The 57,355-nt window shown below is 44.2% G+C and carries 60 protein-coding genes and 1 tRNA gene (2 of these 61 running past the window's edge); 25 read left to right on the forward strand and 36 right to left on the reverse strand.

Annotated features, from left to right (window positions below):
* The 11 genes from ftsW to bioB all read right to left on the reverse strand — a co-directional run.
* Positions 1-860: the 5' portion of a putative lipid II flippase FtsW gene (gene ftsW / locus ICN29_RS05585; RefSeq protein ID WP_216130517.1), read on the reverse strand. Its footprint begins 412 nt before the window's first position; only the first 860 of its 1,272 coding nucleotides appear in the window; it begins with the start codon at positions 858-860; the stop codon falls past the left edge of the window.
* The gene (gene murD / locus ICN29_RS05590) at positions 857-2,398 is read right to left on the reverse strand and encodes a UDP-N-acetylmuramoyl-L-alanine--D-glutamate ligase (RefSeq protein WP_255538144.1); all 1,542 of its coding nucleotides are present in this window, start codon (positions 2,396-2,398) and stop codon (positions 857-859) included. Before murD ends, ftsW begins: the two co-directional genes overlap by 4 nt.
* A 95-nt stretch (positions 2,399-2,493) precedes the next feature.
* Complete coding sequence (gene mraY / locus ICN29_RS05595) at positions 2,494-3,663, reverse strand: phospho-N-acetylmuramoyl-pentapeptide-transferase (protein WP_216130519.1); 1,170 nt, start codon at positions 3,661-3,663, stop codon at positions 2,494-2,496.
* The gene (locus tag ICN29_RS05600) at positions 3,654-5,102 is read right to left on the reverse strand and encodes a UDP-N-acetylmuramoyl-tripeptide--D-alanyl-D-alanine ligase (protein ID WP_216130521.1); all 1,449 of its coding nucleotides are present in this window, start codon (positions 5,100-5,102) and stop codon (positions 3,654-3,656) included. Before ICN29_RS05600 ends, mraY begins: the two co-directional genes overlap by 10 nt.
* Entirely contained in the window at positions 5,102-6,637 is a 1,536-nt protein-coding gene (locus ICN29_RS05605) for a UDP-N-acetylmuramoyl-L-alanyl-D-glutamate--2,6-diaminopimelate ligase (RefSeq protein ID WP_255538076.1), read from the reverse strand. The genes ICN29_RS05600 and ICN29_RS05605 overlap by 1 nt, the downstream gene beginning before the upstream one ends.
* Before the next feature lie 8 nt (positions 6,638-6,645).
* Positions 6,646-8,418: a peptidoglycan D,D-transpeptidase FtsI family protein gene (locus ICN29_RS05610; protein ID WP_216130525.1), complete on the reverse strand. Its 1,773-nt coding sequence runs from the start codon at positions 8,416-8,418 to the stop codon at positions 6,646-6,648.
* Positions 8,415-8,681 carry a cell division protein FtsL gene (gene ftsL / locus ICN29_RS05615; protein WP_216130527.1) on the reverse strand — a complete coding sequence of 89 codons (267 nt, stop codon included), beginning with the start codon at positions 8,679-8,681 and terminating at the stop codon, positions 8,415-8,417. Before ftsL ends, ICN29_RS05610 begins: the two co-directional genes overlap by 4 nt.
* The gene (gene rsmH / locus ICN29_RS05620; RefSeq protein ID WP_216130529.1) at positions 8,678-9,628 is read right to left on the reverse strand and encodes a 16S rRNA (cytosine(1402)-N(4))-methyltransferase RsmH; all 951 of its coding nucleotides are present in this window, start codon (positions 9,626-9,628) and stop codon (positions 8,678-8,680) included. The genes ftsL and rsmH overlap by 4 nt, the downstream gene beginning before the upstream one ends.
* Positions 9,629-9,640: 12 nt before the next feature.
* Entirely contained in the window at positions 9,641-10,069 is a 429-nt protein-coding gene (gene mraZ, locus ICN29_RS05625; protein WP_216132052.1) for a division/cell wall cluster transcriptional repressor MraZ, read from the reverse strand.
* Positions 10,070-10,383: 314 nt separating this feature from the next.
* Positions 10,384-11,013, reverse strand: a complete 630-nt coding sequence (coq7, locus tag ICN29_RS05630) for a 2-polyprenyl-3-methyl-6-methoxy-1,4-benzoquinone monooxygenase (RefSeq protein WP_216130531.1) — start codon at positions 11,011-11,013, stop codon at positions 10,384-10,386.
* A gap of 12 nt (positions 11,014-11,025) precedes the next feature.
* The gene (gene bioB / locus ICN29_RS05635) at positions 11,026-12,063 is read right to left on the reverse strand and encodes a biotin synthase BioB (protein WP_216130533.1); all 1,038 of its coding nucleotides are present in this window, start codon (positions 12,061-12,063) and stop codon (positions 11,026-11,028) included.
* A gap of 89 nt (positions 12,064-12,152) precedes the next feature.
* Here bioB and bioA point away from each other — a divergent pair, with 89 nt between their 5' ends.
* Genes bioA through ICN29_RS05655 form a run of 4 tightly spaced genes read left to right on the forward strand, consistent with a single transcriptional unit; the run spans position 12,153 to position 16,700 of the window.
* A complete protein-coding gene (gene bioA / locus ICN29_RS05640) occupies positions 12,153-13,499 on the forward strand; it encodes an adenosylmethionine--8-amino-7-oxononanoate transaminase (protein ID WP_216130535.1) in 1,347 nt (448 codons plus the stop codon).
* Positions 13,496-14,734, forward strand: a complete 1,239-nt coding sequence (gene bioF / locus ICN29_RS05645; RefSeq protein WP_216130537.1) for an 8-amino-7-oxononanoate synthase — start codon at positions 13,496-13,498, stop codon at positions 14,732-14,734. The genes bioA and bioF overlap by 4 nt, the downstream gene beginning before the upstream one ends.
* Positions 14,727-15,446, forward strand: a complete 720-nt coding sequence (bioD, locus tag ICN29_RS05650; RefSeq protein ID WP_216130539.1) for a dethiobiotin synthase — start codon at positions 14,727-14,729, stop codon at positions 15,444-15,446. Before bioF ends, bioD begins: the two co-directional genes overlap by 8 nt.
* A gap of 57 nt (positions 15,447-15,503) precedes the next feature.
* Entirely contained in the window at positions 15,504-16,700 is a 1,197-nt protein-coding gene (locus tag ICN29_RS05655) for a M20 aminoacylase family protein (protein WP_216130541.1), read from the forward strand.
* A gap of 22 nt (positions 16,701-16,722) precedes the next feature.
* Here ICN29_RS05655 and ICN29_RS05660 read toward each other — a convergent pair whose 3' ends face one another.
* From ICN29_RS05660 to apaG, 3 genes are all read right to left on the reverse strand, one after another.
* Entirely contained in the window at positions 16,723-17,499 is a 777-nt protein-coding gene (locus ICN29_RS05660) for an enoyl-CoA hydratase (protein WP_216130543.1), read from the reverse strand.
* 27 nt (positions 17,500-17,526) lie between these two features.
* The gene (gene mltA / locus ICN29_RS05665) at positions 17,527-18,660 is read right to left on the reverse strand and encodes a murein transglycosylase A (protein WP_216130545.1); all 1,134 of its coding nucleotides are present in this window, start codon (positions 18,658-18,660) and stop codon (positions 17,527-17,529) included.
* A gap of 131 nt (positions 18,661-18,791) precedes the next feature.
* Positions 18,792-19,166: a Co2+/Mg2+ efflux facilitator ApaG/CorD gene (apaG, locus tag ICN29_RS05670; RefSeq protein ID WP_216130547.1), complete on the reverse strand. Its 375-nt coding sequence runs from the start codon at positions 19,164-19,166 to the stop codon at positions 18,792-18,794.
* Positions 19,167-19,215: 49 nt separating this feature from the next.
* Here apaG and rpe point away from each other — a divergent pair, with 49 nt between their 5' ends.
* From rpe to trpC, 5 genes are read left to right on the forward strand one after another with little or no spacing between them, the layout of a single operon-like run.
* Entirely contained in the window at positions 19,216-19,941 is a 726-nt protein-coding gene (gene rpe / locus ICN29_RS05675) for a ribulose-phosphate 3-epimerase (RefSeq protein ID WP_216130550.1), read from the forward strand.
* The gene (gene trpE, locus ICN29_RS05680; RefSeq protein WP_216130552.1) at positions 19,941-21,446 is read left to right on the forward strand and encodes an anthranilate synthase component I; all 1,506 of its coding nucleotides are present in this window, start codon (positions 19,941-19,943) and stop codon (positions 21,444-21,446) included. Before rpe ends, trpE begins: the two co-directional genes overlap by 1 nt.
* Positions 21,430-21,996 carry an anthranilate synthase component II gene (locus ICN29_RS05685; protein WP_216130554.1) on the forward strand — a complete coding sequence of 189 codons (567 nt, stop codon included), beginning with the start codon at positions 21,430-21,432 and terminating at the stop codon, positions 21,994-21,996. Before trpE ends, ICN29_RS05685 begins: the two co-directional genes overlap by 17 nt.
* 4 nt (positions 21,997-22,000) lie before the next feature.
* Entirely contained in the window at positions 22,001-23,026 is a 1,026-nt protein-coding gene (gene trpD / locus ICN29_RS05690; RefSeq protein WP_216130556.1) for an anthranilate phosphoribosyltransferase, read from the forward strand.
* Between the two features lie 6 nt (positions 23,027-23,032).
* Entirely contained in the window at positions 23,033-23,836 is an 804-nt protein-coding gene (trpC, locus tag ICN29_RS05695; RefSeq protein WP_216130558.1) for an indole-3-glycerol phosphate synthase TrpC, read from the forward strand.
* On the opposite strand, the gene ICN29_RS05700 is transcribed toward trpC, so the two are convergent.
* Positions 23,817-24,386 (reverse strand): hypothetical protein, encoded by a 570-nt coding sequence (locus ICN29_RS05700; protein WP_216130560.1) that lies wholly within the window; start codon positions 24,384-24,386, stop codon positions 23,817-23,819. The genes trpC and ICN29_RS05700 overlap by 20 nt on opposite strands.
* A gap of 119 nt (positions 24,387-24,505) precedes the next feature.
* On the opposite strand from ICN29_RS05700, the gene ICN29_RS05705 reads away from it, so the two are divergent.
* A complete protein-coding gene (locus ICN29_RS05705; protein ID WP_216130562.1) occupies positions 24,506-24,856 on the forward strand; it encodes a hypothetical protein in 351 nt (116 codons plus the stop codon).
* Positions 24,857-24,927: 71 nt separating this feature from the next.
* On the opposite strand, the gene ychF is transcribed toward ICN29_RS05705, so the two are convergent.
* Complete coding sequence (ychF, locus tag ICN29_RS05710) at positions 24,928-26,022, reverse strand: redox-regulated ATPase YchF (RefSeq protein WP_216130564.1); 1,095 nt, start codon at positions 26,020-26,022, stop codon at positions 24,928-24,930.
* 40 nt (positions 26,023-26,062) lie between these two features.
* Between ychF and ICN29_RS05715 the strand changes: the two genes are divergently transcribed.
* Genes ICN29_RS05715 through ICN29_RS05730 form a run of 4 tightly spaced genes read left to right on the forward strand, consistent with a single transcriptional unit; the run spans position 26,063 to position 30,611 of the window.
* On the forward strand, positions 26,063-27,337 hold the full coding sequence (locus tag ICN29_RS05715; RefSeq protein WP_216130566.1) for an FAD-dependent monooxygenase: 1,275 nt from the start codon (positions 26,063-26,065) through the stop codon (positions 27,335-27,337).
* The gene (locus ICN29_RS05720; RefSeq protein WP_216130568.1) at positions 27,330-28,046 is read left to right on the forward strand and encodes a DsbC family protein; all 717 of its coding nucleotides are present in this window, start codon (positions 27,330-27,332) and stop codon (positions 28,044-28,046) included. Before ICN29_RS05715 ends, ICN29_RS05720 begins: the two co-directional genes overlap by 8 nt.
* 5 nt (positions 28,047-28,051) lie before the next feature.
* Positions 28,052-29,833, forward strand: a complete 1,782-nt coding sequence (locus ICN29_RS05725; protein ID WP_216130570.1) for a M61 family metallopeptidase — start codon at positions 28,052-28,054, stop codon at positions 29,831-29,833.
* 22 nt (positions 29,834-29,855) lie between these two features.
* Positions 29,856-30,611 (forward strand): uracil-DNA glycosylase, encoded by a 756-nt coding sequence (locus ICN29_RS05730; protein ID WP_216130572.1) that lies wholly within the window; start codon positions 29,856-29,858, stop codon positions 30,609-30,611.
* Here ICN29_RS05730 and ICN29_RS05735 read toward each other — a convergent pair.
* Positions 30,600-30,920, reverse strand: a complete 321-nt coding sequence (locus ICN29_RS05735; RefSeq protein ID WP_255538077.1) for a hypothetical protein — start codon at positions 30,918-30,920, stop codon at positions 30,600-30,602. The genes ICN29_RS05730 and ICN29_RS05735 overlap by 12 nt on opposite strands.
* Between ICN29_RS05735 and hemA the strand changes: the two genes are divergently transcribed.
* The 7 genes from hemA (at position 30,898) to ICN29_RS05770 (ending at position 37,269) form a co-directional block, all read left to right on the forward strand.
* Positions 30,898-32,214, forward strand: coding sequence for a glutamyl-tRNA reductase (gene hemA, locus ICN29_RS05740; protein ID WP_216130574.1), 1,317 nt, complete (start codon positions 30,898-30,900; stop codon positions 32,212-32,214). The genes ICN29_RS05735 and hemA overlap by 23 nt on opposite strands.
* Positions 32,215-33,294 carry a peptide chain release factor 1 gene (gene prfA / locus ICN29_RS05745; protein WP_216130576.1) on the forward strand — a complete coding sequence of 360 codons (1,080 nt, stop codon included), beginning with the start codon at positions 32,215-32,217 and terminating at the stop codon, positions 33,292-33,294.
* Positions 33,295-33,301: 7 nt separating this feature from the next.
* Positions 33,302-34,144 (forward strand): peptide chain release factor N(5)-glutamine methyltransferase, encoded by an 843-nt coding sequence (prmC, locus tag ICN29_RS05750; RefSeq protein ID WP_216130578.1) that lies wholly within the window; start codon positions 33,302-33,304, stop codon positions 34,142-34,144.
* An 11-nt stretch (positions 34,145-34,155) separates the two neighbouring features.
* Positions 34,156-35,025 (forward strand): DUF5672 family protein, encoded by an 870-nt coding sequence (locus ICN29_RS05755; RefSeq protein ID WP_216130580.1) that lies wholly within the window; start codon positions 34,156-34,158, stop codon positions 35,023-35,025.
* Between the two features lie 17 nt (positions 35,026-35,042).
* Positions 35,043-35,351: a Grx4 family monothiol glutaredoxin gene (gene grxD / locus ICN29_RS05760; protein ID WP_216130582.1), complete on the forward strand. Its 309-nt coding sequence runs from the start codon at positions 35,043-35,045 to the stop codon at positions 35,349-35,351.
* A gap of 18 nt (positions 35,352-35,369) precedes the next feature.
* Positions 35,370-36,644 carry a DNA recombination protein RmuC gene (locus ICN29_RS05765; protein ID WP_216130584.1) on the forward strand — a complete coding sequence of 425 codons (1,275 nt, stop codon included), beginning with the start codon at positions 35,370-35,372 and terminating at the stop codon, positions 36,642-36,644.
* Positions 36,645-36,756: 112 nt separating this feature from the next.
* Complete coding sequence (locus tag ICN29_RS05770; RefSeq protein ID WP_216130586.1) at positions 36,757-37,269, forward strand: class I SAM-dependent methyltransferase; 513 nt, start codon at positions 36,757-36,759, stop codon at positions 37,267-37,269.
* 105 nt (positions 37,270-37,374) lie between these two features.
* Here ICN29_RS05770 and ICN29_RS05775 read toward each other — a convergent pair whose 3' ends face one another.
* Entirely contained in the window at positions 37,375-37,959 is a 585-nt protein-coding gene (locus ICN29_RS05775; RefSeq protein ID WP_216130588.1) for a phasin family protein, read from the reverse strand.
* A gap of 174 nt (positions 37,960-38,133) precedes the next feature.
* Between ICN29_RS05775 and ICN29_RS05780 the strand changes: the two genes are divergently transcribed.
* Positions 38,134-39,483, forward strand: a complete 1,350-nt coding sequence (locus ICN29_RS05780; RefSeq protein ID WP_216130590.1) for an MFS transporter — start codon at positions 38,134-38,136, stop codon at positions 39,481-39,483.
* An 11-nt stretch (positions 39,484-39,494) separates the two neighbouring features.
* Here ICN29_RS05780 and ICN29_RS05785 read toward each other — a convergent pair whose 3' ends face one another.
* The 7 genes from ICN29_RS05785 to petA all read right to left on the reverse strand — a co-directional run bounded on the left by ICN29_RS05785 (position 39,495) and on the right by petA (position 44,669).
* A complete protein-coding gene (locus ICN29_RS05785) occupies positions 39,495-40,571 on the reverse strand; it encodes a hypothetical protein (protein ID WP_216130592.1) in 1,077 nt (358 codons plus the stop codon).
* Positions 40,572-40,601: 30 nt separating this feature from the next.
* Positions 40,602-40,677, reverse strand: a tRNA-Thr gene (locus tag ICN29_RS05790).
* 17 nt (positions 40,678-40,694) lie between these two features.
* Positions 40,695-41,102 carry a ClpXP protease specificity-enhancing factor gene (locus ICN29_RS05795; protein ID WP_216130594.1) on the reverse strand — a complete coding sequence of 136 codons (408 nt, stop codon included), beginning with the start codon at positions 41,100-41,102 and terminating at the stop codon, positions 40,695-40,697.
* Between the two features lie 28 nt (positions 41,103-41,130).
* On the reverse strand, positions 41,131-41,742 hold the full coding sequence (locus tag ICN29_RS05800; protein WP_216130596.1) for a glutathione S-transferase N-terminal domain-containing protein: 612 nt from the start codon (positions 41,740-41,742) through the stop codon (positions 41,131-41,133).
* Between the two features lie 98 nt (positions 41,743-41,840).
* Positions 41,841-42,614 (reverse strand): cytochrome c1, encoded by a 774-nt coding sequence (locus tag ICN29_RS05805; RefSeq protein WP_216130599.1) that lies wholly within the window; start codon positions 42,612-42,614, stop codon positions 41,841-41,843.
* 41 nt (positions 42,615-42,655) lie between these two features.
* The gene (locus ICN29_RS05810) at positions 42,656-44,056 is read right to left on the reverse strand and encodes a cytochrome b (protein WP_216130601.1); all 1,401 of its coding nucleotides are present in this window, start codon (positions 44,054-44,056) and stop codon (positions 42,656-42,658) included.
* A gap of 10 nt (positions 44,057-44,066) precedes the next feature.
* Positions 44,067-44,669 (reverse strand): ubiquinol-cytochrome c reductase iron-sulfur subunit, encoded by a 603-nt coding sequence (gene petA, locus ICN29_RS05815; protein ID WP_216130603.1) that lies wholly within the window; start codon positions 44,667-44,669, stop codon positions 44,067-44,069.
* A gap of 137 nt (positions 44,670-44,806) precedes the next feature.
* Between petA and mscL the strand changes: the two genes are divergently transcribed.
* On the forward strand, positions 44,807-45,229 hold the full coding sequence (gene mscL / locus ICN29_RS05820; RefSeq protein ID WP_216130606.1) for a large conductance mechanosensitive channel protein MscL: 423 nt from the start codon (positions 44,807-44,809) through the stop codon (positions 45,227-45,229).
* A gap of 21 nt (positions 45,230-45,250) precedes the next feature.
* Positions 45,251-46,429, forward strand: a complete 1,179-nt coding sequence (locus tag ICN29_RS05825) for a Do family serine endopeptidase (RefSeq protein ID WP_216130608.1) — start codon at positions 45,251-45,253, stop codon at positions 46,427-46,429.
* A 13-nt stretch (positions 46,430-46,442) separates the two neighbouring features.
* Here ICN29_RS05825 and ICN29_RS05830 read toward each other — a convergent pair whose 3' ends face one another.
* The 6 genes from ICN29_RS05830 to ICN29_RS05855 form a co-directional block, all read right to left on the reverse strand.
* On the reverse strand, positions 46,443-47,177 hold the full coding sequence (locus ICN29_RS05830) for an amino acid ABC transporter ATP-binding protein (protein ID WP_216130610.1): 735 nt from the start codon (positions 47,175-47,177) through the stop codon (positions 46,443-46,445).
* Between the two features lie 37 nt (positions 47,178-47,214).
* On the reverse strand, positions 47,215-47,883 hold the full coding sequence (locus ICN29_RS05835) for an amino acid ABC transporter permease (protein WP_216132057.1): 669 nt from the start codon (positions 47,881-47,883) through the stop codon (positions 47,215-47,217).
* A gap of 6 nt (positions 47,884-47,889) precedes the next feature.
* Positions 47,890-48,681, reverse strand: coding sequence for an amino acid ABC transporter permease (locus ICN29_RS05840; RefSeq protein WP_216130612.1), 792 nt, complete (start codon positions 48,679-48,681; stop codon positions 47,890-47,892).
* A gap of 22 nt (positions 48,682-48,703) precedes the next feature.
* A complete protein-coding gene (locus tag ICN29_RS05845; RefSeq protein ID WP_216132059.1) occupies positions 48,704-49,621 on the reverse strand; it encodes an amino acid ABC transporter substrate-binding protein in 918 nt (305 codons plus the stop codon).
* Between the two features lie 111 nt (positions 49,622-49,732).
* Positions 49,733-52,018 carry a tetratricopeptide repeat protein gene (locus tag ICN29_RS05850; RefSeq protein WP_216130614.1) on the reverse strand — a complete coding sequence of 762 codons (2,286 nt, stop codon included), beginning with the start codon at positions 52,016-52,018 and terminating at the stop codon, positions 49,733-49,735.
* Positions 52,019-52,167: 149 nt separating this feature from the next.
* Positions 52,168-53,466, reverse strand: a complete 1,299-nt coding sequence (locus ICN29_RS05855) for a porin (RefSeq protein ID WP_216130616.1) — start codon at positions 53,464-53,466, stop codon at positions 52,168-52,170.
* Between the two features lie 208 nt (positions 53,467-53,674).
* Here ICN29_RS05855 and ICN29_RS05860 point away from each other — a divergent pair, with 208 nt between their 5' ends.
* Positions 53,675-55,135 (forward strand): tetratricopeptide repeat protein, encoded by a 1,461-nt coding sequence (locus tag ICN29_RS05860; RefSeq protein WP_216130618.1) that lies wholly within the window; start codon positions 53,675-53,677, stop codon positions 55,133-55,135.
* Here the strand turns inward: ICN29_RS05860 and tatC are convergent.
* The 5 genes in view from tatC to ICN29_RS05885 are tightly spaced (at most 49 nt apart) and all read right to left on the reverse strand, a layout consistent with a single transcriptional unit that may run on beyond the window.
* Positions 55,111-55,905, reverse strand: coding sequence for a twin-arginine translocase subunit TatC (tatC, locus tag ICN29_RS05865; protein WP_216130620.1), 795 nt, complete (start codon positions 55,903-55,905; stop codon positions 55,111-55,113). The two genes, ICN29_RS05860 and tatC, sit on opposite strands and share 25 nt — an antisense overlap.
* Positions 55,906-55,932: 27 nt before the next feature.
* Positions 55,933-56,409, reverse strand: coding sequence for a Sec-independent protein translocase protein TatB (gene tatB / locus ICN29_RS05870; RefSeq protein WP_216130622.1), 477 nt, complete (start codon positions 56,407-56,409; stop codon positions 55,933-55,935).
* A gap of 49 nt (positions 56,410-56,458) precedes the next feature.
* Positions 56,459-56,680, reverse strand: coding sequence for a Sec-independent protein translocase subunit TatA (gene tatA, locus ICN29_RS05875; RefSeq protein WP_216130624.1), 222 nt, complete (start codon positions 56,678-56,680; stop codon positions 56,459-56,461).
* A 16-nt stretch (positions 56,681-56,696) separates the two neighbouring features.
* Positions 56,697-57,053 (reverse strand): histidine triad nucleotide-binding protein, encoded by a 357-nt coding sequence (locus tag ICN29_RS05880; RefSeq protein ID WP_216130626.1) that lies wholly within the window; start codon positions 57,051-57,053, stop codon positions 56,697-56,699.
* A 6-nt stretch (positions 57,054-57,059) separates the two neighbouring features.
* Positions 57,060-57,355, reverse strand: the 3' portion of a protein-coding gene (locus ICN29_RS05885; RefSeq protein ID WP_216130628.1) for a phosphoribosyl-ATP diphosphatase. Its footprint extends 106 nt past the window's final position; 296 of the gene's 402 nt are visible here — the last part of the coding sequence; its start codon lies beyond the right edge, outside the window — the gene reads right to left on this strand; the stop codon is at positions 57,060-57,062.

Raw genomic sequence — 57,355 nt, forward strand, 5'->3', positions numbered from 1 at the left:
CCGCGACCAAAGGCCATTAAGGAATGGGTTAGTTGATAACCTTTATTTGCAGCGTTATCCACCTGCCATGGATCCATAAACGCGAGCATACGACCACGACGGAATGGTGAGAGTGCGATCATCGCTGCGCCACTCATTAAACCAACTGCAACCAAACCACCAAACAACTTGGCATTAATGCCGCCCAAAAACAAGATTCCGAATGCAATTAAAGCGACCACTACGAATGCACCCATATCAGGCTCAGCCATCAACAGACCGCCAACCAAGGCAACAGCAATGCCCATTGGCAACATCCCCTTAACAAAAGAATGTAGATATTCTTGGCGCTGAACTGTGTAGCTTGCAGCAAAAATGATGGCTGCAAATTTCATTAATTCAGATGGCTGGAAATTCATTAAGCCTAGTGGAATCCAACGTTTAGCTCCATTAACACCCTTACCAACACCAGGAATAAGAACTGCAATTAACAGCAACACGGTAAACCCAAAAATCAGAGGGGAATAACGATCCCACATTTTGGTTGGTATCTTAAACACCCAAACACCTACTCCAATAGCAATCGCCAAAGAAATCATGTGACGGATTAAGAAAAAATTACTACTGTAATTTGCATACTTAGGACCATCGGCTAAAGTAATCGATGCTGAATACACCATTACTAAACCAATCAACATGAGAGAGAGCACTGCCCATACGAGGAGTTGGTCGTATTCCATCATGCGTGAGCGGGTTTGCTCAACTCCAGATACTGCATCTCTTAAGCCAGTACGAAAGTTATCAATCTCACCTCGAGAAAAATTCCAAAAGCGATCTAAACCTAAACGATTGTCAGGGAAAAATTTATCTTTTAGATTCACGCTTGAGCTCCTTCGAAACGCATTCCTAATTCTTCAACCTCACCAACAAAAGCCTGGGCACGAGCAACATAATCTTTAAACTGGTCAAAACTCGCACAAGCAGGAGAAAGTAAAACTAAATCGCCAGACTGTGCTTGTTCTGCAGCCGTCCTGACGGCAGCTTCTAAGTTGCCACTCATCGTGCAAGGAACGTTATGGCCAAGGGCCTCTCCAATTGCAGCGCCATCTTTACCAATCAAGAAAACGCCTTTAACAAAACGAAGAGAAGGTTCGCGTAATGGACCAAAGTCTTGCCCCTTACCATCACCGCCTGCAATTAACCAAATCCTCTTGCCGGATTCATTGCCACCTAAGCCATTTAGTGCAGCCACAGTTGCACCGACGTTCGTGCCCTTACTATCATCGATATACTCCACATCATTGACGATCGCAATGCTCTGAACACGATGAGGCTCACCGTGATAATCACGCAAGCCATGCAAGAGAACATTCATCGGCAAGTTAGCAGATCTTGCCAATGCCAGTGCAGCTAGTGCATTCAATGCATTGTGGCGACCACGAATTCTGAGTGCGTCAGCCGGAATTAAACGCTTCAAACGAAGTGGCTCATCTTCTTTCCTTGTAGCAGATTTACGACGACGTTTAGGCTGTGGCTCAAGATCTTCATCTACCTCAGCCCATACCAGCCAGTCAATTCCACCAGCTCGCAAGTCATGCTCGATACCAAAAGCGCCTTGCTCATCAGGTCTATTAGAGCCAAAAGTCACAATCGACTTCTCTACCTTTTGATCATCAGAAAGCAAATTCATTACGATTGAGTCATCACGATTCAAGATGCAAATAGTATCTGCACCAAATATTTTTGCTTTTGCATCTGCATATGCGTGCATATCACCATGCCAATCCAAATGATCTTGTGTGATATTGAGAACAGTGGCTGCAGTTGCATTAAGGGTGTACGTATACAGCAATTGGAAGCTAGATAACTCCAGCACCCAGATATCAGGCATATCTTCAATTTGGTCAGCCTCATTCAGGCAAGTCATCAGCTTGTCTAATGCTGCAGGACTAATATTTCCCGCTACTGCAACCTTTTTGCCAGCACGCTCACAGAGCTGTCCTGTTAAGGCAGTGGTAGTTGTTTTCCCATTGGTACCGGTAATAGCCAACACTGCTGATGAATATGTAGAATTATTTGTTTCTGCCATGCGAGCTAAAGCTGTAATTGCACGTGCAAAAAATTCAATCTCGCTCCAAACATCAATCCTGGCTTTTCTAGCCGTTACTAAGAATGATTGAGTAGGCTCCTGAAGTGGAGATAAACCAGGACTGATCCCAATAACATCAATATCAGTTAATAGATCATCACTTAATGGCCCAAACTGAATATCGTTCAGTCCGGCTATTTTTAATGCATCAAGCCAGACATTTTGGCGTTCAGAAAATTGAGACTGATCACGCGTATCGATCAAACGAACGGTGGCGCCATTACGTAGACACCACTGAGCCATAGCAAACCCTGATTCACCTAGGCCCATAATCAAAAATCGGTGGGGAGCATGATAGCCTGCATCAGCTATAAAAGCAGGATTAGCGAAAGTGTTTTGTAAGTTCAGCATATTGACTTTTGGGCTCACCGTAATTTCAGGCTAGATAAGCCAATTAATACCAATAGGATGGTGATGATCCAGAAACGGACGACTACTTGCGTTTCTTTCCAACCACCTAATTCAAAATGATGATGAAGTGGGGCCATGCGGAAAATACGGCGGCCTTCACCAGAATATTTTTTAGTTAACTTGAACCACAATACTTGTAGCATTACCGAAACAGTTTCTGCAACGAATACTCCACCCATCACAAAGAGCACAATCTCTTGGCGCACAATCACGGCGATGGTTCCCAGTGCGCCGCCCAGAGCAAGCGCCCCAACGTCACCCATAAAGACTTGCGCAGGATGCGTGTTGTACCAGAGGAAAGCTAAACCAGCCCCTCCCATAGCGCCACAAAAGATCATCAACTCACCAGCACCAGGAATATAGGGAAACAATAAATATTTGGCATAAATTGCATTACCCATCACATAAGCAAATGCACCTAATGCAGCCCCCACCAAAATAACAGGCATGATCACCAGGCCATCAAGGCCATCAGTCAGGTTCACAGCATTACTGCTACCAACGATCACTAAATAACTTAAGATGATGAAGCCCATCATGCCCAGTGGATAACTAACTTCTTTAATAAAGGGCAACAGTAAGTTTGTTTTTGCTGGAAGATCCAAGGCAAAACCACTCCTAAACCATTCATAGAAAAGTTGGAGTACTTTAAAATTATTCACCTCTGAGACTGAGAAGGCTAAATAGATTGCTGCAAATAAACCAATCAAAGTTTGCCAAAGAAATTTTTCTCTTGAGGCCATTCCCTTGGGATCTTGATGGACAACCTTACGATAATCATCCGCCCAACCAATTGCACCAAACCCAAAAGTGACAATCATCACAATCCAGATAAAACGATTGCTTAAGTCCGCCCACAGTACACAAGAAACAAAAATACCAATCAAAATTAAAACTCCACCCATTGTTGGAGTGCCAGTTTTGACTAAATGGGTTTGTGGGCCATCAGTTCGGACGGCCTGGCCCATTTTTAAGGCGGTCAATTTACGAATAACCCATGGTCCTGCAGCCAAACCAATCAATAAGGCCGTGACTGTTGCCATCACTGCTCTAAAAGTAATGTAGTTAAAGACTCTGAAGAACCCAAAATCATCCTGTAGCCATTGCGCCAAAATTAAGAGCATGTTTTCGCCTCCTCTAACAAGGCTTGCACTACACGCTCCATGCGCATAAAACGTGAACCTTTAACTAAAATATTTAAATGTTCATTGCTTCCAGTTGACTGGGCATGTAATGCGTCCCTCAACTGCACAATCAGACTGTCCATTTCAGAAAAATGTTTTGCGCTAGCGGTAGATGTCCTATTCCTCTGAACATCGTTAAAGCCTTTAATCACAAATTGGCATTGCTCACCTAAAGCAAATAATTTAGTGACTCCCTGCTCGGCAGCATAAGCACCAACCTCGCGATGAAACTCAGGTCCTTGGTTGCCAACTTCACCCATATCACCTAAAACTAACCAAGCTATATTGCCTGACTGCTTTAGTGCATCAATTGCCGCTCTGACTGAATCTGGGTTAGCGTTGTAGCTGTCATCAATTAAGGTGTGATGAGGATCAATCTTCTTGGCCTGCATACGTCCATTTACAGGCGCGAATGATTCAAGGCCTTCCTTTATTTTTTCGAGACTGACACCAGCTGCTACTGCAACAGCACTAGCAGCTAATGCATTACGTGCATTATGACTGCCTAAAGTATTTAATTGAACCTCTACAGAACCTAACTCTGTCTGCACCTCTACATGGCCATTACTCAATAGGCGCCCCATTACTGCAGCCTTTACTGTAGTCTGGCCGGACAGCAGAACAAAATCAATTACCTTACGTCCAGCAGCAGCCTCCTGCCAGACGCCAGCAAACTCAGAGTCTGCTGGGAAGACAGCAATACCATTATTTGGTAGAGCAGAAATTGCATTGGAGTGCTCTTGTGCCACTGCAGCTACAGTAGCCATGAACTCTTGATGCTCACGCTGTGCATTGTTAATCAATGCAATATTCGCCTGTGCAATGTTTGCTAACTGAGCAGTTTCACCTGGGTGATTCATACCTAACTCAACTACGGCAAGCCGATCTGTCGAGCGGAGCTTTAATAAGGTGAGTGGTAGACCAATATCATTATTCAGATTACCTTTAGTGACAAGCGTGTGCTGCTCACCTACCGCAGCCTTGAATATCGAAGCAATCATTTCTTTAACAGTCGTTTTACCGTTACTACCAGTCACCAAAGCTAATGGAATAGTGTGATTAGTGCGCCAAGCTTTTGCTAATAATCCCAGGCTGATGCGAGTATCGTCAACGAAAACGGCGGGCAGATTTGTAGGGCATCTATCTTTGTTACTAATGAGTACTGCCGCTGCTCCTGCTTTAGCAACATCAGATAAAAAGTCATGCGCATCAAAGCGCTCACCTGCCAAAGCTATAAACAATTCTTTTGAGTCAATCTGACGGCTATCAGTTCCAACCCTTGAAATATTTAATGACTGAGCATCTTTTGCGGAAATATTCAGCAGAGCGCTTCCAGGCAACATGGCATGCACTTGCGCAAGTGTTGTCATTGCAGACATTAAGCTATTCCTCCGCTAGCCAAGCGAATATGCTCTTGGTCGGAGAAATCAAATTTCTTACCATTAATTTCTTGGGTGGTTTCGTGACCTTTCCCAGCAACTAAGACAACATCTTGAGGGGCAGCATTACGCACAGCAGCCATAATCGCTGAAGAGCGATCGACAATCATCTGTACATTTGAATTCTGACTGATGCCGCTACGAATCTTCTCCATGATTGCCTGTGGCTCTTCAGATCTGGGGTTATCGCTGGTAATAATGATTTGATGAGCATATTGCTGAGCCACCGCACCCATCTGAGGACGTTTACCAATATCACGCTCGCCACCACAGCCAAATACACACCAAATTTTTCCACCACGCTGCTGCGCAATGGGGGCTATGGCTTGTAAAGTCTTTTCGAGAGCATCAGGTGTGTGAGCGTAATCAACCACTACCAACAAACCTTCTGATTTTTGCTGCTTACCCACTTGAATTAATTCCATGCGTCCAAGAACGGGGCGTAATTGACTTACCCGCTTACTAGCCTCACCACAAGTGAGGCCTTGAGTTAACAATACAGTCCACACTGCAAGCGCATTACTTAAATTGAATTCACCTAATAAAGGAATATGCAAGGTATTGCTACTGATTCCCTCGTATGTAAATAGAGAGTCATATCCAGCACCATTCAAAATGCTATCTTTAGCGTAAATACGCTGCAAACGATCACCAAACTTTTCAAATCCCTTAAGTGCGCTTTGGTTAATTGTGTATGCCCAAACTTTAATGCCGCCCTTAGCTAAAAGCTTCATAGCAATCTCGCGGCCGAATGCATCATCTAAATTAATGACGGCATGCTCTAGCCCTGCCAGCTGGAATATTTTTGCTTTTGCCTGTGCATAGTTAGTCATACTGCCGTGATAATCCAAATGGTCTTGTGTCAGATTTGTAAACACAGCGCAATTTAATTGGGTGCCAGCTACCCGATTTTGATGCAAGGCATGTGATGACACTTCCATCGCTACTTGCTTAGCACCGGCATTCAGCAACTCTTTAAATTGAGTTTGTAGCTTTGGTGCATCTGGAGTGGTATAGCCAGTTTGTACCAAAGAACCTGGAAAGCCTGTCCCTAAAGTACCTAATACTGCCATGCGCTGATTCGGCCCATCCAAAGCCTGAGCCAACCATTGTGTGACGCTCGTTTTACCGTTCGTGCCTGTTACACCAATCACCTTTAATTGCTTGCTTGGATGGTCGTACCATTGCGCTGATAATTCTCCAACTTTTTCTGCCAGGTTTTCAATCGCGATGCATTTTGGGTGATCTAGATATTGAGCGTTACAACCTAGAGGGTCAAACACTACTGCTGCTGCGCCACTCTCCAATGCAGCCTCAATGAATTGACGACCATCTCGTAATGCATTGCCATGACCAACAGGATAAGCAAAAAAGATATCGCCAGACTGAATCTGGCGACTATCCGCGCTGACCTTAGCAGTGCTATTTGCCAGGCTGTGCAAGTATTCAATCAGATGATTGGGTTCTATATTCAATGCTGCCCTCATCTTTTCAGAACCACCTGCTGCGTCTGTACATTTGCAGTACGAATCTCTTCAGGACTCTTATCTTGCAAAACCATTTGCTTCACTTTGTTATCTGGTAATACATTGAGAGTATTCAGTGTTTCACTCACAATGGTTGAGAACACTGGTGCAGCAACATCGCCACCATAGTGACTGCCACCAGTTGGTTCATCAATCATTACCGCCACCACAATCCGAGGAGCGCTAATCGGCGCTAAGCCGGCAAAGTAAGCGCGGTATTTATTTCCATACCCCTTCCCAACCAATTTATGAGCTGTACCTGTCTTACCGCCAACTCTAAAGCCTTCAGCTTGCGCCTTGATAGCAGTACCGCCAGGCTCAGTGACTGTTTCAAGCATGGTGCGCATTTCAATTGCAGTCTTAGCTGAAAGAACTCTGGTGCCTGGTTTGAAATCAGGGCTACGCTCAATGGTGAGTGGCACTAATTCACCGTCACGCGCAAATACCGTATATGCCCTTGCCATCTGAAAGAGCGATGCAGAAATTCCGTAGCCAAATGCAATGCGCGCTTGATCAGTTGGCATCCACTTTTTAAATGGATGCACCGTTCCAGCAACAGCTCCAGGGAAGCCAATTTTAGGTGCCTGACCTAAACCAACCGCAGTATAAAAATCCCACATCTCTTCTGGGGATAGGTTGTTCATAGCAATTTTTGCGGTACCGATATTGCTTGATTTCTGAATGATCTCTGCAACTGTTAGATTTCCATAAGGGTGCGTGTCAGTAATGGGTTTAGGTCCGATAAGATACTTAGCACCAATCACCATATTGGTCTCTGGCTTTACTGCACCCTTTTCTAAAGCAATTGCAATCGTTAATGGCTTCATGGTTGAGCCAGGCTCAAATGTATCTGTCAGCACGCGATTACGAAGCTGCTCACCCGTGAGATATTTACGGTCATTTGGGTTGTAACTTGGGTAATTGGCCAAAGCCAAAATTTCTCCCGTCTGCGTATCTAGAACTACAGCACCGCCAGCTTTAGCGTGGTGCTTCTCAACTGCGTCCTTAACAGCGTTGTAAGCTAGATACTGAATCTTGCTATCAATAGAGAGATTTAAATCCTTACCGTTTTGCGGCAACTGCAAGATCGCCATTTCCTCAACAACACGACCTAAGCGATCAACCACTACACGCCTTTGACCGGGATGGCCAGCAAGCTCTTTCTCTCTAGAAAGCTCCATACCCTCTTGCCCACGATCCTCAACATTCGTAAAGCCAACGACGTGTGCCATCGCTTCACCCTCTGGATAGAAGCGGCGATATTCATTATTTAAGCCAATACCCGGAATTTCTAATTGCTTAATTTGTTGTGCGATTGCCGGCTCAACCTGGCGCTTTAAGAAAATCTGCTTACGATCTTCTTTTAATTTTTTGCGCAACTCTGATTCGCTCATCTGCAATAGACTGGCAAGCTTTTGTACTTTAACTGCGGCCAAATCATCAGGGACTGTGTCGTTATAAGCAATCACAGACTTTGCTTCCAAGCTGGTAGCTATGACTTGACCATTGCGATCCAAAATTTTTCCACGACTTGCAGGTAACTCCAATTCGCGCTGAGTTCCTCTCACTCCCTTAGCTTCATAGAATGCGTTTCCTGGACCCTGAATCCAGAATGCACGTAGCAATAACATCATGAAAACGAAGAATAAAAGGAATAACATCAAGCGCGACCGCCACATCGGCAGGCGCAATACTAAATTTGGCGTAGTAGAAAAACCAACCGGCCTCATTTAGCCTCCCTTAAGTACAAAGTACGTTCAGGAGAAATTGGCGACATACGTAATTGGTTCCGCGCAACATCACGAATACGCGCAGACTTCGAAAGATTGCGTTGCTCATATTCCAAGCGTAACCAGTCTTGATTTAATTTACGCTCTTCAATTTGGGCGCGCTCTTGAGCAATAAATAGTTTGCGCGCACGTTGCTGAGCTGCTACTAGTGATAAGGCGCAAATCAATAACAAGGCGAGCAAAGTCAAGGTGGCGCGATTCATGCAGATGCATCCATCCGTTTTTCGGCAATACGCATGATGGCTGAACGGGCACGTGGATTTTCTAGAACCTCTGCTTCGCTTGGCTTAACGCGGCCAATAATTTCTAAAACGCTTTGCGGCAAGTCCTTTTCGCGCACAGGTAAACCACGTGGTAGCTCTACCTTTGAATGCGTCTGTAGAAACTGTTTCACGATGCGATCTTCCAGTGAATGAAAACTAATCACTACAAGTCTTGCTCCTGGTTTTAATAAGCTCAAAGCAGCTTTCAGGCCAAGCTCTAAATCCTCTAGCTCGCGGTTAATAAAAATACGCAATGCTTGGAAAGTCCTAGTCGCTGGATCTTGACCGGCTTCACGTGTACGCACCACGCTAGCAACCAAACCTGCTAGTTGTGTGGTTGTTTTTAGGGACAAACCTTCTTCTCGCTTTGCCACAATGGCTTTAGCGATCTGAAATGCAAAACGCTCTTCTCCATAAGTCTTAATCACGTGCGTGATTTCCTCCTGCGGCGCCTGCTCTAACCACTGTGCAGCCGTTAAACCCTGATCCGTATTCATCCGCATATCGAGTGGGCCCTCGCGACGAAAGGAGAAGCCCCGATGCGCTTCGTCTACCTGCGGCGAACTGATTCCCAAATCCAACAAAATTCCATCGACCGATTCTGTTTGCGCGTACTGATCCATCTGCGCAAAACTGTCGTGCACAATGGTTAGACGTGGATCGTTGATTTGCTGTGCGACTGCAATCGCATCTAAATCCTTGTCGAAAGAAATCATGCGCGCAGATGAGGGAAGCTGTTTGAGTAAGGCTTGTGTATGACCACCGCGCCCAAATGTTCCATCGATTACCAAAATATTTTTTGCTGTGTTTTGTTTTTGAATGAGCGGGCCATTGATTAGCGCCGTCACCGCCTCGGCCAGTAATACTGGGCGATGAGTTATGTTCATGGCACCCTGTCATCAAAAATTAAATTGCTTGAGTGCTTCAGGCATGCCTAGTACAATCGCAGCCTGTTCTTTTGCAGCGTATGTAGCTGCGTCCCACAATTCCAAGTGACTACCCATGCCAAGCAGGATTACTTCTTTTTCAATTCCTGCTGCTGCGCGCAATTCGGGGCTCACCAAAATTCGGCCAGCATTATCCAAATCAATTTCTGCTGCATTACCAAGAAAAATTCTGCGCCACCAATGCGCATCCATTGGCAGTTGCGCAACTCGTGCTCTAAAACTTTCCCACTCCGGTCTTGGAAATAGCAACAGACAACCATCTGGATGTTTTGTGAGCGTGAGGCGGCCTTCACCTTGAACCAACAAGGCGTCACGATGCTTGGCCGGAACAGACATCCGTCCTTTTGCATCTAAATTGAGAGCTGAAGCACCTTGAAACACCATTTACCCCACTTTTTCACACTTCCTCCCACTTTAGAGGATCGCAATAGAGGGGTCAAGTGTTTTTGGGTATTTTTTTAGGAAATTCTCTAGTGTTTACAAACACTTAGCGCCATGTGTTCATAAAATGGTGATAGTAAAATAGTTACTTGAAACAATGGCTTGGAAAATATACTTAAGAATAGGTCTTAGCTATATCACTAGATAATGCTTAAATATACTGTATTTAAAAACAGTAGTATTCAAAAAATATATCAAAATTAATCTGGAATTAAATCCCTTGATTAATTTGGACTAAATCGCAATTATCAATTTCAAATTTTGTAAGCGGTTGTTGTCATCACTTTAGACATTGCTTGCATTATTTTTTGAATTGGCTCAGGCAAAGTCGCTCCACCTGCATGCAAGGCTGCTTGCCCATGTTCAATTTCATCAATCCGCATTTGATCAACGATTGCGCGCGAACGATGATCTTCTTCAGGCAATTTTGTGAGATGGCTCTCAAGATGACTTTCAACTTGTTTTTCAGTTTCAGCAACAAAACCCAAACTCCACTGATCACCCGCTAAGCCAGCTGCCAAGCCTATTGCAAAGGATCCTGCATACCAAAATGGATTGAGATAACTAGTATGTGAACCAAGCTCCTTCAAGCGAGTTTCACACCAGGCTAAATGATCCATTTCCTCTTGACCGGAGTGATTGAGCATCTCTTTAATTTCTGAATTTCTGGCAACTAATTTTTGTGATTGGTACAGAGCTTGCGCACAAACTTCACCAACGTGATTAATCCGCATTAACCCTGCTGCATGTTTTCGTTGCTCGGAATCTAATGCGGCATTTGCTCCAGATTCAGAGCCGGGAGTGGGTCTTTGAGCATTTGCGCCGCCAACAACCGAACGAAGTACCGTATCAAACTCAACAATGAAGCGGTCTATTAGGGTCATATGCCAGAAAAATTAAACCAAAACCTCAGCTTTGCAGCTTTGTTTTGTCTTTAATCCAAGCTCTGCTAAGAGCACACGGTCTTCTTCTGCCTCTGGATTACCGGTAGTGAGTAATTGCTCACCATAGAATATCGAATTGGCGCCAGCCATGAAGCACATTGCCTGAACAGCCCTTCCTAATTGTTGACGGCCAGCTGATAAGCGCACGCGAGCCTTGGGCATTGTGATGCGAGCAACGGCAATTGTTCTAACAAACTCCAGAGGGTCTAAAGGCTTTTGATCGGCCAAGGGTGTTCCAGCAACAGGCACTAAGTGGTTGATGGGAACAGACTCAGGATAAGGGCTCAAATTTGCTAAACGCGCCAAGAAAGCAGCTCGCTGTTCTCGAGACTCACCCATCCCTACAATGCCGCCACAACAAACAGACATACCAGCGGCACGGACGTTGGAGATCGTATCTAAGCGGTCCTGATAGCCCCGAGTAGAAATCACTGAACGGTAAAAATCTTCGCTGGTATCGAGGTTATGGTTATAAAAATCTAAGCCAGCCTCTTGTAGCGCTAAGGCTTGATCAGCCTCTAACATGCCCAAGGTAGCGCAGGTTTCTAGACCCAATGCTTTGACGCCCTTAATCATTGCCGTCACTTTTTCAATATCGCGATCTTTAGGTTCGCGCCAGGCTGCTCCCATACAGAACCGGTTTGATCCTGCCGCCTTAGCGGCTTTAGCAGCCTCTAAAACCTCCTCCAGCCCCATCAACTTTTCAGCTTTAACATCGGTGTCATAGCGTGCAGCCTGTGGGCAATAGCCGCAATCCTCCGGGCAGCCGCCGGTCTTGATAGACAACAAGGTAGCCAACTCCACATCGCCCTCAGGAAAATGCGTTTTATGAGTCTCTTGAGCCTTAAGCATTAATTGATCAAAAGGCAGGGAAAACAATTCTTCAATTTGGGCCAAGGTCCACTGACCAGAGGCATCTAACTCTTTACGTAAATTAGCCTTAGATTTAACTAGGGTAAGAGGTTTTTCAGCAGTTTGGGCATCCAACATGGGCAAATTCCAGAAAATAGATCAATTCAAGGCATAAACATAACAGATACAAGCCGGAAATTGGAAAAACTAGTGGTCAAATATCAAACATGAAGGTTATTTCTGATTTAAATCAACCCACTCTCGTTGATCGCAGCCTGGCTGCCGTTTGGCACCCTTGTACTCAGATGAAACATCACGAGTCTTTTCCCTTGATTGCCATCACCAAAGGTAAGGGCCCTTGGCTCTATGACGAAAAGGGAAATGCCCTACTCGATTGCATCAGCTCTTGGTGGACTAACTTATTTGGCCACTCTAATCCACAAATTAATCAAGCCATCATTGATCAGCTAGAAAAAATTGAGCACGTCATGCTAGCCGGATTTACACATCAACCAGTAGTTGAGCTCTCTGAAAAACTTGCCGCACTGACAAGCGGAAATTTAGGCCACGTCTTTTACGCATCAGACGGCGCGTCGGCAGTAGAGATTGCCTTAAAAATGAGCCATCATTTTTGGCAACTCAATGGTAAGCCTCAAAAGAAAAAATTTGTCTGCTTAGAAAATGGCTATCACGGAGAAACGCTAGGTGCATTAGCAGTGACCGATGTTGCTATCTTTCGAAAGGCCTATGGATCACTCTTGCAAGATGTCTATACAGTCCCATCACCCGATGCTCGAAAGGTAAAAGTGGGTGAGAGCGCAGAAGATGTTGCAAAACATGCAGCAGCTGAACTTGAAAAATTATTTGAAAAAGAACATCAATACATTGCTGCCATCATCGTCGAACCGCTAGTGCAATGCGCAGGACAAATGGCAATGTATTCCCCAGAATATCTTCGGCTAGTAAGGGACTTATGCAATCGCTATGAGGTACACCTCATAGCTGATGAGATCGCTGTAGGCTGTGGGCGGAGTGGTCAGTTTTTCGCCTGCGAGCATGCGGGTATCTGGCCTGATTTTTTAACTCTATCCAAAGGTATTAGCGGTGGCTACCTTCCGCTCTCGCTTTGCATGACTACCAATACGATTTATCGTGCTTTTTATAGCGATAAAACGCAACAGGGCTTCTTACATTCTCACTCATATACCGGAAACCCACTAGCCTGCTCAGCAGCACTAGCATGTTTAAAGATTTTTGAGACTGGGGATGTTTTAAAAAATAATATTGCTCGATCACAGGATTTAGCGAATGCATTTGGATGGGCAAAAATAGATTCTCGAGTAGAGCACTGGCGCCAACAAGGAATGATTCTGGCTTTTGATCTTAAAAATGAGTATCTTAAAAATCCAAGCACCTTTCCACGCGAAATGTTCGCTAAAGGCCTGGAAGAAGGGGTTCTGATCAGACCAATCAGCAATACGATATATGTCATGCCTCCCTACATCCTGTCTACAGAAGAAATAATACAAATGGGTAAAGCCGTTGAGCGTTCGCTAGCGAAAGCTTTAGCATGACTAACTCATTTAACGCCTTAAAACTGGCGCAAGAACAAATTACAGAGTTAGATTTGCAACTACTTAAGCGGAGATTGCGTGTTACACAATCTCCCTGCGATACCACGGCATCAATAGATGGCAGGCAACTGAAAACCTTTTGCAGCAATGATTACCTTGGGCTTGCCAATCACCCAGATTTAATCAATGCCCTAGCACAAGGCGGCCAAAAATATGGTGTTGGTAGTGGTGCTTCGCATTTAATCAGCGGTCATAGTGCAGCACATGAGCTACTTGAAAAGCAGTTAGCTTCTTTTCAAAAGAAGCATATCCCCAAAGTACGCGCCTTATTTTTTAGTACTGGCTACCTCGCTAATCTCGCCGCCATTACTGGTCTAGCTAGACTTTCTCAGCGCGGAGATCTCAGTATTTACTCAGCGAAACTCAATCATGCTTCACTAATTGATGGAGTTCGATTAGCGGCTGCGCAAATGAGTGCCGCAGTCAACTTGTTTGATCACACTCAGCTTACTTCATTAACTGACCTACTCAAAAAAGATACAAAATCTCTTAAACTCATTGTCACTGATGGTGTCTTTAGTATGGATGGCGATCTAGCACCAGTTAAAGCATTACTTCAAATAGCAGAGCAATATGATGCCCTATTGATAGTTGATGATGCGCATGGTTTTGGGGTGCTAGGCAAGCAAGGGCATGGCATCTTAGAGCAAGAAAATATTGATTCAGATCGCATCATTTATATCGGTACCTTAGGGAAAGCTGCTGGTGTCAGCGGTGCTTTTGTTTGCGCGCAAGATTCTTTTATTGAATGGCTCATTCAAAAGGGTCGCCCCTATATTTACAGTACTGCAACCCCACCTGCTATCGCGCACACCTTACTCAAAAGCCTTGAGATCATTGCTGGTGAGGAGGGCGTAAAGCGTCGTGCACAACTTAATCAGCTCATCAAAATTTGGCAAGATGAAATGGCATTTTCAGAATGGAGCAAGGTCTCTTCTTGCACGCCAATTCAACCGGTAATCTTGGGTAGCAATGCCAATACGCTCATGGCGGCAAAGTTATTAGATGAAGCAGGTTATTGGATTCCAGCAATCCGTCCACCAACGGTAGCCCCTGGTACCGCACGCTTGCGGATTACTTTTTCCGCAAATCATAGTGCGGATGATTTGCGTCAACTTATCACTACCTTAAAAAGGATAGAGCAAGAAGTCCATCAAAAGGTAGCTCATGACTAAGATGACTGGTTTTTTTGTAACGGGTACAGATACTGAAGTTGGAAAAACCTTAGTTAGTGGTGCGCTGATCTTCAAGTTACGAAAACAAGGGAAACAAGCTATCGGCTTTAAACCTGTCGTTGCTGGAACATACCAAAGTAGCAGTGGTAGCATCCACAATGAAGATCTAGAAACTTTACGCATTGCCTCCCAGTTAGCGCCAGGCCAGTTAAGCTTGTCTCCTTATGTTTTAGACATGCCAGTAGCACCCCATCTGGCTGCGTTAAATAAAGGCATCGCTCTAGACTTAAAGACCATCATGCACGCAGTTGATGAAATTCAAAAGTACGGTGATTGTCTTGTTATTGAAGGGGCTGGCGGATTCTTAGTCCCACTAAATGATCATGAAGATCTGGGCGATCTTGCACATCAAATCGGTTTGCCAATCATTTTGGTGGTTGGCATGAAATTAGGTTGCATTAATCATGCTCTACTGACTCAAGAGGCAATTAAAGCCCGTGGATTAAAAATTGCAGGGTGGGTTGCTAATTCTCTAGCAAATGAAATGCCTCTACTAAAAGAAAATATTGCTACATTAGAAGCAAAAATCCATGCACCCTTTTTAGGACTAATCCCCTCCTTACCTAAAACACTTCAAAAATCTGATAACAGCCCCTATTTAATAGAAGCGCTCGATTTTGCTGCACAGCACATCCAAATAACGAGCGATTAAAGCCCCTAGAACAAGCCCTAAGATGAAACCGGTGGGACTTTCAGATAAGATGAAGGCATGCATTTACCCCCTGAAATCCTTGATTCTGCAAAAGCTATACAAGATATTCGTCGCAATATTCACGCTCATCCTGAATTGCGCTTCGAAGAAAATCGCACGTCTGACTTAGTTGCAGAAGCGCTTTCCAGTTGGGGCATTACGGTTTACCGAGGTATGGGTAAAACAGGTGTTGTTGGTCGTCTTGATGGCGATTTAGGTTCTGGAAAAATGATTGGCTTACGGGCTGATATGGACGCACTCCCATTACAAGAGCACAACAATTTTGAGCATGCTTCTCGCAATCCTGGAAAGATGCATGCCTGTGGTCACGATGGTCACACTGCAATGCTTTTAGGTGCCGCCCAATATCTATCAAATCATCGCGACTTCAAAGGAACTGTGATATTTATTTTCCAGCCTGGCGAAGAAGGCGGTGCTGGTGCCAAAGAAATGATTAAGGATGGGCTCTTTAAACAATTTCCTTGTGATGCTGTTTTTGGATTACATAACTGGCCAGGCTTAGTCGAAGGTCACTTTGGAGTTACTCCTGGCCCAATGATGGCTTCAAGTAATGCTTTTGAAATTACTATTACCGGTAAAGGTGGTCACGCTGCACTACCTCACAATAGCGCCGACCCAGTACTTACTGGAGCGCAAGTAGTATTAGCACTCCAAAGCATCATTACTCGTAATAAGCGCCCAGTCGATGCAGCAGTTCTCTCAGTAACACAGTTTCATGCGGGCGAAACAAGTAATGTTATTCCTGATAGCGCCTTTATCGGCGGCACCGTCAGAACATTCACTTTGGAAGTACTTGATTTAATGGAGCAACGACTTCGTGAAATTGCACACAATGTCGCAAGTGCATTTGATTGCAAAGCAGAAATTTCTTTTAAGAGAAGCTATCCACCATTGATTAATCACGATGCTGAAGTTCAGTTTGCCAGCGAGGTAATGAGCGAATTAGTCGGCAAACAAAATGTCAATACGAATATTGATCCCACTATGGGCGCAGAAGATTTTGCCTTTATGTTGCTAGAGAAGCCAGGATGCTATGTATTTTTAGGCAATGGGGATGGAGATCACCGTTCTGTAGGTCATGGTATGGGCCCATGCCATCTCCATAATCCATCTTATGATTTTAACGATAAATTAATTCCCGTAGGCGTGAGCTACTGGGTAAAACTAGCGCAACGCTACCTAGAGAAAAACTAGACCTCCTGCGAGATCTAGTGATTTAAGAATTAGTAAATTTAGCTGGGCGCTTTTCTATAAACGCAGCCATGCCTTCTTTTTGATCATTCGTTCCAAAGCAAGTGTGGAACAAACGACGTTCAAAATGGATTCCCTCTGAAAGAGTGGTTTCATAAGCAGAGTTAACCGCCTCTTTGACCATCATTGCTGTTAGTAGCGGCATATCAGCAATCTCTTTTGCAATCGCTTTCACTTCTTTCAATAAATCTGCTTTTGGAAAGACTCGGGATACTAAACCCGAACGCTCAGCCTCTGCAGCATCCATCATTCTTCCAGTTAAAGCTAAATCCATTGCTTTCGCTTTAGAGACGGCACGTGGCAAACGTTGCGTACCGCCAGCGCCTGGGATGATTCCCAACTTAATTTCTGGTTGCGCAAACTTCGCATTATCTGCAGCCATGATGGTGTCACACATCATTGCCAGCTCACATCCGCCTCCGAGTGCATAGCCTGATACTGCAGCAATCACAGGTTTACGAACTTTTTGCATATGCTCCCAATTTCGGGAAATAAAATTATGGCGATAGACATCTTGCAAATTACGCTTCGCCATTGATGCAATATCGGCGCCAGCAGCAAATGCCTTCTCGCTACCTGTGACAATGATGCAACCAATATTGTCATCTGCATCAAATGTAAGCAATGCCTCACCTAACTCATCCATCAGTTGATCATTTAGCGCATTGAGAACCTCGGGACGATTTAAGGTAATGGTGGCAACCTTGCCATCCACTTCAGTCAAAATTGTTTTATAGCTCATCAATTTCTTTCTATCTATATCCATCTATTAACGTGGTAACAATAACCACATCTTGCCATTTTGTTTCATGCGCCCTGCAATTTCGCCTGCAGCATCACCCGAACCCCAATAATAATCAGCCCTGACACCACCCACAATCGCTTTCCCAGTATCTTGCGCCATTACGAGTTTTTGTATTGTTTGACCACTTAAAGTCCTAGTGGTAGATAAAAATACAGGAGCTCCTAATGGTAGTGCTTGCAAATCAACTGCAATACTACGCTCGCTAGTCAAGGGCACACCTAGAGCTCCATCAGGGCCTAAATCAGCATCAACGTTGCTTGGCAACTCCTTGAAAAATACAAACCTTGGATTAGCATTGAGCATGGCATTGACACGATCTGGATTACGCTTTGCCCACTGAGAAATTCCTTGCATGGTTGCTTCGCTGCGCGCGATGTCCTTGTGCTCTAACAACCACTGCGCAATAGATTTAAAGGGTTGATCATTGGTGCCTGCAAAACCAAGACGAAGAATACGGCCATCTTCGAGGCGAATTTTTCCAGAGCCTTGTATTTGCATAAATGCGGCGGCTACTGGATCTTGTACCCATGCAATTTCAGAGCCTTGCAATATGCCTGAGTTCATTAATTCTGCTCGAGTAGGAGCAGGGCTAGGCTTTGTTCTACGCCATACCTTAGGGTACGCATAGAGTGCGACGTTATAAGTACTCGTACGATTTAACGAACCGCTCATTACAGGTTCGTAGTAACCAGTGATAAGGCCAGTATCGATTCCAGAGCTATTTCGAATTTCATATGCCTGAAAATTACTTTCGAAATATCCTCGCACCGCTTTTTTATCTCGACTTGATATACCCGCTGCCTGAGTGCAAACCGGACGCCAATTGATTTCGCTGCTGCGCTTGCGTAAGGCATCACAGCTTTTGAGCCAAGCGGACCATGCCTGTGTTAAATCATCTTCCTCCCAACCTGGTAATGCTTGCCAAGATACGGCGATAAAATTAGCGATTGGTGAGTTGTATGGTGAGGTGCTTGCATTCGAAGAAAAACTTGGGCGATTTCCAGATCCACGAGTTGGGGGAGTTGAGCAGCCAACAATTAAGCTTGGAAGCAAAATAGCGAATACACTTACTTGAAATAATTTAAATTTAGAAATCATGATTGCCAATTTACTCGATGAATATCCAATGCTGCTCTTTGTAATGGAAGGCGCTATCGCTTTAGGACTGTTACTGTTTATTGTCTTATGGACGAGCAAAGGGAAAAAATAGTTTTTCCAAATACTTCGCACTAATGTAAGGTTCGGGGCATTACTAGGGCAAATTCAGGAATTGGCGCCTGAAAAAACTGTGCCTCCTCAGTAACGCAAAAGTACTCACCTCGCATGGTTCCTGCTGGCGTAGGCAAAGTGGCCCAGCTGGTGTACTCAAATTGCTCTCCGGCACGCAATAGAGGTTGTTGCCCAACAACACCCAAACCACGTACCTCCTGAACATCATTATCCCCATCAGTAATGAACCAATGGCGGGCAATGAGCTGAAGACTGGTGGTACCAGTATTGCGAATGGTGACCGTATAAGCAAAGGCAAATTGACGGTTATCAGGGTCAGATTGCTCTGGAAGGTACTGGGCTTTGACCGTAATGCTAATTTCATGAGGATTCATGCTCGAATTCTGCTCCATCCTAAGGCCAACTGCAAGCTAGAATCTAGGGATGGAAAGCCAAAAATCACCTCCAAATCGTCAATTTGTCATTGCCCCCTCCATTCTGTCGGCTGACTTTGCCTGCCTAGGCAAGGAAGTCCAAGATGTTCTGGCAGCGGGTGCTGATTGGATTCACTTTGATGTAATGGACAACCATTTCGTTCCAAACCTCACAATTGGCCCGCTAGTTTGTGAGGCTATTCGTCCACATGCCATGAAAAATGGCAAACCTGCAATGATCGACGTTCACCTCATGATTGAACCTGTGGATCGCATCGTGCCTGATTTTGCAAAAGCTGGTGCAAACTTAATTAGCTTTCACCCTGAGGCAAGCCCTCACGTGAATCGCACTCTTAATTTAATTCGTGATCAAGGCTGTCAAGCGGGTCTGGTATTAAACCCTGCAACACCACTTGATCACTTAGATCACACACTGGAATTAATCGGCTTAGTTCTGCTTATGTCTGTTAATCCAGGATTTGGTGGGCAATCTTTTATTCCAAGCACCCTCAATAAGATTGAACAAGTTCGTATTCGCCTCGATCGTTACGAAGCTCAAACAGGTCGCCACATTCGTCTTGAAGTAGACGGTGGAATCAAGGTGGATAACATTGCTCAGGTTGCGCAAGCGGGTGCAGATACCTTCGTTGCTGGCTCAGCCGTTTTTGGAAAAGAAAATTACGCCCAAGTAATTGAGGCAATGCGTGCTGAATTAGGAAAGATTGGAAAGTCCTAATGCAGCTCGAAGAATTTCACGCCCTAGCCAAACAGGGTTTCAATCGCATTCCTCTTGTTAAGGAGGTTCTTACTGATTTAGAAACGCCTCTATCGCTCTACGTCAAACTCAGTCAAGCCTTTGGTGAGAAAAATACCTACTTGCTCGAGTCCGTGTTAGGTGGTGAGCGTTTTGGCCGCTTCTCCTTTATTGGTCTGCCTGCCAAAACGATTATCAGAACAGTTGGCACCCCATCAGCGCCAGTCAATGAAGTACTCACTGATGGAAAAGTAGTAGAGAGTAATACTGATAACCCGCTGGATTTTGTAGATGCTTATTTCAAACGCTTCAAGGTTGCCCTCCAACCAGGTCTGCCACGTTTTTGCGGCGGCCTTGCCGGTTACTTTGGTTATGACACTGTTCGGTATATTGAATCACGCTTAGCGAAATATGATTTACCAGATGAACTCGGTCTGCCTGATATCCAACTCATGCTTACTGAAGAGTTAGCAGTAATTGATAATGTTGCTGGCAAAATTTACTTCATTGTCTATGCAGATCCAGGCATCTCCAATGGATTTGAAAAGGCCCAAGACCGCTTAAAACAATTGCTTACTTGCCTGGGTAAACCAGCCAATATGCCAGCATCATTACCCAGCACAAAGACAGATTTAATTCGTAAATTTAAGACTGCGGATTTTGAAGATGCAGTACGTAAAACTAAAGAATATATTTTGGCTGGCGACTGTATGCAGGTTGTCATTGGTCAACGAATTAGCAAGCCTTTTACAGACTCACCATTAGCGCTATATCGAGCACTTCGCTCTCTGAACCCATCGCCTTATATGTATTTTTATGATTTTGGCGATATGCAAATTGTGGGTTCATCCCCAGAGATTCTTGTTCGGCAGGAAAAACGCGCTGCTGAAAAGATTGTGACCATTCGACCGCTTGCTGGCACCCGTCCCCGCGGTGCTAGCCCAGAGGAAGACGAGCGTCTAGCTAAAGAGTTGCTTGCAGACCCTAAAGAGATTGCTGAGCACGTCATGCTGATTGACCTCGCTCGTAATGATGTTGGCAGAATTGCAAAGACAGGGTCTGTAAAAGTCACTGATTCCATGTCAATCGAAAAGTATTCTCATGTACAGCACATTGTTAGCTCGGTTGAAGGTGATCTCTTAGATAATATGAGCAATATGGACGTCTTACGAGCAACCTTCCCAGCGGGCACACTCTCTGGCGCACCTAAAATTCGTGCCATGGAAATTATTGACGAGATGGAAATTGTGAAGCGCGGTATTTATGGTGGTGCAGTAGGATATCTCTCCTTCTCGGGCGATATGGATGTGGCTATCGCCATTCGCACTGGTGTCATTCGTGATGGCATGCTGCATTCTCAGGCAGGTGCCGGTGTTGTAGCTGACTCTGACCCAACTGCCGAGTGGAAAGAAACTGAAGCTAAGGCACGCGCAGTATTAACAGCCGCAGAATTAGTACAAGGAGGACTCGATGCTCCTCATGATTGATAACTACGATTCTTTTACTTATAACCTCGTGCAATATTTTGCCGAGCTAGGTGAAGAGGTAAAAGTATTTCGGAATGATGAAATCGCAGTAGAAGATATTGCAAAACTGAATCCTGCACGAATTTGTATTTCTCCTGGACCATGCAGCCCAGCGGAAGCTGGTATTTCAGTAGAGACTATCAAACGCTATGCAGGACAAATTCCGATTTTAGGAGTATGCCTAGGCCATCAAGCTATCGGCGAGGCTTTTGGGGGTAAGGTGATTCGCGCCCAAAAGGTGATGCATGGTAAGACCGACTCTATTCACCACACAGGTGTGGGTGTATTCAAAAACTTGCCAGATCTATTTAAGGTCACGCGGTATCATTCGCTCGCCATCGAAAAGAGCTCCCTGCCTGCAGTACTAGAAGTGACGGCTACATCTTCTGATGGCGAAATCATGGGCGTGCGCCATCGCGAACTCGCAGTTGAAGGAGTTCAATTTCATCCCGAATCTATTCTTTCTGAGCATGGTCACGCCCTGCTGAAGAATTTTTTAATCAATAAATAGCGCTATGCCAATTACTCCACAAGCAGCACTGCAACGTTGCATCGAACATCATGAACTTTCTCATGATGAAATGACTGCGATGATGAGACTCATCATGAGCGGTGAAATGTCTCCTGAGCTAGTGGCTGGACTATTAGTAGCTCTACGTACTAAAAAAGAAACTGTTGGAGAAATTGCTGCTGCTGCACGAGTGATGCGTGAATTTGCAACTACTGTTCATGTAGATGACCGCACTCATTTAGTTGACGTTGTAGGTACAGGTGGCGATGGCGCGCATACTTTTAATATCTCCACTGCAGCCATGTTCGTTGCTGCAGCAGCTGGAGCCAAAATTGCTAAGCATGGTAATCGCAGCGTCAGCAGCAAGTCTGGTAGCGCTGATGTACTCGAGGCCTTAGGCGTAAACCTAGGACTCTCTGCAGAACAAGTTGCCAAATGTATTTCTACAGTAGGTGCCGGCTTTATGTTTGCGCCTAACCACCACCCTGCTATGAAAAACGTCGTACCAATTCGCAAACAATTGGGTGTGCGGACTATTTTTAATATCTTAGGGCCGCTTACCAATCCTGCTGATGCCAAAAGAATCTTGATGGGTGTATTTCACCCAGATCTTGTCGGAATTCAGACTCGGGTATTGCAAGCTTTAGGCATGGAGCATGCGCTGGTAGTTTATGGTCTAGATGGTCTTGATGAAATCTCTCTTGAGGGCCCCACCCTTGTGGGCGAGCTTAAGGACGGTGTTGTTCTTGAATATGAAATCCATCCAAAAGATTTTGGACTGAATACTGCGCGCACGAATAGCTTCAAAGTAGCTAATGCAGAAGAGTCTAAAAAAATAGTACTAGATGTAATCGATAACAAACCAGGTGCGGCAAGTGACATTGTGTGCCTGAATGCTGGCGCAACTCTCTATGTGGCTGGTGTAGCTCAAGATATAGCTGCTGGTGTACAAATGGCTAAAGCTGCAATTACATCTGGCGCAGCACGCCAAAAGTTAGACGCCTTTGTTGCAGCCACCCAAGCTAAATAATTACTTATGAGCGATATCCTCGACAAAATTATTGCAAGTAAGAAAATTGAGCTTGCCAATAAACTGAAGCAGCTGTCTCTTGGAAATCAACGCGAGATTGCCCAATCCAACAATCAGGATGCCCTACTTAAACCGCGCGGGTTCATTCGCGCAATTGAAAATAAAATTGCCACTGGAAAAGCTGCTGTTATTACTGAAATTAAAAAGGCTAGTCCGAGCAAGGGAGTTCTGCGAGAAAATTTTCAGCCTGCACAAATTGCTCAGTCTTATGAAAAGCATGGTGCTGCTTGTTTATCAGTGCTCACTGATAAGGATTACTTTCAGGGCTGCAACGCCTATCTTCAAGAAGCTAGAACTGCTTGCAGTATTCCCGTGCTGCGCAAAGATTTCACTATAGACCCATATCAAGTCTATGAAGCTCGTGCGATTGGTGCTGATGCAATTCTCTTGATCGTAGCTTGCCTAGATCTCAATCAAATGAAAGAGCTTGAGGCTTGTGCCCATGAGTTAGGCCTAGACGTTCTAGTCGAAGTTCATAACGCGCCCGAGCTAGAGCAAGCCATGGAGCTTAAAACATCCTTACTTGGCATCAACAATCGCAATCTCAAAACCTTTGAGGTCACATTACAAACGACGCTCTCACTCTTGCCTCTGATTTCCAAAGGAAAAATTTTGGTTACAGAATCTGGAATTTTGGGTAACGCTGATGTGAAACTGATGCGTGACAATCAAGTAAATGCATTTTTAGTTGGTGAAGCGTTTATGCGTGCTACCGACCCAGGGACTGCTCTTAGCGCTCTATTCTCTTAGTCTTATTCAATATATCAAGCCCATACTTCACCAGGGCGATCAGCAGTATCGAACCCAATACATCCCCGATGAACATCACTAGAAAGTGATTAAAGGTCCCCGTATTTTCGAGACCTTCAGCAGCATACCAAAGCTGGTGCAAGCTAGCGCTCAAGAAAGCATAAATAAAAATACAGGAGATTAATTTCTGCAAACTCAAATTGCCAAGGTCAGTCTGCAGATTGGTATTGCTAATCACAAAGACCCTAGCAATATAAGGGGCAAATCCCGAAACTAAACCAATACCTAGGCAAAGAGTTAAGTCATGAGAAAACTCACCAAGGTAGCTAATCAAAAATGATGCCAAAACAATCCCAATGGCACCTGGAAGTCCAAAAATTAAGGTTAAAAACAAACGGAGGCCTGCTGGCAAATAAATCCAATTAACGCCTAGACTAAATACAAGCTCACTTGTCAGCCAGTTATTTATGTAGAAAAGAGATGTGTACGATAGCGCACTAATTACAAGTGCAAAAGCAAGCTCAGAAAGCGTTCCCAATTGTTTACTCATTACATTTATTATGAATGCTTTCGATAACGAGTGACTGTTGAGAAAATTAAGCCAAGGGTATACACTGGTACTAGCTCAACAGCTAATACTAATTTACTAAACAACACACTTTTAACCTAATGGCCACCGCAAAGTCCCCCTCTTATATCCGCTTTTTGAACTTACTAGATACCTTAGATCGTATTAACCCTGGTAAGAAGTTGGACTACATTGAAGAAAGCTTGCTAGATAAGATTGTTACTTGTTCACATTTAAAAGAGTCAGTGTTGGTAGGTGATTTGATTTCACTCTCAGAACTGGGTTCTCAAGCAACATTACATGGTCGCGTGAAGAATCTGAGCGTGATGGGCTATATTAAGATGGCATCAAATACTGATGGCCGTAAGAAAGAGGTAATACCAACAAAATTGGCAATCAAGCGCTATGAAGAAATCTCTAAGTGCTTAGAGAAAGCAGTTAAATCTGCTTAAGTTCCTTACGCCTCAATAAAAAAGCCCTTATTAAAAGGGCTTTTTTATTAATCAAACAATGTATCGATTAACTAGACATTGAATAAGAAGTTCAATACATCGCCATCCTTAACCACATATTCCTTACCTTCGGCCCGCATCTTACCAGCCTCTTTAGCGCCAGCCTCGCCCTTAAATTGAATGAAGTCATCGTAAGCAATCGTTTGAGCACGAATAAAGCCCCGCTCAAAGTCTGTGTGAATAACGCCTGCTGCTTGCGGCGCAGTATCGCCTAGATGAATGGTCCATGCACGCACTTCCTTAACACCAGCAGTGAAGTAAGTTTGTAAACCAAGTAAGGAGTACCCAGCACGAATAACACGATCTAAGCCAGGCTCTTCCATGCCTAAATCAGCAAGAAATTCTGTTTTGTCAGCATCATCAAGATCTGCAATCTCAGCCTCAATCGCTGCACACACAGCAACTACCGGAGCATTTTCTTTTGCAGCATGCTGCTTTACCGCCTCTAGATGAGGATTATTGGTAAAACCATCCTCTTTTACGTTGGCAACATACATAGCTGGTTTAGCAGTGATTAAACACAATGGCTTAATCAACAGCAATTCATCTTCGCTTAAATTCAGACTACGTACTGGTAGAGCAGAATCTAAATGGGCCAGTACTTTAGTCAAAACAGCAACTAAGGCAGCTGCTTCTTTATCGTTACCTGACTTCGCAGCCTTAGTGGAGCGGTTGAGTGTTTTCTCAACAGTAGCCAAATCTGATAAAGCCAATTCAGTATCAATCACGCCAATATCGGCAATCGGGTCAATCTTGCCCGCAACGTGAATCACATTCGGATCTTCAAAACAACGGACCACATGGGTAATGGCATCAGTTTCCCGAATATTCGCTAAAAATTGATTGCCCAGGCCCTCGCCTTTGGAGGCGCCAGCGACCAAGCCAGCAATATCGACAAACTCGACAGCAGCTGGCAGGATGCGTTCAGGCTTCACAATCTCAGCCAGGGCAGCCAGACGGTGGTCAGGAACCTCAACCACGCCTACATTGGGCTCAATCGTGCAGAAAGGGTAGTTTTCCGCTGCGATCCCAGCTTTGGTAAGCGCGTTAAAGAGGGTAGATTTGCCGACGTTAGGCAGGCCGACGATGCCACATTTCAAAGACATGAGCTTATTGTAAAGGGGCGCGATTCGATATCATCGAGTTATGTTGGAAGTTCATCAAAGCCACCCATCCAAAACCCCTGCGCAATCCGCCAAAATCCGCTCTGCTGACGTTGTGGTTGTCGGCGGAGGCATTACTGGCAAGGCTTGCGCACTTGGTCTAGCACAGCTTGGGCTAAACACTATTGAGATTGCTCCGGATCTGAGCCAGATCACCCTAGCCCCGCAAGGATTGGAGTGGGGCCAACGAATCTATGCCTTTTCTCCAAGCACTCAAAAACTATTAGCCCATTTGCAAATTTGGGATGCGCTAGACCATAGTCGCATACAGTCGGTGCGCGATATGCGGATTTATGGTGATCGCGGTGAAAAAAATGATCAACTCCATCTTTCTGCGTTTGAAGCAGGTACGCCTCAATTAGCCTGGATTGGCGAATCCAATTTGATTGAGTCCACACTTGATCAGGCCTCTCGCTTTCAAAATAAGTTAGAGCGTATTAGTGATGTGATTGATAAGATTGAAGTTGATGCAGAGGGCAGTACGCTTCACTTAAAAAATGGTGGTGCCATTCGTGCGCAACTCGTGGTTGCTGCTGATGGAGCAAATTCACCTATCCGGTCTGAACTTGGTATTACAGCAAGCGAAGAGAATTACTCACAAAATGCAGTAGTTGCCAATTGGACTTGTACATACCCACATCTTGAAACAGCCTTTCAATGGTTTTTACCTGGGGGAGATATTGTTGCAATGCTGCCCTTACCTGGTAAACAAGTTTCAATGGTGTGGTCAACCTCGCCTGAGCATGCCGCAGATTTATTGAAACTAGATCAAGCTCAATGGCAAGAGCGATTTAACTCAATTGCGAATGGTGCTATTGGGAAACAATTAGGCGAACTCAGTCTCAACTCGAATCCAGTCGCATTTCCATTGAGAAAGATTCGGGCAACCCGTTTTATTGGCCCGGAATCGGCGCCTAAGGTTGTCCTCATTGGTGATGCAGCACATGTGATGCATCCACTGGCAGGGCAAGGTCTTAACTTAGGATTGCGGGATGTTGCGGTATTACTGAACATTCTTGGTAAACGTGAATCTTTTCGCTCACCAAGCGACGCAGTATTACTGCGTCGCTACGAGCGTCAACGCCAGGGCGATACAAGTGCACTTTTATGGGTTACTGACAAACTCAAGAAATTATTTTCTGCCAGCAGCAGCACAGAACGACAACTACGTAACTGGGGGCTTGGCATGGTTAACAAAAGCCATTTTATTAAACAGCGTCTAATTGAGCGCGCATTAGGGGACCTTGATTTTGAATAAATTACTATCCGTCGTAGTAGTTGCCTGTATTGCTCTACTTTTCTCCGGCATTGTCAATGCTCAGGCTGAGCAGCAGATCAAAACCGAGATACAAAAAAGGTTGGGGGCAAATGTAAAAGTGAAGAGCGTAACAGCAGCGCCAGTTCCTGGTTTATATGAAGTATTGGTTGGTAATGAATTTTTTTATACAGATGCCTCGGCAAAATACCTCATACAAGGTGAAATCATTGAACTGGCTAGCGGAAAAAATATTACTGAACAAAGGCAAGCTGACTTAAACCGCATTAAGTGGGCAGATTTAAACCAAGCCAATGCCATCAAAACCGTTCGTGGTAACGGCAGCCGTCAGCTGGCGGTATTTTCAGATCCCAATTGTGGCTACTGTAAGCGTTTAGAAAAGTCTATGCAGCAATTAGAGAATGTCACTATCTACACTTATCTCATTCCTATTTTATCTGCAGACTCTACCCAAAAATCAAAGCAAATCTGGTGCGCCGCAGATCCCTATAAGGCTTATGTTGATTGGATGATTAACGGTATTAGCCCTAGTGGGAAAAGTGATTGCAACACTCCTCTAGATAAGAATCTCGCTTTTGCTAAAACCTATGGCATCACCGGAACGCCAACGCTTTTCTTTACTGATGGCAGTCGCTTTCCTGGAGCAGTTCAGATTGCCGATATTGAAAAGAAATTTAGTTCGCTGAAGTAAATATTATGGATAAGGCAGATCTTCCAGTAATTCAATACACCGTATGGCCGGCAGACCTTCATGGTCATCGCTACCAGGTGAAATTACAGATTGCAAGGCCTGATCCAGAGGGGCAAGTATTACAAATGCCAGCTTGGATCCCAGGAAGTTATTTGATTCGCGACTTTAGTAAGCAGATTGAATCGATTGAGGCTTATTCTGCTGGTAGCAAGAAGATACTTCCTCTAGAGCGATTGAATAATGATCAATGGCGCTTACCGCAAGCAAGCGGACCAGTAGAAGTCCTTACCACGGTATACGCATATGATTCCTCTGTGCGTGCTGCCTACCTTGATACGGAGCGTGCGTTCTTCAACGCAAGCAGCTTATGTCTTGAGGTTAAAGGCCAAGAAAATATGGCTTGCTCGCTTGCGATTGCGCCACCAGAGGGAGGCTTTACTGATCACTGGTCAGTGCAAACTGGCTTAAGGGCTGCCAAAACAGATCCACGCGGATTTGGTTTTTATCTTGCACAAGATTATGATGATCTGCTTGATCATCCAGTAGCAATAGGTGAGTTTCAGATTGTTCATTGGACATCTAGTGGCGTTCCACACAGCATGGCCATCCAAGGATGTATTAATCCAGTCGATGTAAAACGCCTTGCTCAAGATTTGCAAGCAATTTGCACTTGTACGATTAATCTCTTCGAACCCAAAACTAAGCAATCACCTTTTAGGAGCTACCTCTTCTTGGTAAATGCAGTACTGAATGGCTATGGTGGACTTGAGCATCGCAATAGCACAGCACTACTCTGCCGCCGTGACCAGATTCCACAAGAGGGTGCTCCCTTAGATGAGTCTTCATATCGTGAGTTTCTAGGTTTGTGTAGTCATGAGTACTTTCATGCATGGCTAGTGAAACGTATTCAAGCAAAAACATTTCAACCCTATGACCTCAGCAAGCGCAATCACACTCGCTTACTTTGGCTGTTCGAGGGTTTTACTAGCTACTACGATGATCTTCAGCTTTTCCGTAGCAAGCGTATTGATCTCAAAACGTATCTCGATCTAGTTTGTACTAACTGGAATGGCATCCTGCGTGGGCCAGGAAGAAATAAGCAAAGCCTAGCTGATAGCTCATTCGATGCTTGGACGAAGTATTACCAAGCAGATGAAAACACCCCCAATGCAGTAGTGAGTTACTACGGTAAGGGCGCCCTACTAGCGCTAGGTTTAGATCTGCAAATTCGTGCATTCTCAAAAAATAAGATTTCACTAGATAACCTGATGCGCTTGATTTGGCAAAGGCATGGTCTCACGCTCGATGGAATTACTGAGGACGGGCTAGACGATTTAATCTATGAACTACTCGGATCTGGTTTTTCCAAAATCTGGTCTGATATGAAATCACGCTATATCTTTGGCACTGAAGATATCCCGATTCAAAAATGGATTTCCTCTAAATCGATTTCAGTTAAACAAAAAGCACAGTCCAAGTTAGAGAGAATAAAGCTTCAACTTGGTATGCGCCATACTGATGTCAATGGATGGCTCAAGGTCACTCATGTCCTAGATGGAGGCGCGGCTCAGTTGGCAGGACTCGCGCCCGGTGACTTGCTGGCAAGCATTAATGGTCAACGCGTCACTAGTGCTCGCCTAGATAAGATTCTCGCCAGCCTTACCGAAGGACGAAGTATTCACTTTTGCTTCTATCGCGATGATTTAGAGCATGAGCGGATAGCAAGCTTGCATGCTAGTCAATTGCCGACGCAGTTTGAGCTCATCGCCAATACTGCAAACCTGTAATACAGATATATTCTTTCGCTAGATGCCTACCTTCTCTAAGGACGATATTCCAAAAGATTGGCAAGAATTACTAGGCAACTATTTTGACTCTAGTGATTGGATCAATTTAGTGAGTAATTTACAATCAGCTCTTGATATTGATCCTGCAATGGTTCGACCGGAGTCAAGTCAGTTTTTCAGGGCGCTCAAGTTAACAGCCGTTGACTCAGTTAAGGTCGTGATACTTGGACAAGACCCCTATCACTCACCAGGCCTTGCGCAAGGCTTAGCATTCTCAATTCCGGAAAATATTCCCGCCAACTCGCGCGAATTTCCTAGCTCACTGCGTAACATTGGCAAAGCACTTGCTCTTGAGGGATTTGGTCATTTGCCTAACGGCGATCTTACTACCTGGGCTGAACAAGGAGTCCTACTTCTCAATACCGCACTCAGCGTCAGATTAGGTGAAGCAGGAAGTCATGCCAATCTAGGTTGGAAAAGTTTGATTGATCGACTTATTTCAGGTTTAGCTTCACAGAGACCCCATTTGGTTTGGATGCTTTGGGGTGCTCATGCTCAATCGAAGATAGCTTTAATTGAATCGAGTATCGATCAGCTCATTCTGCAATCCTCACATCCATCCGGCTTAGGAGTTTATAAAACCAATAAGCCTTTTTTGGAGCCTGGAGCTAAAGTCAGTTGCGGTCATTTCACCAAAGCGAATCAATGGCTAAAACAACTTAATAAAGAAGAGATTATTTGGGTGGGTGAAACACCCCAGACAAACCTATTTAGCTAAAGCTGTAAAAATACAGCCTGTCAGGCAAGAGGCAAAAATAGCGCTTAGCCACTCCAGCATCTGCCCCGACTGAAAGAGCGCAAAGTATTGGCCAAGATAAGAACTGCCAAGGGCAGCTACAAACCCGAGAAACGCTGCTAGCAGAAGCTTTTCCAGCTTTGGTCTATTGGCTTGGCCGGGGTAAAAAATCAAGGCAGAAGCCCCAGAAATACCCCCAATCACCAGAAAAGCTAAAAACCCCATTGATACCCCCATTAATGCTGTCATCAAATCTATAATTACCATTATGAAGTTGTTGACACTTGGCATCAATCATCACACAGCGCCGGTCGCCATTCGGGAAAAGGTCGCCTTTGCTCCTGAATTTCTTCAACAGGCCTTGCATGATCTACGCCAACATTTGCTTGGTGCGAATCAGGCTGGGCTGCCCGAGGCTACGATTTTATCAACCTGTAACCGCACCGAGGTCTACTGTGCAGCAAATGATGCCAGCGCTGCCGGTCTGCTACATGAAGCTACCTTCGATTGGCTTGCTAAAACCCAACAACTAGCACCCAGCAGTCTTGCCCCTCATATTTATTCCCTGCCGCAGTCAGATGCTGTGCGTCATGCCTTCAGAGTTGCCTGCGGATTAGATTCTATGGTGATTGGCGAGACTCAGATTTTGGGGCAGATGAAAGATGCGGTTCGCACCGCAAATGATGCCGGTGTTTTGGGAACCTACCTCAATCAACTTTTTCAGAAAACATTTTCCGTTGCTAAAGAAGTTCGTGGCTCTACTGAAATTGGCGCACACTCAATTTCGATGGCTGCAGCATCTGTTCGCCTTGCCGAACGTATCTTTGAAAAAATTTCAGACCAGCGTATTTTATTTATTGGCGCTGGTGACATGATCAGTTTATGCGCCACGCACTTTGTTGCTCGTCAACCTAAAAATGTTGTGATTGCCAACCGCACTATTGAACGCGGTCAAGAGTTGGCTGATGCTATTTCTGCGCAAAATGTACAAGCGGAGTCACTAAAACTCTCAGAGATTCCAGGGCGTCTTCATGAATTCGACATTATTGTCTCTAGTACCGCCTCATCTCTGCCCATTATTGGTTTAGGCATGGTAGAGAGCGCGCTCAAGCAACGTCGCCATAAGCCGATAGTGATGATTGATCTTGCAGTTCCCCGTGACTTCGAGCCAGAAATCTCACGGCTAGCCGATGTATACCTCTATACGGTAGATGACTTAGGCGTCATGATTCAGACTGGCGCTAATTTACGCCAAGCTGCCGTCAGTCAAGCTGAAGCTATCATAGAAGATCGCGTTGGTAACTTTATGCATTGGATGCATGGACGAAATTCTGTCCCCATCATTCAAGATATTCAATTGCAAGGTGAGCGCTTAAGACAGCTTGAATTAGAGCGAGCCATGAAACGCTTGATGCGTGGTGATGATCCACAGGAAGTTCTGAATGCAATGGCTCAAGGTCTAACGAATAAATTCTTACATGGCTCACTGCATGCATTGCAACACTCTAATGGTGCTGAGCGTGATGCCCTAATTAAGCTCTTACCCAAACTATTTGCCACACACACTAAGCCAGAAGACCATTAGATGAAGCCCAGCATGCGGGCTAAGCTAGAACATCTAGACACGCGCTTAGCCGAACTCAATTCCCTCTTAACCTCCGAAGAAGCAACCAAAGATATGGATGCTTACAGGAAACTCACGCGTGAGCATTCTGATATCGCGACCGTGGTTGAGCAATTCGGCTTATATAAACAAGCTGAAGCAGATGCTGCTGCGGCTGAAGAGATGCGCAAGGATCCAGATATGAAGGATTTTGCCGATGAGGAACAAAAGCAGGCTTTAGCGACCATGGAAGTGCTTGCGGCAACACTACAAACGCTCTTGTTACCAAAAGATGAGAACGACGAACGCAATGTCTTCCTAGAAATACGAGCAGGCACTGGCGGTGATGAAAGTGCACTCTTTGCTGGAGACTTATTGCGCATGTATACCCGCTTTGCAGAACGTCAAGGTTGGAAAGTAGAAGTGGTCAGTGCTGCTGAATCTGATTTGGGTGGATATAAAGAGGTTGTGCTTCGTTTGGTTGGTCAAGCCGTCTACTCTCGCCTGAAATTCGAGTCTGGTGGTCATCGTGTACAACGTGTTCCACAAACTGAAACTCAAGGCCGTATTCATACGTCGGCCTGCACTGTCGCGGTAATGCCAGAAGCAGATGAATTAGAGGCTGTCAAAATTAACCCAGCTGAATTACGAATTGATACCTTCCGCGCCTCTGGCGCTGGCGGTCAACATATCAATAAAACTGACTCTGCGGTCCGTATTACGCACTTACCAACTGGCACTGTGGTGGAATGTCAAGATGATCGTAGTCAACACCGTAATCGCGAGCAAGCAATGAAAGTTCTTGTTTCTCGAATTATGGATGCGCGTGAACGCGAGAAGCATCAACTTGAAGCACAAACCAGAAAATCTCTGATTGGCTCCGGCGATCGCAGCGATCGTATTCGTACCTACAACTTCCCGCAGGGAAGAATTACTGATCACCGCATCAATCTAACGCTCTATAAAATCGATGCCATGATGGATGGTGATATTAATGACCTCTGCAATGCTCTAGCCTCTGAACACCAAGCTGAACTCCTAGCCGCGCTTGGTGACAGCTAAATCACTTATGAGTCAAGAATCAAGTCTGCGCTCTTTATTGAGCGATTCACCACTTCCTCAAAGTGAAGCCCGCTTGTTGATGGCTTATATACTTGAAAAATACTATCAACTACCGCGCTCAGCACTGCTCTCTCGCGATGACATGGTACTTAGCCTAGAAGCAATCCTGCAATGGCAAGAGCTGCAATCTAAAAGGTTGGCTGGCAACCCTATCGCCTACCTCATTGGTAAACGGGGTTTCCATGACATCGAGTTATTTGTTGCACCAGGGGTGCTAATACCGCGTCCTGAAACTGAGCTCTTAGTTGAAATTGGCCTCCAAGAGATTGAACGCCTTCATGGGCCAGTAAAAGTATTGGATTTGGGAACTGGCTCTGGAGCTATCGCCCTAGCAATTGCAAATGCGAATCCTCACGCATTGGTGACGGCTACAGATCAATCGTCTGAAGCTTTGGTTATTGCCAGGACCAATGCACAACTTTTAAAGCTTGAAGCTCGAGTGCAACTGATGCAAGGTAGCTGGTATGGGGCCTTAAGTGATAATGCCCAATTTGACATCATTCTGAGCAACCCACCCTATATCTCTGCTCTAGACCCCCACTTAAAGCAAGGTGATTTACGTTTTGAGCCAGTCTCAGCCCTAACCGATCACGCCAGCGGACTTACCTGCCTAGAGGCCATTATTGCTGGCGCTAAAGATCATCTCAATCCCAATGGTTTAATAGTCCTTGAGCATGGCTTTGATCAATCTGACGTAATTTTTGAGCTGCTACTCAAAGGGAATTTTCGTAACATCAAAAAACATCAAGACTTATCAGGTCACAATAGGGCTGTATCGGCAAGGGCATAAGGAGGGGAATTATGAAATTAAATCTAAACCATATTACGATCTGCGCAGCTGATTGTCTCCAGCCAAATCTAGCAGCTTTGGCCCTTAAGAAGTCTATGCAGGAATGTCAATTTGGAGATGCCATTCTATTTTCAGATCAAGAAATTTCGGATTCTCAGATTCGACTTACTAAGATAGACAAATTAAACTCAAAAGATGCTTACTCCAAATTCATCCTGAAAGAACTTAATCAGCATATTCAAACCCCATTTGCTCTCATTATTCAATGGGATGGCTATGTAATTGCTCCAAGCGCATGGGAAAATTCATTCCTTAACTTTGATTACATAGGGGCTAAATGGCCATGGCGTCATGATGGAATAAGTGTTGGTAACGGGGGATTTTCTTTGCGATCAAAGAAATTGTTAGGCACTATGGCATCCACCAACTTTCCTTTTTTAGATGGTGTAAACGAAGATAATCAGATTTGCATCAATTACCGTGATCGGCTAATCGCAGAACATAGCATCAAGATTGCCTCCGAAGCAATTGCCGATGAATTCTCTTATGAGCGCTCCGACCCTAATCAACAAACTTTTGGATTCCACGGTTTATTCAACATGTGGAGATATACAACTGATGAAGAGATGGTCGAAATTGCCAATCAACTCTCTATTCATGTATTGTTATCAGTTGAGTGTTTTGAGCTTCTTGCACAATACTTCTTAATGCGAAAATTTATTCCCCTGGCATCTATTTATTTGCGACTAAAAAAGGCACTGCCCAACCAAGAAATCTCAGCCAAACTCATGCAAATGACCAATAATCAAGAGTTTGTAAATACAATGCTCTTAGTTTGCGAAAGTCTTGCATCCAATTTAAAATCAACTTCAACCTCTTAGACCAATCGAAAGAACTTATGGATACACAAGCTCAAATCAAAGAAATCGTTACCGGTCACCCTGTTGTATTGTTCATGAAGGGAACTGCGCAATTTCCTCAATGTGGATTTTCTGGTAACGCCATCAATATTTTGCGTGCCAGCGGTGTTGAAACACTCCACACCGTCAACGTCTTAGAAGATGCTGCGATTCGTCAAGGCATCAAAGAGTATGCTAATTGGCCAACCATCCCTCAGCTCTATATCAATGGTGAGTTCATTGGTGGCTCAGACATCATTAGCGAAATGTTCGAGTCTGGTGAGCTCCAAAAACTAGTCAAAGCTTAATTACTTAGCTTTAACTCTGTGACTTTTGATCTAAGCTCACTTCTGCTATTTGGCTTGCCATTTGCTTTGTGTGCGGGCCTTTTAGTTTATGCACTCAACTTACGCTCTGCCTTATCACGAACAGAGCAACAAAGTCAGACAGAAGCAAACCTTACAGTTAACCTGCGCGCAGAGCGAGACCAGGCACTACAGAATGCTATACGTCTTGAGGCAGAGCTAGATTCTGAGCGCAAACAAGGTCTAGGCAGAATTGAGTCTCTCAATGAGGCTAAAGAGGCTTTAACAAACCAATTCAAGAATTTAGCAAATGAAATTTTAGAAGATAAATCTAAACGTTTTACAGAGCAAAATGCAGCCAGCTTAGACGCGCTACTAAAACCACTACAAACTAAGCTCACCGAATTCAAAGAGCAGGTGAGCACCTCCTATGGCAATGAGGCACGCGAACGCTTTGCCCTTAAAAGTGAGATCGAGCGCTTGGCTAACCTCAATCTACGGATGTCGGATGAAACACGCTCCTTAACGCAGGCACTTAAAGGCGATTCAAAAGTACAGGGTAATTGGGGGGAGCTTGTTTTGGAGTCAATCCTGGAATCCTCTGGCCTACGCAAGGGCGAAGAGTATGTAGTACAGGATAGCCACACTCAATCTGATGGATCACGTCTACAACCTGACGTTGTCATTAAGCTCCCTGAAGGTAAAAGCCTAGTAGTTGATAGCAAAGTGTCAATTACAGCCTACGCAAGACATGCTGAAACGACCGATCCACTCGTTGCAGAAGAGGAGCTAGCATCCCATATCCAGTCATTACGTCAACATATACAGGGTCTATCTGGCAAAAATTACAGCTCCTTATATGGAGTTGGCTCCGTCGACTTTGTCTTGATGTTTGTACCGATTGAGCCAGCATTTTTATTGGCACTGAAGACCGCACCAAATCTCTATCAAGAAGCGCTGGCTAAAAATATTGTTTTGGTTTGCCCAAGCACTTTAATGGCAACTTTACGAACTGTTGCTCATTTGTGGAGGCAAGATCAGCAAAACCATAATGCGCTTGAGATTGCCAAACAGTGTGGCAATCTATACGATAAGTTTGTGGGATTTGTAGAGGACTTGGAGAAGCTTGGACAACGTTTAGATCAAGCACAAACTAGTTACCATGATGCCTTTAATAAACTAAAGTCTGGTAAAGGCAACCTGATTCGCTCTGCCGAAAAAGTGCGTGAGCTTGGAATTAAGCCTAGCAAAAACCTATCTACGCCATTGCTCGATTCGCTAGAACCCAATGAATAAAATAATTTATTCATCATCAACTAGATAAGAGCATCATCAGCCATACTTATATTGCGCCTTTACAATTACCAATTACTATATAGATTCTCACTAAAACTATATTGAGCTTAAGTTGACTACAAAAACTCTTGACCTTGGCTGCGGACTAAGCATCAGAAATCCATTTAACTTGGATGAAATTTATGGTTTAGATATACGCAAGAGACAAGAGGAAAACTTCAGGGCATGTGATCTGGCTGTTGAACCTATTCCATTTCCTGATAATTTTTTTGATTGCGTTAGCGCCTTTGATTTTATTGAACATATTCCAAGGATTCTCTATTTACCACATAGAAGATTTCCGTTTATTGAATTAATGAATGAAGTCTATAGAGTGCTAAAGATTGATGGCGTCTTTCTGTCTGTAACCCCTGCATTTCCTCAGGAAGCCGCTTGGCGTGACCCAACTCATGTCAATATCATTACCGAGCAAACCTTTCCACTGTATTTTGATGATGTTAATTGCTGGGCTAGAGACTATGGCTTTAAGGGTGCATTCCATATCGAGGGTCAAAGATGGGGCGAGGGCGGCGTTCATTTAGAAACTTTAATGAAAAAGGTACCAGAGCTCCTCCAAAAAGAATAAATTATGTATTTTTGAAAACCCCACTATATTTAAATAAAAACCCTGCCTGACTTACGTCAGGCAGGGTTTTTATTCAGAACGTATTTCTGAAGCTAGATCTATTAATTAAGCAGATTTGCGTGCACGTGATGCAGGTGTAGCAGCTTTCTTAACTTGAGCGATTTGACCTTGAATAGCGTCGATCGCTTGATCAGTAGTTTTTTCTGCAGATGCAAATGCTTCTTTGCTAGCAGCACGAAATTGTTCAAAACCTTGTAATGCGCTACCGTATATAGTTTTAAATGAAGACAGGAAAGCGTCAGAACCAGCAGGTACATTAGTAGCCACCGTGTTGATCCAGTCTTGGAGCCCATCTTGTAACTGGTCGATGCCTGCATCAACCACATTTGCAAATTCTTTATTGCCATCACGCAATACTTTGCTCATTTTCTTTTGATAAGCAACAGCTTGTGCACTAGCAGCTTGTAATGTTTCTGTACTCAGCAGTTCTGTAACTTGTTTTGGGTCTTTAGCTGTCAAAACTTGCTGGATGCTATCTTGAGTATTTACCAATGCATCTTTAGAAGCGGCGTAGTTCAAGTCAGCTAATTTCTGAGCATTTGCTAATGCAGCTTCGCTCAAAGAAAATGAAGCCTCGAGGCCCTTGCTATTAATTTGGGACAATTTAGCGGTAATTTGATCTTGGTTCATGTATTTCTCCATAAATTAAGTGGTACAACTAGTTCATTGAGTGGAAGATTTAGAAATCGGAATACTTTAGATAACTTTAATATTGCACTGCACCATTAAACTGTAACTGAACGAATATGACAAATCAAGAATTTTTTGCTGCTTTGCAATAAATAATTTATAAAAAGAATTAAATTGAATAAAATCAATAATTTAGAAAAATTTAAAGGCTCGCATTCCTACCGAAAAATAGCCATTGCCGCCTGTTTTGGGACCTTTTTGGAGTGGTATGACTTTCTAACTTTTGCCACTTTGGCAGTGGTATTTGGTCCTCTATTCTTCCCTTCGAGCGATCCAACTACGGGCCTATTGGCTAGCCTAGCAACTTTTGGTGTTGGGATGGTAGTGCGCCCTATCGGCGCCGCTATATTCGGCTCTATGGGTGATCGTATTGGCCGTAAGCCCGTCTTTATGATCACCATTGCCTTAATGGGTCTGGCAACTGTTAGCGTAGGCTTCCTACCTACCTATGCCCAAGTTGGAATTTGGGCGCCAATCCTACTGCTTAGCTTGCGTCTCCTGCAGGGATTATCTGCCGGCGGTGAAATTGGTGGCAGCGCCGTGTACCTGACGGAGCATGCTGGCAACACCTATAGAGGTCTCAAAACTAGCTTTCTTCAACTCATGGGCCCACTTGGAATTCTGTTTTCCACTTTGCAAATTGCACTCCTCAGAAATTATCTCTCACCAGAAGAATTTGTGGCTTGGGGATGGCGAGTGCCATTTTGGATTTCCATCTTACTTCTAATGATTGCATTTAAAGCCCGCATGGCCTTAGAAGAAACGCCTGTGTTTTTGGAGCTCAGTAAGAGTGGCAAAAAAACTGAACGCCCATTGCTAAGTAATTTTCGAGATCCACAAACACGCAAGCGCATGTTTTTACTTTTCTTTTGCATCTCTGCAGGCGGGGCGGTACTATTTTTTTGCGTACAGGTTTACACCGTAATATTTTTAAAGACCTCTACTAAGCTAGCGCCAGCAATTGTCGACCAACTCAGTATTTATGCAACATTAGCACTTTTTCCACTGACACTTTTTGCTGGCTGGCTTTCAGATAAAGTTGGGCGCAAACCAGTTGTGATCAGCGGTCTTTTATTAGGCGCAATCTTCATCCAACCAGCATTTCAAATCCTGGAAGTATTGAGTGTGCAATATCTTCAATCGCCGCAGACTGGTAGTTCACTTATCTTGATTGGACTAGTTTTAACTTGCTTATCTCTAGCACTTGCTTTGGTGATTGGCCCTCAAACAGCCCTCCTAGCGGAACTCTTTCCCGCTAAGACTCGCAATAGTGCCGCAACTCTTCCCCACAATCTTGCAGCTGGCTGGATAGGCGGACTTCTGCCTCTAATAGTGACATGGCTAAATCAATTATGGGGGAATAACCTTGCTGGACTTTGGTATCCAACAATCTTTTTGGCTGCCGGAGCAATCGTCGCTTTTATATACCTACCAGAAACTCGAGATAATTCTTTATTGGATTAAAGAGGCTGAGCTTATAGGTATAACTTTCGCAATAGGCTGCGAATCTTTTTCCTAAAACGCTTGCCTTGAACTACTGCTCTATCTAGGCTATTAATTTTAATTTCAGCTCGTGTTAAGGCCTTCTCATTCAGAAAAACAGATGCAAATTTTTTCATCACTGCAGCTGGTGAGAACTCTTTAGAATAGCGGTCCCACTCCTGCTGCTGATGCCAAGTCCTATCGAAGTTCAAGAGAATTTGCTTCAGCTCATGAGGGCCTTTATATAGAAGTGCTTTTGAACCCAAGATATCAATGTGGTTTCGTTGCGGAGAAAGCGCATAAGTAATCACAGGCTTATTGTGAATAGAAAACTCACCGCAGGCAAGACCAAAACTCTCGCCGATGCCTCTTGCATGAATCATCGCATCACAGGTATTGATAAAGCTTGATTTAAATACGGGGTCTGGATTACCCGGAATAAAAATGACTTGCGGGTGATCTGTAAAGCGATCAATGTTCATGAAAACGAAATAGGTCTGTGAGTTTTTATCAACAATTTCGGCAATCGCCTTCTTCACAAATTCCAAGTTAAAGCTATCACTTCCACCGTAGTAGCCAAAAACAGTTGCGCTCTCAGCAATTCCTAAGCTAGTCCTTAATGAGATGCCAGTTACAGGCAAATCAATCATGTGCGGAACGTATGGAATCTTTCCGTTAGAACATTCATCACTTAACCATTTGGATACATACGCATAAATATCGCCATGCATTTCTTGAATTTTCTGTGGGAATACCGCATGCATCAAATTTGGAACTCCCGGAACCTTATAGTCGTCTCGCTCACCCGACTTAATGAGATACATCGCATCAATGAGTCCCAATTGAGGAATAGCCCGAATCTCACCAAATTGACTATATGGAACAAGGCGAAACTCTCTTTGGAATTTCTGGAGGACGGAGGGCTGAACCTGTTCAGAACGACGATCATAAAAAATGATCGATTCATTACCTAAGATTTTTTGGTTTTGAAGGGCGTAATCGAATATTGCAATATGAGTGCCTCTAAGAGACATTAAGCCTGCATCAAATCCGATTTTTTTATATGACATCTAGGAGAATATTAAATGCCGAGAAATTGATGGTGCCCCTTGTCCGACTCGAACAGACCACCTACTGATTACAAATCAGTTGCTCTACCAGATGAGCTAAAGGGGCAACGCTGATATTTTAACTTATTTCACAATCTTCAAGGAAGGTCTACCCGTTTTCGGCTTCTCAGGGGGGCCATCAGAGGCATCCGCAACATGCAAGTCTCGAGCTTGTTTGGGATCAAACGGGAAAGACATACCTTGGCCATTTTCCCTGGCATAAATGGCCAAAACATGACTTACTGGAACCATAATCTTCCTTGGAACACCACCAAACCTCGCTTGAAAGCTAATCCAATCATTCTCCATCTGGAGTTGATGGCAAGCCTCTAAGGAAAGATTTAAAACAATCTCATCATTCTTTACAAACTCCATGGGTACTTCAACCCTCGCGTCCACAAACACCGCTATAAAAGGCGTAAAGCCAAAATCCGTGCACCACTGATGTAGAGCACGGATTAGGTAGGGTTTATTACTTGGAACGTCAGACATGCCGACAGAAATGAACCGCTAGTAAAACTTAGCGGCGCATTACCTTTTCAGAAGGAGTTAAAGCTTCGATATAAGCTGGTCTACTGAAGATACGCTCAGCATATTTCAGGAGAGCTGCAGCATTACGAGAAAGATCAATGCCGTAGTGCTCAAGACGCCATAACAATGGCGCAATCGCTACATCCAGCATAGAAAATTCATCGCCGAGCATGTACTTATTCTTAATGAAAATTGGTGCCAACTGAGTCAAGCGATCACGAATCGCTAAACGCGCTTTTTCGTGAACCTTTTCAGCAGCCTTACCTTTTTCATTCTCCAAAGCCGCAACGTGCACAAATAACTCTTTCTCGAAATTAAACAAGAAAAGGCGCGCACGTGCACGAGCCACAGGATCAGGCGGCATTAATTGCGGATGAGGGAAACGTTCATCAATATACTCATTGATGATGTTTGATTCATACAGAATTAAATCGCGCTCCACCAAGATGGGAACTTGGCCATAAGGGTTCATTACCGAGATGTCTTCTGGCTTGTTGAACAAGTCAACGTCACGGATTTCAAAATCCATGCCCTTTTCAAAAAGCACCAGACGGCAGCGTTGCGAGAATGGGCAGTTAGTGCCCGAGTACAACACCATCATAAATTGATTTCCTTAAATTTCTACTTCAATACAACAAACGCACAACAGCGTTAAATCTCTTCACTCATGAACCCTAGCTACAGGGCTCATCACAAATATCAGTGAACATCTTTCCAATAAGCCTTGTTCAAGCGCCACGCCAAGATGGTAAAAATCGCCAAAAACAAGAGCACTACAACGCCAATACGCTTACGCTCCAACTGAACTGGCTCAGCCATCCAGGACATAAAAGCAACTAAGTCTGCGATATTGTCGTCGTACTCTTGCGGCTTCATAGTTCCTGGAGTCAACTGCTCAAAGCCCACGAATACTTTTTCTGTTCTGCTTTCGTCATGCGGATCTTTACGATCTTCAAACTTTGCAGCACGCTCACCCTGCAACTGCCAGAGTACATGTGGCATGCCTACGTTTGGATAGACCAGATTATTCCATCCAGTTGGACGATCATCATCCTTGTAGAAGGTACGAAAGTACGTATAAAGCCAATCGGCGCCACGTGCTCTAGCTTCAACTGATAAATCGGGCGGAACTTTACCAAACCATACCTTGGCATCTTTTGGTGACATTGCAATGGTCATTAAATCGCCAACCTTCGCATCAGTCAAAATTAAGTTATCTTTAATTTGCTGATCAGTCAAACCAATATCGCGCATCCGGTTGTAACGCACGCTGACGGCAGCGTGACAGTTCAAGCAATAGTTCACAAAAATCTTCGCGCCGTTTTGTAAAGAAGCATTGTTGCTGACGCGGTTAGGCGCTTTATCTAAAGGAAAACCGCCTTCATTTGCGCTAGCGGTAGTACTAAAGCCTAGGGCAACAACCAATACTGTTGCTTGGCAGTAGCCCATCAAAGTTTGCAGAATTTGTTTCATACTAGTTCCTAATTTCTCTTAGCTGTTATCTCAGGCGTGAATTAATGGGACTCAAAAGTAACGCGTGTTGGGACTGGCTTGAATGTACCAAGCTTGCTCCAGAACGGCATTGCTAAGAAAAAGCCCAGGTAGTAAATAGTACAAATCTGAGAAATCTTTTCATATATAGGCGATGGTGGCTCGATGCCCAAGTAACCCAAAATTACAAAGGTCACCACAAAGATGCCATAAATATATTTATGGAACTGCGGACGATAGCGGATAGACTTCACTGGGGAGTGATCTAACCATGGCAAGAAGAACAAGATCACTACGGAAGCGCCCATGATCACAACACCCCAGAACTTCGCATCAAGCACATAGAAACCAGCAGCCAAAACTAATGCAATGACTAGGCAAGCGCCTTTCACCTTGATATTTTTAGACTGAAGAGCAAACATTCCCAAAATTACTGCTAAGAAAATCCACAATGGCAACAGGAAGTTTGTAGTAGTGGCGCGCAGCATGGAGTAGAACGGCGTGAAATACCAAACTGGTGCAATGTGGGTTGGCGTAACAAAGGGGTTTGCCGGGATAAAGTTGTTTGCTTCTAAGAAGTAGCCGCCCATCTCTGGGGCAAAGAAAACAATCGAAGCGAAGATGATCAAGAAACCGCCCAGATACATAACGTCATGAACGCTATAAAAAGGATGGAAAGGAATGCCGTCAACAGGATGACCATTAGCATCAAGCGTATTTTTGATTTCTACACCATCTGGATTATTTGATCCCACTTCATGCAATGCAAGGATATGCGCTGCCACTAAACCAATTAATACCAATGGAATAGCAATCACGTGAAACGCAAAGAAGCGGTTGAGGGTAGCGTCACCAACAACATAATCGCCGCGTAACCATAAAGAAAGATCTGGACCAATCAATGGAATTGCGGAGAATAAATTCACAATGACTTGAGCGCCCCAGTAGGACATTTGCCCCCATGGGAGCAAATATCCAAAAAATGCCTCACCCATCAAGGCCAAGAAAATTGCGCAACCAAAAATCCAAATGAGTTCACGTGGCTTGCGATAAGAACCATAGATCAAGCCACGGAACATGTGCATATAAACCACGATGAAGAACATCGAGGCACCAGTGGAATGCATGTAGCGAATTAGCCAGCCGAAAGGAACCTCTCGCATAATGTATTCAACAGACTCAAATGCCTTAGCAGCATCTGGCTTGTAGTTCATTGTCAAGAAAATACCGGTAATGATCTGGATCGCTAATACGACAATCGCTAAAGCACCAAAAATATAGAAAAAATTTAAGTTTTTAGGAGCGTAATACTCGCTCATATGACGCTTGAAGGCTTCGGTGACCGGAAGACGTGAATCAACCCAGGCCATTAGCTTTACGGCGGCGGAGGCGTCTGCTGGAACTTCTTTTTCGTGAAATGCCATTTATATCTCCTTAAGCCTTCTTATCTTCGCCGACCAGAATCTTGGTGTCGCTCAAATACATATGTGGCGGCACTTCCATATTGTCTGGGGCTGGTTTGTTTTTATAGACGCGGCCGGCCATATCAAATGTTGAACCATGGCATGGGCAAAGATAGCCGCCTGGCCAAGTATTGGGTAATGAAGGCTGAGCACCAGATTCAAATTTAGGCGTTGGAGAGCAGCCTAAGTGAGTGCAAATACCGACCACTACAAAATACTCAGGCTTAATTGAGCGCCATTGATTTTGGGCATATGTTGGAGTGAATTGGGCTGGATCCCTCATAGAATTAGGGTCTGCGAGCTCTGCATCAATCTTAGAAAGTTCAGCGACTTGCTCAGGGGTGCGACGCACAACCCATACTGGCTTACCGCGCCATTCAACCATCCTCATTTCATCCGGCTTCATACCAGCAATATCGATTTCAACAGCTGCTCCAGCGGCCTTAGCGCGCTCGGAAGGCTCAAAACTGTCTACAAAAGGGTAAAGGGCTGCAGCTGCACCAACTCCGCCAACCGCCGATGTGGCGATCAACCAATTACGTCGATCCTTGTCCATACTGGGCTTGTCACTCATTTACAAAATTCCTAGAAAGGGTATTTTTTGATGGAAATTGCTTAAACCTAGTATTTTAAAGTAAAAAGTGGGGTAAGCAAGAAAGTTATGGGGTTAATCTCAGCTTAATCAGGATCTAAACAAAAAGGGGAGCCTAAATGAGTGTTTTAAAGGAGTTTCAGGACTTTGCCGTCAAGGGAAATGCCATTGATTTAGCCGTAGGTGTGATTATTGGCGGGGCCTTCGGGAAAATCGTCGATTCGCTAGTCAATGACATCGTTATGCCCATTATTTCTACCCTTTTGGGGGGTCATATCGATTTTACGAATCTCTTCGTTGTATTGGGAAGTGTTCCGGATGGGGTTCCTAGAACCTTTGATGCCCTTAAAAAGGCTGGGGTGCCTATTTTTGCCTATGGCAATTTCATCACCATTTCTATTAATTTTATTTTGCTAGCGTTTGTAATTTTTCAAATGGTAAAAGTCGTTAACAAGATTCGCTTGATAGATGCACCTCCTCCTCCGCCAACTCCAGAAGACGTGGAGTTACTGCGCGAGATTCGCGATAGTCTCAAAAAATAATTTCACAAAGAAAATTACGCCATGTTTAATCGCCTATGGTTACTTTTTGCGCAAACGGTAACCATTCTTTTTGCGGTCTGGTTTATTGTTGCAACTCTAAAGCCCAGTTGGATATCTGATCAAGGCGTTGGCTCAATAGTCGACAGCGTCACCTTAAAGGAAGGCGCATATGAGAGTAGCAGTCTGAGTCCTGGCTCATATCATGATGCAGTAAAAAGATCGATGCCAGCTGTTGTCAATATCTTTACGAGCAAGGTTTCTGCAAAACAAAAAACGCGTAAGGGTAATAAACAAAACCCTGCTGACCCCTTATTCAAATTCTTTTTTGGTGATCAGGCGCCAGACGAGGAACCTAGCTCCAGCCTGGGTTCTGGGGTATTAGTCAGTCCAGAAGGAATTATTCTCACAAATCATCATGTCATTAATGATGCCGATGAGATAGATGTTGCACTTGCTGACGGCAGAAAAGTAAAAGCAAAGGTTGTTGGTAGCGATCCAGAAACAGATATTGCCGTTCTAAAAATTGAAGCCAAACAATTACCAGCTCCAATTACTCTGGGGAAAATTGAGTCCGTCCACATCGGAGATGTGGTACTTGCAATTGGAAATCCTTTTGGAGTTGGCCAAACAGTGACCTCTGGAATTGTTTCTGCTATGGGTCGTGATCATGTGGGCATTAATACTTTTGAAAATTTTATTCAAACAGATGCTGCAATTAATCCAGGTAATTCAGGAGGGGCGCTCATTGATACGCGCGGCAATCTGATTGGCATCAATACTGCGATTTTCTCTAATAATGGTGGATCGATGGGAATTGGGTTTGCGATTCCAGTCAGCCTTGCTAAGCAAGTAATGGAGTCCATCTTGAAAAATGGCAGTGTTACTAGAGGCTGGATTGGTGTTGAGCCACAAAACCTATCAAAAGAGCTTTCTGAGTCCATGGCTCTTCCCGGTAATACCGAGGGAGTTCTTATATCCGGAGTGCTGGAAGGCGGCCCTGCGGCTCGTGGCGGGGTAAAACCTGGCGACGTTCTAACAGCTGTTAATGGCAATAAAATTAAGGATGTTAAGCAACTCCTCAATCAAATCGCACAAATTGGCCCCGGAAACGAGGCAAGTCTTAGAATTTTTCGTAAAGATAAAGAGTTAGAACTCAAAATCCAAACTGGCAAGCGCCCTAAGCCTAAAGCACTCAATTAATTCAGTTTAGGCCCTAGCTTGCCAAAATCTTGGAGAGGAAATCCTTCGCTCTAGGTGAGCGCGCTTCTGGATTGCCAAAAAATTCGTCTTTGCTACAGTCTTCGACAATTCGACCTTGATCCATAAAGATGACGCGGTTACTGACTTTTCGGGCAAAGCCCATCTCGTGGGTAACGCAGCACATTGTCATGCCTTCATTAGCGAGCTTGATCATGACATCTAATACTTCACCGACCATTTCTGGATCAAGCGCCGAGGTTGGCTCATCAAATAGCATTAGGATAGGATCCATACTTAAAGCACGAGCGATCGCAACCCGCTGTTGCTGACCGCCAGAAAGTTGGCCCGGAAATTTATCTTTTTGTGCAATCAGACCAACGCGCTCAAGATATTTATGGCCATGGGTTTTAGCTTCATCGCTTGACCGACCCAATACTTTCATTTGCGCAAGAGTGAGATTCTCAGTAATACTCAAATGGGGAAATAGCTCAAAGTTCTGAAACACCATACCAACCCTTGCTCGCAACTTTGGAAGATTGGTTTTGGGATCATGCAAATCAATACCATCAACAGTAATTTCACCTTTCTGAAATGGCTCAAGAGCATTGATCGTTTTAATCAGGGTCGATTTTCCAGAGCCTGAAGGGCCACAAATCACAACCACCTCGCCCTTATTAATTGACGTAGTGCAATCAGTCAATACCTGAAAGGAGCCATACCATTTAGAAACGTTTTGGAGTTCAATCATGATGGTCTATGTAATTTGTAGCAATGGGTAGAAATGCTTAGCGAATGATAGCGACTTTTGCCTGAATCGCTCGCACTGTCTTAGAAAGCGAAAAGCAAATCACAAAATAGGTTGCTGCGGCCAAGATATAGGTTTCAATTGGGCGGCCAAAATTTTTGCCTGCAATCTCAAAACCTTTCAATAAATCATACGCACCGATGGCATAAACCAAAGAAGTATCCTGAAACAAAATAATCGTTTGCGTCATAAAAACTGGGATCATATTTCTAAAAGCCTGTGGTAAAACTATGAGGCGCATATTTTGTCCATAGGTCATTCCTAAAGCTTCACCAGCAAAGATCTGACCTCTTGGTACTGACTGAATACCGGCTCTAACAATTTCTGAGAAGAAGGCCGCTTCAAATGCAATGAAAGTAAACGTTGCAGATAGGTCAGCGCCGATGGGTCTACCAATGAGCATCGGGATCAATAAAAAGAACCAAAGAATAACCATGACCAGCGGTACAGAGCGCATAGCATTGACATAGAATGTGGCTGGATAAACTAAAGCAGGCTTCCCAGAAAGTCTCATTAAGGCTAAAAATGTCCCAACTACAATACCGCCAACCGTTGCAATGACAGTTAACTGAACACTAAACACCAAACCTTTGAGGATGTAGTTAGTGAATAACTCCCAGTTATAGAAACTTAAATCTAAGCTTAGCATTTCCATTTAGTGAGCCAAACTAGCATCACTAGATGCCGTGATAAAACCAGGAACACGACTTCTCTTTTCAATAAAGGCCATAACTCTGTTAACAGAAAAGGCAGTGAGTGCATAGAGTGCGGTAACTGCTAAATAAATTTCAACGCCACGTGATGTCTCTTCTTGGGCTTGCATTGCAAACAGGGTAAGCTCTGGAACTGATACCGCAAACGCTACTGAAGAATTCTTAACGGCATTCATACTCTCAGATGTGAGGGGTGGAATCACGATACGTAAGGCCATTGGCAAAATAATGTATCGATAGGTTTGGGTTGTAGTTAGCCCTAGCGCAGTTGCAGCGGCACGCTGCCCACTTGGCAAAGACTGAATACCTGCTCTTACCTGCTCCGCAATACGTGCAGATGTAAAGAATCCCAATGCAATGCTGACCAGCCAATAGGATGGCAGGGCTTTCAAGGGCACAAAGAAAGCTGGGATGACGTGATACCAAAGAAATACTTGCACGAGCACTGGGATATTTCTGAAGAGCTCAACCCAGGCGGTGGCTAAACGCACTAATACTCTACTCATCCTACCGGTATCGGGAAGCGTGCGAAGAGTGCCCATGACCCCTCCAAGGATCAGCGCAATAGTGAGGCCTAAGCCAGCTACAGCCAAGGTCCAACCCCAAGCTGTGATCAGCCAATCTAGATAGCTAGGATCGGCATTATGGCCGAGCCCAAATAGTGAGGAGAAGCAGTGATCAACTGCCTCTCCATCTAAGGTGCTTTTACAAAAAACACCTAAATCTAATGCCATATTAAAAACTTATTTTATTCAGTTACTTCTTGTTGTAGTCTTCAGCGGGCTTACTATTCAGATTAGCCCAGGCATTTTTTGTTGCTGGAGATAGCTCTAAGCCAACAACAGCATTTTTAGGTGGAATTGGAGCAAGGAACCACTTGTTCCATAAGCCAGGCATGCTTCCATTAGCAACGATCTTAGCAATTGCAGAATTCACGTCTGCCAGAAACTCTGGGTCATCCTTACGAACCATAATTGCAATAGGTTCAGTACTGAGAACTTCGCCAACAATTTTATAGTCTTTTGGATTCTTAGCGCTAGCGATGTTACCAGCCAAAATTGAACCATCCATTACGAATGCATCAGCACGGCCGGACTCTAATAGCAAAAAGCTGTCCGCATGGTCCTTGCCATACACTTCATCAAAATTCACGTTATTTGCTTTTTCATGTTTGCGCAATAACTGTACAGAAGTCGTACCAGTAGTGGTAGCTACTTTTTTACCTGCTAATTGAGAAATAGAATTGATTCCTGAATTGGCTTTAACAGCGATACGAACCTCTTCCACATACAGAGTATTGGCAAAACTGACATCTTTTGCACGGCCAGCATTGTTGGTGGTGGTGCCACACTCAATATCAACAGTACCGTTTTGCACTAAAGGCACGCGGTTTTGCGAAGTGACTGGCTGATAGTTAATGCGAAGTGTACTCATCCCAAGCTTAGATTTAATATCATTAAGAATCATCCGGCAAACTTCAACGTGATAACCATCAAAACGGCTATCACCAGTCGTGTAAGACATTGGAATAGATGATTCACGAACACCCATTGTCACAGCACCAGTAGATTTGATCTTATCCAAGGTTGCACTTGCAGCTAAGGCAGATGTAGCGCCAGCAAAGGTCGCAGTCAGGGCAAAGGTAATTGAAGAGATTAATGCTAGCTTGTTCATTTTCATGTGGATCCTTTTGAAAACTAAAAATTAATTAAAACTGCTTTTAATGCAACTGCTCTTTTTTAGCAGGTTTTTAAGGTTTAATCTAGCTTTTCTAGCCAAACCACTCTATAAATAGATGTGGTCAGGGGCCAAATCTGCTTGATAACGCTCATACATCTGAATATAGGCCTCCTCAAGGTTCTGAGTAAATAGTGGGGTATTGAATAAAGGCTTGCTCAACCTATTCCTCTCGAGTCGCGACCTAATAGCCTCTAAGCTCTCAGGGTTTATAGCTAGGTCAATTGCCAGCGCCTCATATTCTTTTGATGTGCGTGTAATAAGCTCTGGCAAATCAACTGCATTCAGTAAACTTGCGGCCACACGTCCAGCAAAAGATTCGCCCATCAGCGTCAATACCGGTAATCCCATCCACAAGGCGTCACTAGCAGTAGTGTGCGCGTTATAGGGAAGAGTATCCAAGAATAAATCAGCACTGCAATGGCGCATAAGATGCTCTGCAGGAGATGTACGCTTCGCAAATATAAGCCTATCTCCGTCAATACCTCGGCTCAATGCTTCTTTTTTAAGATTTTCAGCAGCTGCAGCATTATCTTCAAGGAGCCATAAGATGCTGTCGTCTTCAGCCCCAAGTATCCTCATCCACATATCAAAGCTGGCTGGCACAATCTTATGATTGTTATTAAAGCAACAAAAGACAAAGCCTTTTTCTGGTAATCCTAAATGTTGTCTAGTTAATTTTTTATCAGTAATTATCCGTGTACTGTCATTCACCTGATAGCTATTGGGTAAGTACGCTACCTTTTCTGAATAAAAATGTTGCGATGTTAATGGAATAAGAGTTTCATCAGCAACAATGTAATCCATGTACTTTGCACCCATCGTGCCCGCATAAACCAAATAATTCACCTGAATAGGTGCCGCACGATAAGCAAAAATATCTGTGCGATTATCTAAGGTAAAACCACCTAAATCTATCGCGATATCCACGCCTAATTTTCGAGACAGCATTGCAACTTCTTTATCTGACATGCCAGTGGCATCAATAAACTGGTTAAAGGCTTTACTCAAGCGTGATCTCATAACGCTTTTATCATCCTGACCAAAAGAAAAAGCAATGACCTCAAATCGAGCCTTATCGTGCAGCTCATATAATTGTGCGGTCAAATGGGCAGTTGGATGGTTGCGAAAATCTGCAGAGTAATAAGCAATACAGATTTTTTCTTTTCTGGCTTGCTTGGGGATAGGGCCTAAAATAGGGTTAGCTGAATACTGATCACGAGCATAAATTTCAGCGCATTGTCTTTGCAATAGGGGATCATCATTTAAAGCTAGGAGCTGAAAAGGATTGATTATTTTTTCGCCAGAGCGTATTTTTCTTGCCAGTATTTCTGTGTTTTCTTGAAAGTTCGACCAATTGCATACCTTCATTTGTGCATAAATTTGATCTCCATAAATCCAATCAATATTGTCGCTAAGATCTAAAGCTTTCTGGTAACAAAGAATAGCTTCGTCATAGCGTTGCAGCATACTTAAGGTGCTGGCTTTGTTTGACCAAACCTCAGCGTAATCTGGTTTTAGGCTGAGTGCTTGATCGTAACAAGCCAAGGCTTCATTTAAGCGCTTTAGCTCTCCCAAGGCATTGCCTTTATTTGACCAAGCTTCGATGTAATCTGGTTTTAGGGTCAAGGCTTGATCGTAACAAGCTAAGGCTTCATTATATTTTTTGAGCTCTTGTAGTGTGACACCCTTATTTGACCAAGCTTCGATGTAATCTGATTTCAAGCTCAGGGCTTGATCGTAACAAGCTAAGGCTTCATCTAAGCGCTTTAGCTCTCCCAGGGCATTGCCTTTATTTGACCAAGCTTCAATGTAATCTGGTTTTAGTGCAATGGCTTTTTCATAACAAGTCAGCGCCTCAGAATAATCCCCTAAAGCAAATAACGCCTTGCCAAAATTGTTATACGCCTGAATATAGCCAGGACTTAATTGAATCGCTTGTTCATAATAATTTAGCGCTCTTTTGTGCTCCCCTAAATCACTAATAATGTTGGCGGCATTAAACCATAAGGCAGCTAATTTTGGGTCTAACTTCAGCGCCCTCTCTAGCTCAGAAAGGGCTTCATGAGGTTGGCCAATTGCGCTGAGGGCAGCTCCCAAGTTAGATAATGCCGGAACACTATCAGAGCTAAAACTAAGAGCATTTCGGTAATACCTTATTGCTTCTTGATACTTTGCCTGATGAGCACAAACAATTGCTAAAAGATGGGTAGCATCATACTGATTAGGTGTCTGAACAATCATGTCTCTCAGTATCTTCTCGGCCCTAACAAAGTCTTCGTTATGAAAAGCTTGAATTGCCTCTTGTAATTGGACATGAGCGATGGAATTCATGGGTATATTTTATTGGTAATCATCTTTAAGCAATACTAACCGGGCTTAGTCAAAAAAATAAAGCTGCACAAATAAAAAAACACCCGCCATTGGCGGGTGTTTTTCACTTCTTTTAAAGCTATGCCTATAAAACCGGCATCAACAAACTATTAGAAAGTGTGACGTACACCAACTGCATAGTTGTTAATGTTGCTAGCAGTTGTATTGCCAACTGCAGAGTATGCAACGTTAGATGAACCTGATTGACCATAGATTGCATACAAGTTTGTACGCTTGCTAAGGAAATAGTTTGCACCAACTTGCATCGCTGTCAGGTTAGACTGAGCAGGTGTGTAAGTAATATTCCCGTTGGTTGTTTGTGTAGCAGGAAGTGAGGCATATTTACCTACAGATCCAGCAATCCAACCTTCAAGCGCTGGTGTAATAAAGCTACGAACACCAATCTGTTGAGCAGTAAATTTGCTGAAAGCACTTGGATTAGAGTCAACAGTTGCCTTGCGATTGATGTACTGTACATATGCCTTCAAAACACCGAAGTCATAAGTACCAGCATAGTACTGGCCAGAATCTCTAACGTTAGTACCCAAGGCGTTTGTAGAGCCGCCTGTATTAGCAGCAGTCGCGCCAAAGAGGATTGGAAGAGTAGTTGCCGCATTGGTGTTAGATGAAGCTGTGAAGTTTTGATAGTTGGCTGTCAAGAACAATTTCTTCCAAGCATAATCAACACCAATAGCTTGGCCATTCACGTTAGCTTGACCACCTGTACCAACAGCAGCACCGCCAGGGGCAGTATTCGTTGTGTTAGTGCTTGCTGCAGTCACACTAGCGCGAACGGTAAAGCCAGCGAAATTATCTGATTTCAAGCCAAGGGTATTACCAATACGAGTCTCGTAACCGGTAGCGTTAGCAATACCAGACTGAACGGCTAAAGTACCAATGCCTTTTGTAGACATATTATCGACCAAGCTACCATTAATATTATTAACACCAGTTGCCGCTGTAGCCAAAATAGCGTCATAGATTACGGTATTCTGTGTACCTACGGCAAATTGACCAATTCCATTTTTCTTCAAGCCTACAAATGCTTGACGGGTAGTGGAGAACAAACCTGTTGTAGAGCCAGAATCCATGTCAATTGCAGCTTCGTATGTGAAGAATGCAGATGTACCGCCGCCTAAATCTTCAGAACCTCTAACGCCGATACGGCTAGTAGATTCATTACCGCCGGTGAAACCGCCGTTGGTTTTCTTAATAACACCAGTTGTACCGTTAGTAGCGGTTAGTGTGTTAGGCACCGCGCCGTTAACAGCAACAGTACCGTTACTAACTCTGCTATTGCCGCCAACATAGCCTTCGTCAAGAACGCCATATACAGTCACGCTTGACTGTGCTTGAGCTACAGAAGCAAAAGCTCCCATTGCTGCAAGTGCTAATAGTGATTTTTTCATTCTTTAAATCTCCAAAAATTAAAAGTAATGCCCAAATAAAACTGGGACCTATGAATTTTGCTTGCATTAGCCTCCTAGACTGGTGGTAAGGGTATTTAGAGGCTCTTTTTGCTTGTCAAAAGGTAGTTTTTTGGCTTTCTTCGTTGTATCTCGGCAACAAGACCCTAGTTTTCTGTCTTTTATAGCCTCTAGATGACAAAATTGTTATATGGCAAGTCGCGAATTCCTAAAAATCCTCAGTTCTGCCCGCTTGGGTGATGTATTGGCGCAACAAAAACTGGCACAGGCTTATATGACTGGGGCATTCAAAACCCCAATTCAACCCGCTAATGCCCTCATTTGGCTAGAAAAATCCTATTTTTCTATTACGAATCAAGTACTTAAGAATCAAGGCGCAATTCAAGATGAAATTTCTGAACTTTTTGCCCAGGTTGCCAACATCCCACTAGTAGAGACCTTTAATTCCCCCGCCTTTGGGTTTGGCTGGGGCTCATTTTGGGAGTTGGCAGCTCGCACGACCCAAGATCAGCCAACTTTAGCTGCCAAGTGGCAACTGGCAAACCTTTTAATGAATCCAGCATACGAAGAGACTCAATCGCAGCTTATTGACTGGGTAAGCAAAACGATTGCAACGCCCGCGTTTGAAAAAACCCCTCGCTTAGATTTAGCAGGCTTGCAAAAATTAGCTCAAGAATATCTGCAAGAGCTTTCTCTAATAGACTCTCCATTCACTGCATCTGCTAAAGAACTATTAATCAAGTTGCAACCCAAAAATGAATCGCTTCCCTCCCTATGGAAAGCATGGCTGGAAAATGGAAATGAAGAGGCGCTGTTTGAGGCGGCAGAGCTGGGTCTCACACTAGCCAAGCTCACTTTGGGTTTACGTCTCGCGCAATTAGATGGCGGCGATACAAAATCGAATGCCTCCCTCAAAAAAGCCGCCCACTGGTTAGAGCTTGCTGCCAATGATGGCGACAGGGACGCTTGGTATGCGTTAGGTGAAATTTATCGTCGCCCGCAATTTTCTGGATACAGTGCCGCCGAAAGCGATCGCTGCTTTGATCGTGCCGCTGATCTTAGCCATGCACAAGCTCAACTCCGAAAAGGCGCCAACCTTTGGCGCAAGCGCGAAAAATCTGATGAAAAAGTACGCGGCTTGCAAGCCTCTTATTGGGTATGGCAAGCACATCAACAAGGCGTAGCAGAAGCAAAAGAATTACTTAGCAAGATTTTGGAGGGCTGCCCCAACCCTCAGTTAAATGAGTGGTTTAAGTTAGCACAATATGCTGAACGTGCTATCAACCATCATGCTGAACGTAAATTGGATGAAGATTGGTTATTGCTGTGTCATCGCATTGTCATTGCCAATCAATTTAACTTTAGCAAAGCAGAATTATTACTCTGTGAAATCGGCCAGCTTCAGCACGAACACTGCGTAGTAGTGGATATTCGTTGGGAGCTGCCGAAGATTTTGCCCAGACTGATTCAGATTGAGACAATTCAACAGCGGCGCGCCTTATTAGCAGCGGGCAAAGTATTTGCTGGTTCTGATTTAGATATCGAAGGTAATCTGCGTCAACGGCGCTACCGCTTTGATCGCGTTACCAATTGGCTGACAGCAAGTTTTGCTAAGGGCTCTAAAAGTCAGACTGACGCAGAGCTAGTTTGATCTTCTTTGTCTGTCTGGTCATCTGCAGGCTTTGGCACATAAAAACGAGCAATTAATAAACCTAATTCATAAAGTAGCGTCATCGGTACAGCCAACAGTAATTGTGAAAGCACATCTGGCGGAGTCACAACTGCAGAGATTACAAAGGCCCCCACGATCACATAGGGGCGAATCTCTCTCAACTTGGCTAAAGGCACCATTCCCATGCGGACTAAGACCACTACTACGACAGGCACTTCAAAAGTAATACCAAAAGCTAAGAAAGTGGTCATGGCAAAACTTAAATAGTTATCAATGTCAGTCGACATTTCCGCGCCCAGTGGAGCGTTATAGCTAGCCATGAAATTGAATACTGTCGGAAATACTAAGAAGTAGGCAAAAGCCATGCCAAATATAAACAAGCTATAGCTACTCACCACTAAAGGCAAAATCAATTTTCGCTCATGCATGTATAGGCCAGGCGCAATGAAGGCCCATAACTGATACATCACTACTGGCAAGGCAATCAGAAATGCTACCAACATCGTGACTTTCATGGGCACAAAGAAAGATCCAGTCACATCCGTGACGATCATTTTGCCGCCTGCAGGCAATGCCTTTAATAGTGGCTGCGCAAATAAATGGAAAATGTCTGGCGCCCAATAGGCCAAGCAAGCAAACACGACAAGAATTGCCAAGGTAGACTTGATAACGCGATCACGCAACTCGAACAAATGCGAGAGAAAAGATTCTTGCAATCCTGAATCTTCAGTGGAATTATTTTCTGACATGCGAAGGTGTTTTTATGCTTATTTTATTTATTTGATGGCGCTGTGATGAAAGCGCTTCATTCTGGCAGCGCCCGATTGAACCCGTGTTCGCATGCCTGCTGAGCGCTTAAACCAAATGGGTCTAGCTGCCCGTCTGACACCCCAGCTATTGCGGCCTTGACGCTTGGTCTTATCCCATACCGCTCTTTCGTCAAGAGGCAATTTCTCAAAACTAGTTTCAAAAATATCAGCCTGATCACTCAGATGGGTATTGGCCTCTTGAACAGTTGAATTAATGCTGTTCTCAACCTCTTTGAGCGCAGAGGCACTTTCTTCACGGAACTTTTTAAATTCCTCAACTTCCATCTGACGATTCACTTCAGATTTAATATCAGCCATATAACGCTGTGCACGACCAAATAAATTGCCCGCCATGCGAGCAATCTTTGGCAGGCGCTCTGGGCCCACAACAACTAAAGCAACTACTGCGATGAGCGCAAGCTTGGAAACTCCAAGATCAATCATTGAAGCAGTCTTCTAAAAACCACATGAATTTCTATTGCGCTATCAAGAATCACTTGTTGACATCTTTGGCTTGCACGTCAACAGTCTTTTCTGCTGTTGCAGCGCCTTGCTGAAGTTGTTCCTTAGATTCTTCACCCGGCTTCATGCCATCTTTAAAGCCTTTCACAGCACCACCCAAATCTTGGCCAATGTTGCGCAATTTCTTGGTACCAAATACCAACATCACGATGACTAAAACAATTAACCAATGCCAAATGCTAAATGAGCCCATTTTGAATCTCCTTGGATTATTTTTTCCAGGGTCGCGGACCGCCCATCAAATGCAAATGCAAGTGATAAACCTCCTGCCCTCCATCTGCACCATTATTCACCATTAATCTAAAGCCGCCATCCTTACCAGGACGGCAACCTTGCTCTTTGGCAAGCCGCGGTGCTAATTCCATCATTCTACCCAGCAAAGGGGCATCAATGCTTTCTGCTGACTCCAGCATAGGGATATGTTTCTTAGGAATCAGCAGAAAATGCACTGGTGCAGCAGGATTGATATCCTTAAATGCGTAGATTTCCTCATCCTCATAGACCTTCTGGGATGGGATTAAACCTTGCGAAATCTTACAAAATAGGCAATTCGGATCGTGCGACATACCTACCTATTCCTTGCCAGATGCTTTTCTGGCAGCTTTCTCTTCGATCCCAGATGTCCCCAAGCGGCGATCCAATTCTGCAATCACCTCTTCAGGGCGTAAGTTAAATTGGGACAAGGCAATGAGGCAGTGAAACCAAAGGTCAGCCATTTCAGCAACCAGCAGCTTTTGTTGCTCTGGGGCTAAGTTGGCACTCCGCGAATCTTTAGCAGCCATGACGGCTTCAGTTGCCTCTTCACCGATCTTCTTGAGAATTCCATCATCACCCTTTGAAAAGAGTAAAGCGGTATAGGAAGTCTTAG

The organism is Polynucleobacter nymphae (assembly GCF_018882155.1).
GTDB classification, from domain to species: Bacteria; Pseudomonadota; Gammaproteobacteria; order Burkholderiales; family Burkholderiaceae; genus Polynucleobacter; species Polynucleobacter nymphae.

Bases quoted from the DNA above. Each gene is read 5' to 3' on its own strand.
- tatA (WP_216130624.1), bottom strand. From the start codon at position 56,680: ATGGGCTCATTTAGCATTTGGCATTGGTTAATTGTTTTAGTCATCGTG.
- ICN29_RS05685 (WP_216130554.1), top strand. From the start codon at position 21,430: ATGCTCCTCATGATTGATAACTACGATTCTTTTACTTATAACCTCGTG.
- mltA (WP_216130545.1), bottom strand. From the start codon at position 18,660: ATGATTTCTAAATTTAAATTATTTCAAGTAAGTGTATTCGCTATTTTG.
- ICN29_RS05725 (WP_216130570.1), top strand. From the start codon at position 28,052: ATGGATAAGGCAGATCTTCCAGTAATTCAATACACCGTATGGCCGGCA.
- prfA (WP_216130576.1), top strand. From the start codon at position 32,215: ATGAAGCCCAGCATGCGGGCTAAGCTAGAACATCTAGACACGCGCTTA.
- apaG (WP_216130547.1), bottom strand. From the start codon at position 19,166: ATGAATCCTCATGAAATTAGCATTACGGTCAAAGCCCAGTACCTTCCA.
- ICN29_RS05600 (WP_216130521.1), bottom strand. From the start codon at position 5,102: ATGTCTGCAATGACAACACTTGCGCAAGTGCATGCCATGTTGCCTGGA.
- tatB (WP_216130622.1), bottom strand. From the start codon at position 56,409: ATGATTGATCTTGGAGTTTCCAAGCTTGCGCTCATCGCAGTAGTTGCT.
- ICN29_RS05775 (WP_216130588.1), bottom strand. From the start codon at position 37,959: ATGAACCAAGATCAAATTACCGCTAAATTGTCCCAAATTAATAGCAAG.
- ICN29_RS05735 (WP_255538077.1), bottom strand. From the start codon at position 30,920: ATGCCAAGTGTCAACAACTTCATAATGGTAATTATAGATTTGATGACA.
- ICN29_RS05705 (WP_216130562.1), top strand. From the start codon at position 24,506: ATGGCCACCGCAAAGTCCCCCTCTTATATCCGCTTTTTGAACTTACTA.
- bioA (WP_216130535.1), top strand. From the start codon at position 12,153: ATGAAGGTTATTTCTGATTTAAATCAACCCACTCTCGTTGATCGCAGC.
- ICN29_RS05805 (WP_216130599.1), bottom strand. From the start codon at position 42,614: ATGAAACAAATTCTGCAAACTTTGATGGGCTACTGCCAAGCAACAGTA.
- bioD (WP_216130539.1), top strand. From the start codon at position 14,727: ATGACTAAGATGACTGGTTTTTTTGTAACGGGTACAGATACTGAAGTT.
- bioB (WP_216130533.1), bottom strand. From the start codon at position 12,063: ATGTTGGATGCCCAAACTGCTGAAAAACCTCTTACCCTAGTTAAATCT.
- ICN29_RS05660 (WP_216130543.1), bottom strand. From the start codon at position 17,499: ATGAGCTATAAAACAATTTTGACTGAAGTGGATGGCAAGGTTGCCACC.
- trpC (WP_216130558.1), top strand. From the start codon at position 23,033: ATGAGCGATATCCTCGACAAAATTATTGCAAGTAAGAAAATTGAGCTT.
- ICN29_RS05835 (WP_216132057.1), bottom strand. From the start codon at position 47,883: ATGCTAAGCTTAGATTTAAGTTTCTATAACTGGGAGTTATTCACTAAC.
- ICN29_RS05610 (WP_216130525.1), bottom strand. From the start codon at position 8,418: ATGAGGCCGGTTGGTTTTTCTACTACGCCAAATTTAGTATTGCGCCTG.
- ICN29_RS05825 (WP_216130608.1), top strand. From the start codon at position 45,251: ATGTTTAATCGCCTATGGTTACTTTTTGCGCAAACGGTAACCATTCTT.
- petA (WP_216130603.1), bottom strand. From the start codon at position 44,669: ATGAGTGACAAGCCCAGTATGGACAAGGATCGACGTAATTGGTTGATC.
- bioF (WP_216130537.1), top strand. From the start codon at position 13,496: ATGACTAACTCATTTAACGCCTTAAAACTGGCGCAAGAACAAATTACA.
- coq7 (WP_216130531.1), bottom strand. From the start codon at position 11,013: ATGACCCTAATAGACCGCTTCATTGTTGAGTTTGATACGGTACTTCGT.
- ICN29_RS05830 (WP_216130610.1), bottom strand. From the start codon at position 47,177: ATGATTGAACTCCAAAACGTTTCTAAATGGTATGGCTCCTTTCAGGTA.
- mraY (WP_216130519.1), bottom strand. From the start codon at position 3,663: ATGCTCTTAATTTTGGCGCAATGGCTACAGGATGATTTTGGGTTCTTC.
- ICN29_RS05880 (WP_216130626.1), bottom strand. From the start codon at position 57,053: ATGTCGCACGATCCGAATTGCCTATTTTGTAAGATTTCGCAAGGTTTA.
- ICN29_RS05810 (WP_216130601.1), bottom strand. From the start codon at position 44,056: ATGGCATTTCACGAAAAAGAAGTTCCAGCAGACGCCTCCGCCGCCGTA.
- trpE (WP_216130552.1), top strand. From the start codon at position 19,941: ATGCAGCTCGAAGAATTTCACGCCCTAGCCAAACAGGGTTTCAATCGC.
- rpe (WP_216130550.1), top strand. From the start codon at position 19,216: ATGGAAAGCCAAAAATCACCTCCAAATCGTCAATTTGTCATTGCCCCC.
- ftsL (WP_216130527.1), bottom strand. From the start codon at position 8,681: ATGAATCGCGCCACCTTGACTTTGCTCGCCTTGTTATTGATTTGCGCC.
- hemA (WP_216130574.1), top strand. From the start codon at position 30,898: ATGAAGTTGTTGACACTTGGCATCAATCATCACACAGCGCCGGTCGCC.
- tatC (WP_216130620.1), bottom strand. From the start codon at position 55,905: ATGTCAGAAAATAATTCCACTGAAGATTCAGGATTGCAAGAATCTTTT.
- ychF (WP_216130564.1), bottom strand. From the start codon at position 26,022: ATGTCTTTGAAATGTGGCATCGTCGGCCTGCCTAACGTCGGCAAATCT.
- ICN29_RS05730 (WP_216130572.1), top strand. From the start codon at position 29,856: ATGCCTACCTTCTCTAAGGACGATATTCCAAAAGATTGGCAAGAATTA.
- ICN29_RS05860 (WP_216130618.1), top strand. From the start codon at position 53,675: ATGGCAAGTCGCGAATTCCTAAAAATCCTCAGTTCTGCCCGCTTGGGT.
- ICN29_RS05655 (WP_216130541.1), top strand. From the start codon at position 15,504: ATGCATTTACCCCCTGAAATCCTTGATTCTGCAAAAGCTATACAAGAT.
- ICN29_RS05755 (WP_216130580.1), top strand. From the start codon at position 34,156: ATGAAATTAAATCTAAACCATATTACGATCTGCGCAGCTGATTGTCTC.
- mscL (WP_216130606.1), top strand. From the start codon at position 44,807: ATGAGTGTTTTAAAGGAGTTTCAGGACTTTGCCGTCAAGGGAAATGCC.
- ICN29_RS05855 (WP_216130616.1), bottom strand. From the start codon at position 53,466: ATGAAAAAATCACTATTAGCACTTGCAGCAATGGGAGCTTTTGCTTCT.
- ICN29_RS05700 (WP_216130560.1), bottom strand. From the start codon at position 24,386: ATGAGTAAACAATTGGGAACGCTTTCTGAGCTTGCTTTTGCACTTGTA.
- ICN29_RS05785 (WP_216130592.1), bottom strand. From the start codon at position 40,571: ATGTCATATAAAAAAATCGGATTTGATGCAGGCTTAATGTCTCTTAGA.
- prmC (WP_216130578.1), top strand. From the start codon at position 33,302: ATGAGTCAAGAATCAAGTCTGCGCTCTTTATTGAGCGATTCACCACTT.
- murD (WP_255538144.1), bottom strand. From the start codon at position 2,398: ATGGGCCTAGGTGAATCAGGGTTTGCTATGGCTCAGTGGTGTCTACGT.
- rsmH (WP_216130529.1), bottom strand. From the start codon at position 9,628: ATGAACATAACTCATCGCCCAGTATTACTGGCCGAGGCGGTGACGGCG.
- ICN29_RS05715 (WP_216130566.1), top strand. From the start codon at position 26,063: ATGTTGGAAGTTCATCAAAGCCACCCATCCAAAACCCCTGCGCAATCC.
- ICN29_RS05795 (WP_216130594.1), bottom strand. From the start codon at position 41,102: ATGTCTGACGTTCCAAGTAATAAACCCTACCTAATCCGTGCTCTACAT.
- trpD (WP_216130556.1), top strand. From the start codon at position 22,001: ATGCCAATTACTCCACAAGCAGCACTGCAACGTTGCATCGAACATCAT.
- grxD (WP_216130582.1), top strand. From the start codon at position 35,043: ATGGATACACAAGCTCAAATCAAAGAAATCGTTACCGGTCACCCTGTT.
- ICN29_RS05800 (WP_216130596.1), bottom strand. From the start codon at position 41,742: ATGATGGTGTTGTACTCGGGCACTAACTGCCCATTCTCGCAACGCTGC.
- ICN29_RS05840 (WP_216130612.1), bottom strand. From the start codon at position 48,681: ATGGCATTAGATTTAGGTGTTTTTTGTAAAAGCACCTTAGATGGAGAG.
- ICN29_RS05850 (WP_216130614.1), bottom strand. From the start codon at position 52,018: ATGAATTCCATCGCTCATGTCCAATTACAAGAGGCAATTCAAGCTTTT.
- ICN29_RS05845 (WP_216132059.1), bottom strand. From the start codon at position 49,621: ATGAACAAGCTAGCATTAATCTCTTCAATTACCTTTGCCCTGACTGCG.